Source organism: Pseudomonas sp. Tn43 (genome assembly GCF_014192635.1).
Taxonomy (GTDB): Bacteria; Pseudomonadota; Gammaproteobacteria; order Pseudomonadales; family Pseudomonadaceae; genus Aquipseudomonas.
The window spans coordinates 57,429-115,099 of sequence record NZ_JACHYG010000002.1; the positions used below are offsets into that span (position 1 = coordinate 57,429).

At 59.8% G+C, this 57,671-nt stretch carries 41 protein-coding genes and 1 other RNA gene (2 of these 42 cut by a window edge); 18 read left to right on the top strand and 24 right to left on the bottom strand.

Going from position 1 to position 57,671, the window contains the following annotated elements; translation table 11 throughout:
• From cobA to FHW68_RS04650, 8 genes are all read right to left on the bottom strand, one after another.
• Nucleotides 1–485 carry the 5' portion of a uroporphyrinogen-III C-methyltransferase gene (gene cobA, locus FHW68_RS04615; protein ID WP_183679075.1) on the bottom strand. The gene continues 283 nt to the left of window position 1, outside the view, so 485 of the gene's 768 nt are visible here — the first part of the coding sequence; the start codon lies at nucleotides 483–485; its stop codon lies beyond the left edge, outside the window.
• A 10-nt stretch (nucleotides 486–495) separates the two neighbouring features.
• Nucleotides 496–3,210 (bottom strand): molybdopterin-dependent oxidoreductase, encoded by a 2,715-nt coding sequence (locus FHW68_RS04620; protein ID WP_409258740.1) that lies wholly within the window; start codon nucleotides 3,208–3,210, stop codon nucleotides 496–498.
• A complete protein-coding gene (gene nirD, locus FHW68_RS04625) occupies nucleotides 3,210–3,527 on the bottom strand; it encodes a nitrite reductase small subunit NirD (protein ID WP_095634286.1) in 318 nt (105 codons plus the stop codon). The genes FHW68_RS04620 and nirD overlap by 1 nt, the downstream gene beginning before the upstream one ends.
• On the bottom strand, nucleotides 3,524–5,977 hold the full coding sequence (gene nirB, locus FHW68_RS04630) for a nitrite reductase large subunit NirB (RefSeq protein WP_095634285.1): 2,454 nt from the start codon (nucleotides 5,975–5,977) through the stop codon (nucleotides 3,524–3,526). The genes nirD and nirB overlap by 4 nt, the downstream gene beginning before the upstream one ends.
• Nucleotides 5,978–6,362: 385 nt before the next feature.
• Entirely contained in the window at nucleotides 6,363–8,033 is a 1,671-nt protein-coding gene (locus FHW68_RS04635; RefSeq protein ID WP_183679076.1) for a bifunctional protein-serine/threonine kinase/phosphatase, read from the bottom strand.
• 7 nt (nucleotides 8,034–8,040) lie between these two features.
• Nucleotides 8,041–9,252, bottom strand: a complete 1,212-nt coding sequence (locus FHW68_RS04640; RefSeq protein WP_095634283.1) for a NarK/NasA family nitrate transporter — start codon at nucleotides 9,250–9,252, stop codon at nucleotides 8,041–8,043.
• Nucleotides 9,253–9,611: 359 nt separating this feature from the next.
• Nucleotides 9,612–10,187: an ANTAR domain-containing response regulator gene (locus FHW68_RS04645; protein WP_008006986.1), complete on the bottom strand. Its 576-nt coding sequence runs from the start codon at nucleotides 10,185–10,187 to the stop codon at nucleotides 9,612–9,614.
• Between the two features lie 15 nt (nucleotides 10,188–10,202).
• Nucleotides 10,203–11,414, bottom strand: a complete 1,212-nt coding sequence (locus tag FHW68_RS04650) for a CmpA/NrtA family ABC transporter substrate-binding protein (protein ID WP_183679077.1) — start codon at nucleotides 11,412–11,414, stop codon at nucleotides 10,203–10,205.
• Between the two features lie 229 nt (nucleotides 11,415–11,643).
• On the opposite strand from FHW68_RS04650, the gene FHW68_RS04655 reads away from it, so the two are divergent.
• Entirely contained in the window at nucleotides 11,644–12,663 is a 1,020-nt protein-coding gene (locus FHW68_RS04655; protein ID WP_095634281.1) for a quinone-dependent dihydroorotate dehydrogenase, read from the top strand.
• A gap of 289 nt (nucleotides 12,664–12,952) precedes the next feature.
• On the opposite strand, the gene rmf is transcribed toward FHW68_RS04655, so the two are convergent.
• On the bottom strand, nucleotides 12,953–13,168 hold the full coding sequence (gene rmf, locus FHW68_RS04660; RefSeq protein WP_003223300.1) for a ribosome modulation factor: 216 nt from the start codon (nucleotides 13,166–13,168) through the stop codon (nucleotides 12,953–12,955).
• A gap of 532 nt (nucleotides 13,169–13,700) precedes the next feature.
• On the opposite strand from rmf, the gene rlmKL reads away from it, so the two are divergent.
• Both rlmKL and FHW68_RS04670 read left to right on the top strand, forming a co-directional pair.
• Entirely contained in the window at nucleotides 13,701–15,971 is a 2,271-nt protein-coding gene (rlmKL, locus tag FHW68_RS04665; RefSeq protein ID WP_095634280.1) for a bifunctional 23S rRNA (guanine(2069)-N(7))-methyltransferase RlmK/23S rRNA (guanine(2445)-N(2))-methyltransferase RlmL, read from the top strand.
• A gap of 143 nt (nucleotides 15,972–16,114) precedes the next feature.
• Complete coding sequence (locus tag FHW68_RS04670; protein WP_183679078.1) at nucleotides 16,115–18,505, top strand: GGDEF domain-containing protein; 2,391 nt, start codon at nucleotides 16,115–16,117, stop codon at nucleotides 18,503–18,505.
• Nucleotides 18,506–18,693: 188 nt separating this feature from the next.
• Here FHW68_RS04670 and dacB read toward each other — a convergent pair whose 3' ends face one another.
• Nucleotides 18,694–20,154, bottom strand: a complete 1,461-nt coding sequence (gene dacB, locus FHW68_RS04675; protein ID WP_183679080.1) for a D-alanyl-D-alanine carboxypeptidase/D-alanyl-D-alanine-endopeptidase — start codon at nucleotides 20,152–20,154, stop codon at nucleotides 18,694–18,696.
• A 232-nt stretch (nucleotides 20,155–20,386) separates the two neighbouring features.
• Between dacB and FHW68_RS04680 the strand changes: the two genes are divergently transcribed.
• On the top strand, nucleotides 20,387–20,731 hold the full coding sequence (locus FHW68_RS04680; protein WP_007896965.1) for a YggL family protein: 345 nt from the start codon (nucleotides 20,387–20,389) through the stop codon (nucleotides 20,729–20,731).
• Nucleotides 20,732–20,882: 151 nt separating this feature from the next.
• Here the strand turns inward: FHW68_RS04680 and FHW68_RS04685 are convergent, their stop codons facing one another.
• Nucleotides 20,883–22,073, bottom strand: coding sequence for a benzoate/H(+) symporter BenE family transporter (locus tag FHW68_RS04685; protein WP_183679082.1), 1,191 nt, complete (start codon nucleotides 22,071–22,073; stop codon nucleotides 20,883–20,885).
• Between the two features lie 402 nt (nucleotides 22,074–22,475).
• Between FHW68_RS04685 and FHW68_RS04690 the strand changes: the two genes are divergently transcribed.
• Complete coding sequence (locus FHW68_RS04690) at nucleotides 22,476–23,240, top strand: GntR family transcriptional regulator (RefSeq protein WP_183679084.1); 765 nt, start codon at nucleotides 22,476–22,478, stop codon at nucleotides 23,238–23,240.
• A 172-nt stretch (nucleotides 23,241–23,412) separates the two neighbouring features.
• Here FHW68_RS04690 and guaD read toward each other — a convergent pair whose 3' ends face one another.
• The 4 genes from guaD to xdhA form a co-directional block, all read right to left on the bottom strand.
• On the bottom strand, nucleotides 23,413–24,717 hold the full coding sequence (gene guaD / locus FHW68_RS04695; protein WP_183679085.1) for a guanine deaminase: 1,305 nt from the start codon (nucleotides 24,715–24,717) through the stop codon (nucleotides 23,413–23,415).
• Between the two features lie 54 nt (nucleotides 24,718–24,771).
• Nucleotides 24,772–25,617, bottom strand: coding sequence for a xanthine dehydrogenase accessory protein XdhC (gene xdhC, locus FHW68_RS04700; RefSeq protein ID WP_183679086.1), 846 nt, complete (start codon nucleotides 25,615–25,617; stop codon nucleotides 24,772–24,774).
• Nucleotides 25,618–25,735: 118 nt separating this feature from the next.
• Nucleotides 25,736–28,135 (bottom strand): xanthine dehydrogenase molybdopterin binding subunit, encoded by a 2,400-nt coding sequence (xdhB, locus tag FHW68_RS04705; protein ID WP_183679088.1) that lies wholly within the window; start codon nucleotides 28,133–28,135, stop codon nucleotides 25,736–25,738.
• Nucleotides 28,128–29,582 carry a xanthine dehydrogenase small subunit gene (gene xdhA, locus FHW68_RS04710; protein WP_183679090.1) on the bottom strand — a complete coding sequence of 485 codons (1,455 nt, stop codon included), beginning with the start codon at nucleotides 29,580–29,582 and terminating at the stop codon, nucleotides 28,128–28,130. Before xdhA ends, xdhB begins: the two co-directional genes overlap by 8 nt.
• A 277-nt stretch (nucleotides 29,583–29,859) precedes the next feature.
• On the opposite strand from xdhA, the gene FHW68_RS04715 reads away from it, so the two are divergent.
• The 6 genes from FHW68_RS04715 to ffs all read left to right on the top strand — a co-directional run bounded on the left by FHW68_RS04715 (nucleotide 29,860) and on the right by ffs (nucleotide 39,411).
• Nucleotides 29,860–30,519, top strand: coding sequence for a GntR family transcriptional regulator (locus FHW68_RS04715; RefSeq protein ID WP_095634271.1), 660 nt, complete (start codon nucleotides 29,860–29,862; stop codon nucleotides 30,517–30,519).
• A gap of 2 nt (nucleotides 30,520–30,521) precedes the next feature.
• The gene (smc, locus tag FHW68_RS04720; RefSeq protein WP_095634270.1) at nucleotides 30,522–34,010 is read left to right on the top strand and encodes a chromosome segregation protein SMC; all 3,489 of its coding nucleotides are present in this window, start codon (nucleotides 30,522–30,524) and stop codon (nucleotides 34,008–34,010) included.
• Between the two features lie 302 nt (nucleotides 34,011–34,312).
• On the top strand, nucleotides 34,313–35,164 hold the full coding sequence (gene zipA / locus FHW68_RS04725) for a cell division protein ZipA (RefSeq protein ID WP_183679092.1): 852 nt from the start codon (nucleotides 34,313–34,315) through the stop codon (nucleotides 35,162–35,164).
• A gap of 156 nt (nucleotides 35,165–35,320) precedes the next feature.
• Nucleotides 35,321–37,678 carry an NAD-dependent DNA ligase LigA gene (ligA, locus tag FHW68_RS04730; RefSeq protein ID WP_183679094.1) on the top strand — a complete coding sequence of 786 codons (2,358 nt, stop codon included), beginning with the start codon at nucleotides 35,321–35,323 and terminating at the stop codon, nucleotides 37,676–37,678.
• 186 nt (nucleotides 37,679–37,864) lie between these two features.
• The gene (locus FHW68_RS04735) at nucleotides 37,865–39,028 is read left to right on the top strand and encodes a putative zinc-binding metallopeptidase (RefSeq protein ID WP_183679096.1); all 1,164 of its coding nucleotides are present in this window, start codon (nucleotides 37,865–37,867) and stop codon (nucleotides 39,026–39,028) included.
• A gap of 286 nt (nucleotides 39,029–39,314) precedes the next feature.
• Nucleotides 39,315–39,411: signal recognition particle sRNA small type (gene ffs / locus FHW68_RS04740), an RNA gene on the top strand.
• Between the two features lie 182 nt (nucleotides 39,412–39,593).
• On the opposite strand, the gene FHW68_RS04745 is transcribed toward ffs, so the two are convergent.
• Nucleotides 39,594–39,908 (bottom strand): helix-turn-helix domain-containing protein, encoded by a 315-nt coding sequence (locus tag FHW68_RS04745; RefSeq protein WP_007933342.1) that lies wholly within the window; start codon nucleotides 39,906–39,908, stop codon nucleotides 39,594–39,596.
• A 418-nt stretch (nucleotides 39,909–40,326) separates the two neighbouring features.
• On the opposite strand from FHW68_RS04745, the gene FHW68_RS04750 reads away from it, so the two are divergent.
• The 6 genes from FHW68_RS04750 (at nucleotide 40,327) to FHW68_RS04775 (ending at nucleotide 48,047) form a co-directional block, all read left to right on the top strand.
• Nucleotides 40,327–42,027, top strand: a complete 1,701-nt coding sequence (locus FHW68_RS04750; RefSeq protein ID WP_183679098.1) for a bifunctional diguanylate cyclase/phosphodiesterase — start codon at nucleotides 40,327–40,329, stop codon at nucleotides 42,025–42,027.
• A 223-nt stretch (nucleotides 42,028–42,250) separates the two neighbouring features.
• Nucleotides 42,251–44,350, top strand: a complete 2,100-nt coding sequence (gene dnaX, locus FHW68_RS04755; protein WP_183679100.1) for a DNA polymerase III subunit gamma/tau — start codon at nucleotides 42,251–42,253, stop codon at nucleotides 44,348–44,350.
• A gap of 67 nt (nucleotides 44,351–44,417) precedes the next feature.
• A complete protein-coding gene (locus tag FHW68_RS04760; protein ID WP_007905413.1) occupies nucleotides 44,418–44,756 on the top strand; it encodes a YbaB/EbfC family nucleoid-associated protein in 339 nt (112 codons plus the stop codon).
• A 243-nt stretch (nucleotides 44,757–44,999) separates the two neighbouring features.
• Nucleotides 45,000–46,034, top strand: coding sequence for an NADP-dependent oxidoreductase (locus FHW68_RS04765; protein WP_183679102.1), 1,035 nt, complete (start codon nucleotides 45,000–45,002; stop codon nucleotides 46,032–46,034).
• Nucleotides 46,035–46,099: 65 nt separating this feature from the next.
• The gene (gene recR, locus FHW68_RS04770) at nucleotides 46,100–46,702 is read left to right on the top strand and encodes a recombination mediator RecR (RefSeq protein ID WP_095634263.1); all 603 of its coding nucleotides are present in this window, start codon (nucleotides 46,100–46,102) and stop codon (nucleotides 46,700–46,702) included.
• A gap of 196 nt (nucleotides 46,703–46,898) precedes the next feature.
• Nucleotides 46,899–48,047, top strand: coding sequence for an acyl-CoA dehydrogenase family protein (locus FHW68_RS04775; RefSeq protein ID WP_183679104.1), 1,149 nt, complete (start codon nucleotides 46,899–46,901; stop codon nucleotides 48,045–48,047).
• Nucleotides 48,048–48,182: 135 nt separating this feature from the next.
• On the opposite strand, the gene FHW68_RS04780 is transcribed toward FHW68_RS04775, so the two are convergent.
• From FHW68_RS04780 to ccoG, 8 genes are all read right to left on the bottom strand, one after another.
• On the bottom strand, nucleotides 48,183–48,731 hold the full coding sequence (locus tag FHW68_RS04780) for an adenine phosphoribosyltransferase (RefSeq protein ID WP_183679107.1): 549 nt from the start codon (nucleotides 48,729–48,731) through the stop codon (nucleotides 48,183–48,185).
• Nucleotides 48,732–48,822: 91 nt separating this feature from the next.
• A complete protein-coding gene (fnr, locus tag FHW68_RS04785; RefSeq protein WP_095634260.1) occupies nucleotides 48,823–49,557 on the bottom strand; it encodes a fumarate/nitrate reduction transcriptional regulator Fnr in 735 nt (244 codons plus the stop codon).
• 93 nt (nucleotides 49,558–49,650) lie between these two features.
• On the bottom strand, nucleotides 49,651–51,033 hold the full coding sequence (gene hemN, locus FHW68_RS04790; RefSeq protein WP_183679109.1) for an oxygen-independent coproporphyrinogen III oxidase: 1,383 nt from the start codon (nucleotides 51,031–51,033) through the stop codon (nucleotides 49,651–49,653).
• A 214-nt stretch (nucleotides 51,034–51,247) separates the two neighbouring features.
• Nucleotides 51,248–51,931, bottom strand: a complete 684-nt coding sequence (locus tag FHW68_RS04795) for a sulfite exporter TauE/SafE family protein (RefSeq protein WP_007933361.1) — start codon at nucleotides 51,929–51,931, stop codon at nucleotides 51,248–51,250.
• Nucleotides 51,924–52,142 carry a cbb3-type cytochrome oxidase assembly protein CcoS gene (ccoS, locus tag FHW68_RS04800; RefSeq protein ID WP_095634258.1) on the bottom strand — a complete coding sequence of 73 codons (219 nt, stop codon included), beginning with the start codon at nucleotides 52,140–52,142 and terminating at the stop codon, nucleotides 51,924–51,926. The genes FHW68_RS04795 and ccoS overlap by 8 nt, the downstream gene beginning before the upstream one ends.
• A 22-nt stretch (nucleotides 52,143–52,164) precedes the next feature.
• Nucleotides 52,165–54,615 (bottom strand): heavy metal translocating P-type ATPase, encoded by a 2,451-nt coding sequence (locus tag FHW68_RS04805; protein ID WP_183679111.1) that lies wholly within the window; start codon nucleotides 54,613–54,615, stop codon nucleotides 52,165–52,167.
• A gap of 135 nt (nucleotides 54,616–54,750) precedes the next feature.
• Entirely contained in the window at nucleotides 54,751–55,290 is a 540-nt protein-coding gene (locus tag FHW68_RS04810) for a FixH family protein (RefSeq protein WP_183679113.1), read from the bottom strand.
• Between the two features lie 11 nt (nucleotides 55,291–55,301).
• Nucleotides 55,302–56,717 (bottom strand): cytochrome c oxidase accessory protein CcoG, encoded by a 1,416-nt coding sequence (gene ccoG, locus FHW68_RS04815; protein WP_095634255.1) that lies wholly within the window; start codon nucleotides 56,715–56,717, stop codon nucleotides 55,302–55,304.
• A gap of 468 nt (nucleotides 56,718–57,185) precedes the next feature.
• On the opposite strand from ccoG, the gene FHW68_RS04820 reads away from it, so the two are divergent.
• Nucleotides 57,186–57,671: the start of a metallophosphoesterase gene (locus FHW68_RS04820; protein WP_095634254.1), read on the top strand. 531 nt of this gene lie beyond the right edge of the window; the window shows 486 of its 1,017 coding nt (coding positions 1–486); its start codon is at nucleotides 57,186–57,188; its stop codon lies off the right edge, out of view.

The window sequence follows — 57,671 nt, forward strand, 5'->3', positions numbered from 1 at the left end:
GTGCCCCCTTGTGCCAGGGCTTGCCAGTTCAGACTGCTGTCATCCTGAGTGTGGGCGGTGACCAGTGTCACGCCACGCGCGACCCCCCTCAGCGTCAGCGGAATATCGCATTGGGTCGCGCCGGCAAGGCCCGCGGTAATGCCATTGACCAGCTCAACCTCGACGCCACGCTCCCGCAGCCACTGCGCTTCTTCACCGCCGCGCCCGAAAATGCATGGATCACCGCCCTTGAGCCGCACCACGCATTTGCCGTGGCGGGTATAACGCAACATCAGGCGATGAATGAAGGCTTGAGGCGTGGAGCGACAGCCACCGCGCTTGCCGACAGGAATGATTCGCGCGTTCGGGCAATGCTCCAGCACCGCGTTGTTGACCAGATCGTCGATCAGCACTACGTCCGCTTCGCGCAACGCTCTAACCGCCTTGAGGGTCAGCAATTCAGGGTCACCAGGACCCGCACCCACTAACCAGACTTTTGCGCTCATAGTGTTTTCCTCACGAGATGACGGCGACTGGCTGCGCCTTGGCGACCAGCAAACGCTTGATTTCCGGGACGCAGGAGCCGCATTGCGTGCCACAGCCCAATTCTTGTTTCAAACCCTGCAAATCCAGGCCACGGCCAATGCCGGCACACACCGCGTTCTGGCTGACGTTCATGCAGTTGCACAGGGTTTTGGTGCCCGATGCCGGACCGCCAGCGCTTCCCGGTGGCGCACTCAAAGGCGCCAGCAGCCAACGGCGCAGTTGTTCGTCGGCGCGACCTTCAAGCCACAGGCTTTGCAGCCAGTGCTGAGCGAGGGTTTCACCGGCCAGGCGGATCGCGGTGATCCGACCGTTTTCAATGCGTACCCGTTTGCCGATCGAACGCCGAGGATCGTCGTAGGCCAATACCGGGCCTTCGTTGAGCCCCAGGCATTGATCGATATCACGCAACAACTGCGCCTGCGGAGCGGTGGAGCTGGCGGCACGTATCAGCAGCGCTGGACGCTCACGGCCGGTCAGGCTGAGGCTTGCGTAGGAAAACGCCTCGCAGAGCGGTCGTAGTGTCTCCAAATGCTGTTGAACATCGCCCTCTATCAGGGCGAAAAGCTGCCAAGGCAATTGCACAGGCTCGAGTCGCACACCGCTGTGTTTGAGTTCCGGTTGTTTCGACAAGGGGTCGAAGGCGGGAAGGGTGAGGGTATTCACGCCGCCCTTGAGAAAGCGATCGCCCCAATGCATGGGCAGAAACGCCTGGCCCGGCCGTACGCTGTCATCGCTGCTGACCGGCACGATCACCGAGCCCCGGCGACTTTTCAGGTTGATCAGATCGCCGGGTTGCAGGCGATGCCGACGCAGTTCATCCGGGTGCAGGCTCAACACGGCTTCGCTGACATGACCGAACAGCTGCGCGGCGGTGCCGGTGCGGCTCATGCCGTGCCATTGATCGCGCAGGCGGCCGGTGATCAGGGTCAGTGGGAAGCGCGCATCGCGTTGTTCCTTGGCGGCGCGATACGGGTCGGTCACGAACCGGGCGCGCCCGCTGGCAGTGGGGAAAACTCCGTCCAGGTACAGCCGCGCCGTGCCTTCGCGGGCCCCAGTGGGGAAGGGCCATTGCTGCGGACCGAGCTGGTCGATCAGCGCATGGCTGATTCCGGACAGGTCGAGGTCGCGGCCGCACGTCAGGTGTTTGTATTCGTCGAAGACCTGCGCCGGGGTTTCAAAGGCAAACAGGCTGGTGGCTTCAGGGCGCAGATGTTTTTCCAGGCGCTGTGCGAAATCCACAGTGATCGCCCAGTCGGACCGTGCTTCGCCGGGTGCGCCAATGGCCTGGCGGACGTGAGAAATGCGCCGTTCGGAGTTGGTGACCGTGCCGTCCTTTTCACCCCAACTGGCGGCGGGCAGCAGCAAGTCGGCGAACGCGGCGGTTTCGGTGGTGCGAAAGGCTTCCTGCAACACCACGAACGGGCAAGCTTGCAGTGCTGCGCGCACAGCGGTCTGGTCCGGCAGCGACTGTGCAGGGTTGGTGCAGGCGATCCACAGGGCTTTGATTTTGCCGCTGCGCATCTGCTCGAACAGTTCGATGGCCGTCAGGCCGGTGTTCGCGGGTAATTGATCAACGCCCCAGTAATTGGCTACTTGCGCGCGGTGTTCGGCATTGGCTGCTTCGCGATGGCCTGGCAGCAGGTTCGACAAACTGCCGGTTTCCCTGCCGCCCATGGCATTTGGCTGACCCGTCAGCGAGAAAGGTCCTGCACCGGGCCGGCCAATTTGCCCGGTGGCCAGGTGCAGATTGATCAGCGCACTGTTCTTCGCGCTGCCGGCGGTGGACTGATTCAAGCCCATGCACCACAGCGACAGAAAGCTCGGTGCAGTGCCGACCCATTGTGCGCATTCCTGCAATTGTTCGACGCTGATGCCGCACAGTTGCGAAACCATTGACGGGGTGTAATCGCGCACCAGGTTTTTCAGTTCGGACAAGCCTTCGGTGTGGGCTTTGATAAAATCGCGGTCGATCCAGTCTTCCCACAGCAACAGGTGCAAAATCCCATGGAACAAGGCGACATCGGTGCCGGGCAGAATCGCCAGATGCATGTCGGCCAAATCGCAGGTGTCGGTGCGCCGTGGGTCGATGACGATGACTTTCATCTGTGGGCGGCGGGATTTTGCTTCTTCCAGGCGACGAAACAGCACCGGGTGGGCGTAGGCCATGTTGCTGCCGACGATCATCACGCAGTCGCTCAGTTCCAGGTCTTCGTAGTTGCAAGGCGGAGCGTCGGCGCCGAGGCTGCGCTTGTAGCCGACCACCGCTGAAGACATGCACAGCCGTGAGTTGCTGTCGATGTTGTTGGTGCCCACCAGCGCTCGCGCCAGTTTGTTGAACGCATAGTAGTCCTCGGTCAGCAACTGCCCGGAGATGTAGAACGCGACACTGTCCGGGCCGTGCTCGGCGATGGTCTTGGCGAAGACGCTGGCGGCATGATCGAGCGCCGTTTCCCAGTCGGTGCGGCTGCGGGCCAGGCCTTTGCCCAGGCGCAGTTCCGGGTACAACGCCCGTGCCTTCAGGTCGCCGGTCAGATGCAGGGTCGAACCTTTACTGCACAATTTGCCGAAGTTGGCCGGGTGTGCCGGATCGCCGCTGACGCCGAGAATGCGCTCGCCGTCGTGCTCGATCAGCACGCCGCAGCCGACCCCACAGTAGCAGCAGGTGGAGGCGGTGATCTGGTTCATCAGCTTGCTTCCCGTAGAGCCAGCAGCACCCGGCCGTTCTCGACCCGTGCCGAATGATGGTGGGCGCAGCCGATATCCGGGGCCAGGGCCTCGCCGGTTTCCAGATCGATCTGCCAGTTGTGCAACGGGCAGGCCACTCGTTTGCCGTAGATCAAACCCTGGGACAATGGCCCACCCTTGTGTGGACAGCGATCGTCGAGGGCGAAAACCTCATCGTCGCTTGTACGAAAAATCGCGATGTCGCCTTTCGGCCCCGCAATGATCCGCGAGCCAAGCGTGTTGATTTCTTCCAGTGCGCAGATATCCAGCCAGTTCATGCCTGCACCTCCAGGTTCTTCACGGGAATGACCTCGAATTCTTTTTTCAACAGCGGCTGCTCAAGGCGTTCTTTCCAAGGGTCCTGCTCGAACGATAGAGAGAATTGCAGGCGATCGTTCAATGCCTTGCGCCGCTGCGGGTCTTCCAGCACGGCTTTCTTGATGTGTTCCATGCCGACCCGTTGCAGGTAATGCACGGTGCGCTCGAGATAGAAGGCTTCTTCGCGGTACAGCTGCAGGAACGCGCCGTTGTATTCGCGAACTTCCTCGGCGGTTTTCAGTTTGACGAAGAACTCCGCGACTTCGGTTTTGATCCCGCCGTTGCCGCCGATGTACATCTCCCAGCCGGAATCGACGCCGATAATTCCGACGTCCTTGATCCCCGCTTCCGAGCAGTTGCGTGGGCAACCGGAGACGGCCAGCTTCACTTTGTGCGGCGACCACATGTTGAACAGGTCGTGCTCAAGCTCGATGCCCAGTTGTGTGGAATTTTGGGTGCCGAAGCGGCAGAACTCGCTGCCGACGCAGGTTTTTACCGTGCGGATGGATTTGCCATAGGCATGGCCGGACGCCATGTCCAGGTCTTTCCAGACGCCAGGCAGGTCCTGCTTCTTGATCCCCAACAAGTCGATGCGCTGGCCGCCGGTGACCTTGACCATCGGCACGTTGTACTTGTCGGCCACGTCGGCAATGCGCCGCAGCTCCGAAGGATTGGTCACACCGCCCCACATCCGCGGGACGACAGAGTAAGTGCCGTCTTTCTGAATATTGGCGTGGGCGCGTTCGTTGATCAGGCGCGATTGTGGATCGTCCTTGGCTTCGCCCGGCCAAGTGGAAATCAGGTAGTAGTTGAGCGCCGGGCGGCACGTGGCGCAACCGTTCGGAGTGCGCCAGTTCAGGTAGCTCATGGTGCCGGCGATAGTCAGCAGGTGCTGGTCGCGGATGGCCTGGCGGATTTGCCCGTGGTTGAGATCGCTGCAACCGCAAATGGCTTTCTCGCTTTTCGGTTTGACGTCTGCCGCGCCGCCCACGGTGTTGATCAGGATCTGCTCGACGAGACCGGCGCAGGAACCGCAAGAACTGGCAGCTTTGGTATGTTTTTTCACGTCATCGACGCTGAACAGGCCATGTTCCTGGATGGCCTTGACGATGGTGCCTTTGCACACGCCATTGCAGCCGCAGACTTCGGCGGTGTCGGCCATGCTCATGGCTTTGTCCTGGCCCTGATGTCCTACGTCGCCCAAGGCGTTTTCGCCGAACATCAGGTGATCGCGGATCTCGCCGATGGCATGGTTCTCACGGATCTGCCGGAAATACCAACCGCCATCTGCCGTATCGCCGTACAGACAGGCGCCGACCAGCACGTCATCCTTGATCACCAGTTTTTTGTAGACCCCGCCGATCGGGTCGGAGAGGGTGATGGTCTCGGTGCCTTCGCCGCCCATGAAGTCGCCGGCGGAAAACAGGTCGATGCCGGTGACTTTCAATTTGGTCGATGTCACCGAACCCTTGTAGGAGGCGAAACCCAGTTGGGCAAGGTGGTTGGCGCAGACCTTGGCCTGTTCGAACAGCGGCGCCACCAGGCCATAGGCGATGCCACGGTGACTGGCACATTCGCCGATGGCGTAGACCCGTGGGTCGTAGGTTTGCATCGTGTCGTTGACCAGAATCCCACGGTTGCACGGGATGCCGGATTTTTCCGCGAGCTCGGTGTTGGGGCGAATACCGGCGGCCATTACCACCAGGTCCGCGGGGATGATGTCGCCGTTCTTGAACTCAACCGAGCCGACCCGGCCATTGCCAGCGTCGTGCAGGGCCTGGGTTTGTTCGCACAGGCGGAAATGCAGGCCACGAGCTTCCAGGGCGGTTTGCAGGAGTTGGCCGCTGGTTTTGTCCAGTTGCCGTTCCAGTAGCCACTCGCCGATGTGCACCACGGTGACGTGCATGCCGCGCAGCATCAGGCCGTTGGCGGCTTCAAGGCCCAGCAGGCCGCCGCCGATGACCACGGCATGCTTGTGGGTCTTGGCGGTGTCGATCATCGCCTGGGTGTCGGCAATGTCGCGGTAACCGATCACGCCCTGCAAGGTATTGCCGGGGATCGGCAGGATGAATGGCGTCGAACCGGTGGCAATCAGCAGGCGGTCGTATTCGGCCTCGGTGCCGTCTTCGGCGATGACCCGGCGTTTGACCCGGTCGATCTCTACCACTTTGCGGTTGAGCAGCAGCTTGATGTTGTTTTCCAGGTACCAGTCCAGATCGTTGAGCACGATCTCTTCGAAGGTCTGTTCGCCGGCCAATACAGGCGACAGCAGGATGCGGTTGTAGTTGGTATGGGGTTCGGCACCGAAGACCGTGATGTCGTACAGCTCATTACTCAGCTTGAGCAGTTCTTCCAGGGTACGAACCCCGGCCATGCCATTGCCGATCATCACCAGTTTTAGTTTTTTCATCAGGTTCTCCGGGGAGCTCGGGCCTGCCTCATCAGGGCATTCAGGCCTTGCTCGACAAATTTTGCGCAAACAAAAAAAGGCGTCCCGCCAGTTAACTAGCGAGGACGCCTTTGTCCTTGTCCCGTTCTCTCGGGCAGCGCAGCCTTCTACGTTGAAGGTTGGGCTTTATGTATGTTGGGAAAGGTAATGCAGTGGTTGTGCCAAGTCGCACAAATGCGCAATTTATGGGCTCTTGGCGCGGTAAAAGGTGTTTGCGTGCACCGGTTCAAGGCGCGATGCCCGGTTTTGAAGCAGAAAAAGATCAAAAGATCGCAGGCTTCGCCAGCTCCAACAGGAGATCGTGGGCACCCGTAGGAGCTGCCGAAGGCTGCGATCTTTTGATCTTTTAACCATGAAACAGCAAAAACAGCAGCACCAGATTCACCAGCAACGACACCAGCGCCAACGTCCGCCAGACTTTCAGCGGTTCGCGCTCCAGCAACGGCCTGGGGCGCACGCTCAAACTGCGACGTTCTCCCTGTTCCAGTAGCAACAACCATTCTTCCGCCGTTTCAAAGCGCTGGTCCGGAGCCGCTGCCACTGCGCGCTCCAGACTTTGCGCGATCCATTCCGGCAGGTCGGGTCGGTAGCGACTGGCGCTGACAGGTATACCAAACCGTGGGCGCTGGAATGCTTCGATTTCGCCGTAGGGATAATGCCCGGTCAGCAGGTAATACAAGGTCACGCCGACCGCATACAAATCCTGTTGTGGCGTAGGAGGGTCGCCTCGAAAAGCTTCCGGGGCGATATAACTGGGCGTTCCGGGCAGGGCGCAAGCTTGATCTTCGGACAGCCCGGGACAGTAGGCGAGGCCGAAATCCAGCAGGCGCAGCTCACCGTCGTCCCCCAGCAGCAGGTTCTCCGGTTTGATATCGCGATGCAGAATCTGCCGTCGATGCAGTATGCCGATGGCCCGCAACAAACGTTCGGCCAGGTCCAGCCATTGAGCCAATGGCAGCGTTGCGACCCGTTCATGCAGCTCAGCCAAGGTCGATCCGGAGTATTCCCGCATCACGTAGTACAAATGCTGACGCTGACTGGCGGCATGGACTTCAGGAAAATGCCGCCCGGCCACACGTTTGAGAAACCATTCCTCCGACAACAACGCCTGCCCGGCCTGATGATCGTCGCGCAGCGCACCGGGCAAGGTTTTCAGCAGCCAGGGCTGTTGTTGTGCATCGCGCACCCGGTAGAGCAGCGATTGCTGGCTCTGGCCTAGGATCCCTTCGACCTGCCAGCCTTCGAACGTCTGGCCCGGCTTCAGCGCAGGCGGGAGTGGCCATTGCTGCAGATGAATCAGTGCGTCGCCAATGCTGGTTTCACCGAGGGCATCGACCCGCACCAGCAGAGCGCTGGCGTTGTCCTGACTGCCAGCCAGGTGTGCGGCGCTGACCAGAGTCTGCGCGGCACTGTTCAGGTCGGGTTGATCGCGCAGAATCGCCGCAATGGCCGTGTCGCCCAGCACGGCCCAGATGCCGTCGCTGAGCAGCACGAAACTCTCGTTCAGGCGCAGTTCGCCATCGAGAAAGTCCAGTACCAGGTGTTGATCCAGCCCAAGGGCCCGTTTGAGCACATGCTGCATGCCCGGCTGGTCCCAGACGTGATCTTCACTTACCCGTTGCAGCGTGTCGGCGTGCCAGCGATAAACCCGGCAATCGCCCACATGAGCCAGCGTGAAACGCCTGCCGCGTATGACCAGGGCACTGACCGTGGTCAGCAGCGGTTGCCCACCGCCGTTGGCCTGCAACCAGCGATTTTGCGCCAGTAGCAGACGATCGAGTGCCTGGGCGACGCCCCAGGTTTCAGGGGTGGCGTAGTAGTCCAGCGCCAGGGCCTGCAAGGTCGAGCGGGCCGCGAGCCCGCCATCGGCGCATTGGCTGACGCCGTCGGCGATGGCGAACAAGTAACCCTTGCTCGCCGCCAGCGCCGGGGCCGGAGTGACCAGGCGCACAGCGTCCTGGTTCTCCTCGCGGGGGCCGATGGCGCTGTGTTCGGCAAAACTCAGTTGCAGGCTCATTCAGTCCTCAAACCCGTGCAGCGGTGACGGCTGCCGAACCCCACGTGGTTCTCCAGCGACGTTTCACGCCGTGCAGACCGAACCAGGCAAGCACGCCAAGGCTGGCGAACAACCACAAGGCCAGTTGATAGCTGCCGGTGCTTTGCTTGATCGCGCCCATCCCGGCTGCCAGTGCGAAGCCGCCAATGCCGCCGGCCATGCCGATCAACCCGGTCATCACACCGATCTCCCGACGAAAACGCTGCGGGACCAACTGGAACACGGCACCGTTGCCTGCACCCAAACCGAGCATAGTGCACACGAAAAGCGCCAGCGCGGCGTAGGAACTTGGCAGGTTGAAACCTACCGTTGCAATGCAGATCGCTGCCACGGTGTACATCGCCAGCAAGGTGCGAATCCCGCCGAAGCGATCCGCCAGCGCGCCACCCAGCGGACGCATCAGGCTGCCACCGAACACACAAGCGGCGGTGTAGTAGCCGGCGGTCACCGGGCTCAGGCCGTATTGGTCGTTGAAGTAGCCGGGCAGGGCACTGGCCAGACCGATGAAACCGCCGAAGGTCACGCTGTAGAAAAACATGAACCACCAGCTGTCGCGGTCACCCAAGGCCTTGAAGTAGTCGGACACAGACTTGGCTTTCGGGCGCTCGGGTGCATTTTTGGCCACCCAGGCAAAGATGATCAAGGTCAGGACCAACGGGATCAGGGCGAAGCCGAACACGTTGCTCCAGCCAAACGCGGCAGCCAGCACCGGGGCAATCAAGGCAGCGAGCACGGTGCCCGAGTTACCGGCACCGGCGATGCCCATGGCTTTGCCTTGGTGCTGCGGCGGGTACCATTGCGAGGCCAGCGGCAGGGCGACGGCGAAGGACGCACCGGCCATACCGAGGAACAGGCCCAGCAACAGCGCTTGCTCATAACTGTGGATGCCGACTTTCCAGGCGACGAACAGGGCGCAGATGACGATCACCTGGCCGATGATCCCGGCGGTTTTGGGCGACAGGCGATCGGCCAGCAGGCCCATCGCAAAGCGCAATACGGCCCCGGCCAGAATCGGCGTGGCCACTACCAGACCGCGCTGCTGGGTGGTCAGGTGCAAATCAGCGGCGATCTGTACCGCCAAAGGGCCGAGCAGGTACCAGACCATGAAGCTCAGATCGAAATAGAGGAAGGCTGCGAACAGTGTCGGGGTATGGCCGGATTTCCAGAAGCTTGAATTCATCGCGCACCTCAGCTGTCAGGCGTATCAAGAAGGAGTCATGAGCTTGCAGGTGGGCGCCGCTAAGGCCGCACCACCAGCCCCGGTCTCTGGGGCCAAAACGAAAAAACGCCGCTACCCGATCCGCCAGGGGGGCGAATGAGGTGAGCGACGTCTTTGTCGTAGGTGGGGCAACCGCCGTTGGTTACCTTGCAGGGATTTACTTAGCGAGAACTGTGCCAACACGTGAGATCGCGTTGTGGCCATTCGCGGGCAAGCCTCGCTCCTACGGGTTTTGTGGTGAATTCAGATGTTGTAAACGACACAAAACCTGCAGGAGCGAGGCTTGCCCGCGAAGGCGTCATCACAAGCACCACAAGGCTTCAGCCCAGCAACTCGCTCATGGCAATGATCTGCTCCGCCACCTGGATCAGCTTCTGCTGGCGGCTCATGGCCTGGCGGCGCATCAGCGTGTAGGCCTCTTCCTCGTTGCAGTCCTTCATCTTCATCAGCAGCCCCTTGGCCAGTTCGATGCGCTTGCGCTCGGCCAGTTGCTGGTCGCGGGCGTGCAATTGCGCACGCAGGGCCTGGTCGCTTTCAAAACGCGCCATGGCCACGTCGAGAATCGGCTGCAAGCGTTGTGCGTGAATGCCTTCGACGATGTAGGCACTGACGCCGGACTTGATCGCCCGGCGCATCACGTCGGGGTCATGCTCGTCGGTGAACATCACAATCGGCCGTGGCTGGTCACGGGTCACCAGCACCACTTGCTCCATCACATCGCGGCTCGGTGACTCGGTATCGATCAAAATCACGTCCGGACGCACCGTTTCGACGCGCGCGGGCAGGTCAATGGTCAGGCCGGACTCGTCGATGACCTCGAACCCGGCTTCGGTCAGAGCCGCCTTCAGGCGCCCGACTTTTTTCGCAGTGTCATTGATCAGCAGGATACGCAACATATTCGCAGGCTCCTGTCAGCGGCTGGCGAGAAGGGGAGCGCTGTCGCTCATGGCGTGCAGCGTGAAGCTGCGGGCATAGCCGGCCGGGTCCGAACCGTCCCAGACTTTGCCGTCGATCAATTGGCTGGTGCGCATTGGCTGACTCCGGACAGGCACACCGACAGCAGTGGCGGCCTCACCGTATAAGTCTAGTTGCTGGACCTGACGGGCCACGCCGAGGTAATCGGGGTCGTCACGCAACAAACCCCAGCGCCGGAACTGGGTCATGAACCACATGCCGTCGGACAGATACGGAAAATTCACCTCGCCACCCCCGTGAAAACGCATGGCGTGCGGGTCTTGCCAGCGATTACCCAGGCCATCGGCGTAGTCACCGCGCAACCGTGGTTCGATGCAGTCCAGCGGTGCATCCAGATATTCAGGCGCACTCAACAGTTGCGCGGTGCTGCGGCGATTTTCCTGGCTGGTTTCGATGAATCGGCTGGCTTCGAGGATCGCCATCACCAGCGCCCGTGCGGTATTGGGGTATTGCTCGACAAAGGCGCGGGTGCAGCCGAGGACCTTTTCCGGGTGATCGGGCCACAGGGTCTGGCTGGTGGCCATCGTAAACCCGAGATTCTGCTGTACCGCACTGGCCGCCCACGGCTCGCCGACGCAGAAACCGTCGATGCGCCCGGCTTGCAGGTGCGCGACCATTTGCGGCGGCGGCACCACCACGCTGTCGACATCCTGCAACGGATGAATGCCCTGACTCGCGAGCCAGTAATACAGCCACATGGCGTGGGTGCCCGTAGGAAATGTCTGGGCGAAGGTCAGTTTTGGGCGACTTTGGTGCACGTGACGATCGAGTGCTTCAGGACTGGTCACACCCAGGGCCTGCAAGCCGTGGGAAAGGTTGATGCTCTGGCCGTTCTGGTTCAAGCCCATGAGCACGGCCATGTCAGTGGAAGCGATGCCGCCGATGCCCAGGTGTACGGCGTAAATCAGCCCGTACAGGCTGTGGGCGGCGTCGAGTTCGCCGCTGACCAGTTTATCCCGCAGGTTGGCCCAGGATGATTGGCGCTTGAGGTTCAGGGTCAGGCCGTAGGGTTGGGCAAAGCCCTGAGTGGCCGCGACCACCACTGAGGCGCAGTCGCTCAGGGCCATGAAGCCGAGGTCGATTGCGGTTTTTTCCGGGGCATCGCTGCCATTGACCCAGGCCAGTGGGCCGGCTGATGGTTCGTTCATCGATTTCGCACCTTCCAAAAAAAAGCGTCGTCCCAACGCCCTTGCGTGGGCAAAGCCGGGTGACGACGCCATTGTCCTTCCACTCATCCCGCCGCTGGCATGAGTGCTGATGCTTGTGATGGTGCAAGGCATATGCCATCGCTGACTGATTTTATTGCGCGCCTCGCCTGAAGCCCTGATGCGCGGCTATAATCGCCGCCTCTCATCGCCAACCGAGTCAAGCCTGCCCATGTACACCCTGGCCCGTCAGCTGTTGTTCAAACTTTCCCCGGAAACCTCCCACGATCTGTCCCTGGACCTGATCGGCGCGGGCGGGCGTTTGGGCCTTAACGGCTTGCTGTGCAAGGCACCGGCGAAACTGCCGGTAACGGTCATGGGCCTGGAGTTCCCGAACCCGGTGGGTTTGGCGGCCGGTCTGGACAAAAACGGCGCAGCGATCGATGGTTTTGCCCAATTGGGTTTCGGTTTCGTCGAAATCGGCACCATCACGCCGCGTCCGCAACCGGGCAACCCGAAACCACGGATTTTCCGCTTGCCGGACGCCGAAGCGATCATCAACCGCATGGGCTTCAACAACCTTGGTGTCGATTACTTGCTCGCTCGCGTGGCGGCAGCCAAGTACAAAGGCGTGCTGGGCATCAATATCGGCAAGAATTTCGACACACCGGTTGAACGTGCGGTCGATGACTATCTGATCTGCCTGGATAAGGTCTATGCCCACGCCAGCTATGTGACGGTCAACGTCAGTTCGCCAAACACCCCGGGCCTGCGCAGCCTGCAATTCGGCGATTCGCTCAAGCAATTGCTCGCCGACCTGGCCACCCGCCGGGCGGAACTGGCCCTGCGCCACGGCAAGCATGTGCCGCTGGCGATCAAGATCGCGCCGGACATGACTGATGAAGAAACCGTTCAAGTCGCCCAGGCGTTGATCGAAACCGGGATGGATGCAGTGATTGCCACCAACACCACCCTGAGCCGCGTTGGTGTCGAAGGCATGGAACATGGTGACGAGGCGGGCGGGTTGTCCGGCGCGCCGGTTCGCGAGAAAAGCACGCACACCGTTAAAGTGCTGGCGGCGGAACTGGCCGGTCGCCTGCCGATCATCGCCGTGGGCGGCATCACCGAAGGCAAGCACGCGGCTGAGAAAATCGCCGCGGGTGCGAGTTTGGTGCAGCTCTACTCCGGCTTCATCTATAAAGGCCCGGCGTTGATTCGTGAATCGGTGGATGCCATCGCGGCCCTACGCTGACCTGTAGCAGCTGCCGAGCCTGCGAGGCTGCGTTCGGCGGTGAAGCCGTCGTAAACCCTGCATACACCGTATACCTGTAATACCGCAGTGTCTGATTTCACGACGGCTTCGCCGCCGAACGCAGCCTCGCAGGCTCGGCAGCTGCTACAACGGGGGTGTTTCGGCAAAATGCTGGCATAAAAAAGGGCTCCTCGAAGGAGCCCCTGGGCCGAAGCCCGCCGTCCGGATGGGACGTGCGTGGTTAAGTCATTACGTAATCAGATTGTCGTGTCGGAGTGTGTGCCCTGTATTAGCCGACGGCGTGAAGTTCGTTGAGTCTGTGGATTCCCGCAGTGCCGGTCATACCGTCCCAGTTGTCGCCGCGTCCTTCGCGCCAGCCATTGATCCAGGCTTGGCGTACCGACGGTAGAGTAAAAGGGCAAAGCTCACGGGATTTACCACCAACGCCATATTGATATCCGCGCAAAAATGCTCTTTCCAACGGATCACGCTTAAGTCTTCTCATAGGGTGTTTCCCTCACTTGTTGACTGTATTTATCGCGTTGACCTCAATCGAGGTCAGGCAGAAAAATTCTGCCGCTGGCGGCTCGCTGCCGGCGTGGCGAGCCAAGGTGTTGACGCCGTTGCGACGTCAACCTGAGTTGAGTTCTAACCAATGCGTCACATCGAGGGAATGACCGTTTTGTCATAAGAACGTAACCATAAAGATGCTATGGCCATAAGTAACACGATATTTGTCCCGTGGTTACGAGCCAAACCCCGGTATGATCGGCCCTGCGCTAGAGGGTGGGGGTAAGCCTTTAACGAGAATGACACCCGTTGCACTTGTGGACTATTCGACGAAGGGTCGACTTATGACATTTTGTTGCATCAACTTTTATATCTGTCCTGGCATCTAAGCTCTTTTAACCCGAGCAGTCAGGGTGGGAACGGCACACCTTCGTGCCACGCGGGCGCTCTGTTAGAAAAGCGCCTGACTGAAAACCGGATCGGCAATGCGTTGCCGATTCACTTAGCCAAAGGCTCTGGAATTACCAATGTCCGATCGTTTCGAACTCTTCCTCACTTGCCCCAAAGGCCTTGAAGGCTTGCTCATCGAGGAAGCCGTCGGGCTTGGCCTTGAAGAAGCACGCGAGCACACCTCGGCTGTGCGCGGCATGGCCACCATGGAAACCGCCTATCGCCTGTGCCTGTGGTCGCGTCTGGCGAACCGCGTGCTGCTGGTGCTCAAGCGCTTCCCGATGAAGGACGCCGAAGACCTCTACCACGGCGTGCTGGATATCGAATGGCAAGACCACATGCTCAATGATGGCACGCTGGCCGTTGAGTTCAGCGGTCACGGTTCGGGCATTGATAACACGCATTTCGGCGCCTTGAAGGTCAAGGACGCCATTGTCGACAAACTGCGCACCCCGCAGGGCGACCGTCCATCCATCGACAAGCTCAACCCGGACCTGCGCATTCACCTGCGCCTGGACCGTGGCGAAGCGATTCTGTCCCTCGACCTGTCTGGTCACAGCCTGCACCAGCGTGGTTACCGCTTGCAGCAGGGCGCGGCGCCGCTGAAGGAAAACCTCGCGGCGGCGATTCTGATCCGTTCGGGCTGGCCTCGGATTGCCGCCGAAGGTGGCGCACTGGCTGACCCGATGTGCGGTGTCGGTACATTCCTGGTCGAAGCCGCGATGATCGCCGCCGACATGGCGCCGAACCTGCGTCGCGAGCAATGGGGCTTCACCGCCTGGCTCGGTCACGTGCCGGCGCTGTGGAAAAAACTTCACGAAGAAGCCACCGAGCGCGCCGCGGCTGGTCTGGCCAGGCCACCGCTGTGGATTCGCGGTTACGAAGCCGACCCGCGCCTGATTCAACCGGGCCGCAATAACGTTGAACGTGCCGGCCTGAGCGAGTGGATCAAGATCTACCAGGGCGAAGTCGCGACGTTCGAGCCGCGCCCGGACCAGAACCAGAAAGGCCTGGTGATCTGCAACCCTCCGTACGGCGAACGTCTGGGCGATGAGGCGAGCCTGCTTTACCTCTACCAGAACCTCGGCGAACGTCTGCGTCAGGCTTGCCTGAACTGGGAAGCGGCGGTGTTCACCGGCGCCCCGGACCTGGGCAAGCGCATGGGCATACGCAGCTACAAACAGTATTCGTTCTGGAACGGCGCCCTGCCGTGCAAGTTGCTGCTGATCAAGGTCACGCCGGACCAGTTCGTCACCGGCGAGCGTCGCACTCCGGAACAACGCCAGATCGAGCGTGAACAGGCCGAGTCCGATGCGCCATCGAACATCGAAGCGCCGGGCAAATACGAGAAGTACAACAAGAACGGCAACCCGATCAAACCGGCCCCGGTGGTGATCGAGCAACCGCGCTTGAGCGAAGGCGGGCAGATGTTCGCCAACCGTCTGCAAAAAAACCTCAAGGCCTTGGGTAAGTGGGTCAAGCGTGAAGGCATCGACTGCTACCGCGTCTACGATGCCGACATGCCGGAATATTCCATGGCCATCGACCTTTATCACGACTGGGTCCACGTCCAGGAATACGCCGCACCCAAATCCATCGATCCGGAAAAAGCCTCGGCGCGGATGTTCGATGCCCTGGCGGCGATCCCGCAGGCGCTGAACATCGACAAGAACCGCGTGGTGGTCAAGCGTCGCGAGCGTCAAAGCGGCACCAAGCAGTACGAACGCCAGAGCGCACAGGGCAAGTTCAATGAGGTTAACGAAGGCGGCGTGAAGCTGCTGGTGAACCTCACCGACTACCTCGACACCGGCCTGTTCCTCGATCATCGGCCGATGCGCATGCGGATTCAGAAAGAAGCGGCTGGCAAGCGCTTCCTCAACCTGTATTGCTACACCGCGACCGCCAGCGTACATGCCGCCAAAGGCGGCGCGCGTAGCACCACCAGCGTCGACCTGTCGAAAACCTATCTGGATTGGGCACGTCGCAACCTGTCGCTGAACGGTTTTTCCGACAAGAACCGCTTGGAGCAGGGCGATGTGATGGCCTGGCTCGATGCCTGCCGTGACGAATACGACCTGATTTTCATCGACCCGCCGACCTTCTCCAACTCCAAGCGCATGGAAGGCATTTTCGACGTGCAGCGTGATCAAGTGCAGTTGATTGACCTGGCCATGGCACGTCTGGCGCCGGGCGGCGTGCTGTATTTCTCCAACAACTTCCGCAAGTTCCAGCTCGAGGAAAACCTTACCGAGCGTTATGCCGTTGAAGAAATCACCGCCCAGACCATCGATCCGGATTTCGCCCGTAATGGCAAGATCCACCGTGCGTGGAAGATTACCGCTCGGTGATACATGAGCCTGATTGGATCCACAGAGCCTTGATTTTCAAAGGCTCTTGGGTTCTTTCAGTGCTGGTCAAATTAGTGGCTAATAGCTATAACTCAACAGTGGCCAAAGGGCTTTTCCGGCACCTGGCGTTCTGAGTGGCCTCTATGTCGTTGCACGCCGTGCGCCCCAAGATCCTGGGTTTTATCCGTGAAGATGTTTCGGCCTGGCTGGTCGCGCTGTTGGCATTGCTCGTAGGCGGGATTCTCACGGGATTGCTGGCCTGGGCGACATTCAATCAATTTCATCAGCAATTGCGGCAACGTTTCCAGCTGCTCGCCAGTGAACGTTACAGCCGTATCGAAGAACGTTTCGAAGATCAGGAGCAGCGCCTCGACGGTCTGCGCCGGTTCTTCGTCCATTCAGAATCGGTGTCCCGCGAAGAATTCGACGGTTACGCCAAGCCTCTTTTGCGTCGCACCCAGGCCTACTCCTGGGCCCCCCGGGTTTCCCACGCCGAACGACCGCTGCTTGAGCGAGCGGTGCGTGAGGAAGGCTTGGACGATTTCATCTTTCGCGAGCTCAACGCCGAGGGTCAGTTGCAACCGGCCGGCTTGCGAGATGAGTACGTGCCCGTGCTCTACACCCAAACCCAGAGCCATCTGCCTACGCCACTGGGTTACGACCTGCTGGCCCAACCCCTGCGTCGTTCGACCCTGGAACGGGCCGATCGCCACGGCAACATGGCCGTGTCGCAACCGTTGCATCTGGTAGGCATCGAGCCCGCCTATTCGCGGGGCGTGTTGCTGGTAGCACCGGTCATCCATCGGAACATCCCAAACGCTGCGCCCGCCGGCTATGTGATGGCGGTGATCAGCATGCGCCAGCTGCTGGCGGACGGGCTGCCGGACGAGAATCTTGACTCTCTCTCGGTGCGAATCCTCGACTTGTCCACCGATGATCAGCGTGAAGTGTTGTATGAGTCGACTAATACGGTGGGGGCCAGTGACTTGTCCTCGACACGTTTACTACGTCTGGCCGACCATGATTATCAAGTGGATATGCGTCCCAGCGCTGCGTTCCTGAACGCCAACCATTCCTCGGTGGCCAGTCTGGTGGTGCTCGGTGGTTTGCTCAGCCTGCTGCTCAGTGTGTTTCTCTATGTGTTGGTCAGCCAGCGCCAACGAGCGCTGAAAATGGTAGAGCAGCGGACCCGGGAACTGCATGACCGTGAGCAGGAATTGCGCGGCACCCATGGCCAGTTGCGCGGGGTGCTGGATGCCGCGACTCAGGTGGCGATTATCGCCACTGACTTGCGTGGAGTGATTAACACCTTCAACGCCGGTGCAGAGCAAATGCTTGGTTACACCAGTGCTCAGGTCGTCGGCCATATGACCCTGGAAAGCCTGCACCTGGCCCGGGAACTCGAAGCGCGCTCGGCCGAGTTGAGCGCGCGCTATGGCAAGCCCATCCCGACGTGTCAGGCGATGCTGGTCGAAGGCGGGAAAGAGGGCGGTCATGAAGCCCGGGAGTGGACGCTGGTCCGCGGCGACGGCAGCCATTTGACGGTGAATATGCTGGCGACCCCGGTCCTTGATGAGCAAGGCTTGTGGGTTGGGCACCTGACGATCTGCATCGACATCACTGAACGCAAACGGGTCTACGAGGCTCTGGCCGCACGGGACCTGTTACTGAAGAAACTCAGCGCCCATGTGCCCGGCGGGATCTACCAGTTCAAGATGGAATTCGATGGGCGCTTCAGTGTGATCTACGCCAGCGACGGTATACGCGATATTTACGAACTTGAGCCGGACGTACTGTTGCTCAACGCCGAAGCGGTGTTCGCGCGGATTCATCCGCAAGACACGCGTCGGGTTCGCGCATCGATCCAGGCCTCGGCGGACAACCTCAGTCCCTGGCGCGAGGAATATCGCGTGCAGTTGCCCCACCGTGGTCTGCGCTGGGTCCGCGGTGAGGCGACGCCAGAGGAACTGCCCGGTGGCGGTGTGCTCTGGCATGGCTACATTTCGGACATCTCCGACCTCAAGCGTGTGGAAGAGGAATTGCGTGCACTGTCCGTGACCGATTCCCTGACCGGGATCCATAACCGTCGTTATTTCCAGGAGCGCCTGACCACCGAAATGGCCCGGGTCGAGCGCGGCGGTGGCGAGTTGTCAGTGATCATGCTCGACATCGATCACTTCAAGCGCATCAACGATCTGCACGGTCATGCCGTGGGTGATCGGGTATTGCAGGCCGTGTGCGAGCGCATTGGCGGTCGCTTGCGGCGCACGGATGTGTTCTGTCGTCTGGGCGGCGAAGAATTCATGGTGCTCTGTCCGGATATCGACGGCGAACAAGCTTATGTGCTGGCCGTGCAATTGTGGCAAGGGTTGCGCAGTGCGCCGATCGACGAGGTCGGGATCGTCACCGCGAGTTTCGGGATTGCCAGCTGGCGTGCCGGAGAGGGTGTGGATGCGCTGCTGTTGCGGGCCGACTCAGGGGTGTATGCAGCGAAACAGGCAGGACGGGATCGGGTTGAGGGGCAGATGAGCTAAGGCAGCATGCGGACCCTGTGGGAGCGAGTTGTGGCGAGGGGGCTTGCCCCCGTTGGGTTGCGAAGCAGCCCCAAAATCTCTGATGCAGCAAAGATCTTGTGAGTGCTGCGCACTCAAACGGGGGCAAGCCCCCTCACCACACAAGCCCGCTCCCACATTTTTTGATCTCCAGTGTCTGGACGATCGGGTTACAACACCGAAGCCGTTTCCGGCAATTTCGGCTGGCGATACAGGTCCAGCAGCACCTGATCCAGCACCGAAGAGGCGCCAAACGGTGCCTTGTCGTTGAGGATCGCCACCACCGCCCAGGTATTGCCATTGATGTCGCGGCTGTAGCCGGAGATGGCGCGCACGGTGTTCAGGGTGCCGGTCTTGACGTGGGCTTCACCGCGCATCGCGGTGGTCTTCAGCCGTTTGCGCATGGTGCCGTCGGTGCCGGCAATGGGCATCGAGCTGATGAACTCGGCGGAATACGGGCTGCGCCAGGCGGCTTGCAGCATCGCGGCCATTTCACGGGCGCTCACGCGCTCGGCGCGGGACAGGCCGGAACCGTTCTCCATCACCAGATGCGGCGCGGTGATGCCTTTGCGTGCCAGCCATTGACGCACCACGCGCTGAGCCGCCTTGGCGTCGTCACCGTCGGCGTCGGTGCGGAACTTCTGGCCCAGGCTCAGGAACAACTGCTGAGCCATGGTGTTGTTGCTGTATTTGTTGATGTCGCGAATGATTTCCGCCAGGTCTGGCGAATAGGCCCGGGCCAGTACCTTGGCATTGCGCGGTGTCGGTGACAGGCGATCCTGGCCCTGGATGCTACCGCCCAATTCCTTCCAGATCGCCCGCACAGCGCCAGCGGTGTAGGTCGCGTGATCAAGCAGCGACAGGTAGGTCTGGGAACTGCAACCTTCGCCCAACTGGCCGCCGACGGTCACGGTCACGCTGCCATCAGCCTGGGGCACCGGGTTGTAACGCACGCCACCAGTGCATTGCTTGGAGTTGAGCGCCTTGACCTGATTGTCGATGCGGATGCTGGCAATCGGCGGCTCGACCGACACCAGGACCTTGCCCGAGTCGTTGCGGGCCACGAAGCGCAAGGCCTTGAGGTTGACCAGCAGCGCGTCGGGCTTGACCAGGAACGGCTTGTTATCGTCGTTGCCGTCGTCATTGAATTCAGGCAGTTGCGGTTGCACGAAGAAGCTGCGGTCCAACACCAGGTCGCCGGTGACCTGGGTCACGCCGTTGGCGCGCAAATCACGCATCAGCAGCCAGAGTTTTTCCATGTTGAGCTTCGGATCGCCGCCACCCTTGAGGTAGAGGTTGCCGTTGAGAATGCCACCGCTGAGGGTGCCGTCGGTGTAGAACTCGGTTTTCCACTGGTGGTTCGGGCCGAGCATTTCCAGTGCGGCGTACGTGGTCACCAGCTTCATGGTCGAAGCCGGGTTGACCGACACGTCCGCGTTATGAAGGGTTGGGGTGCCCGGGCCGTTGAGCGGGATCATTACCAGCGACAAGGCGCTGCTCGGTAGTTTGCTGGCCTTGAGCGCCTTTTCGACGTTGGGCGACAGGGCGGTGTTGATCGAAGCGGCGGAAACGGGGAGGGCCAGGGGCAAAAGAAGACTGGCGAGCAACAATGGACGCAAAGATTTGATCATTTGAAATAAAACCCTACAGCCGAGGGGAAAAAGACGAGGGCATGGAGATAAATTCCCTCAGCGGTCACGAAAGGTCGGCATTATGCCCCAAGGTGTAACGGCTTGTGCCGTACCCCGGTCGTCTAATCCGCTATTTTTTTACCGGCGGTAGGTGCAGCGGCATTCTGAGACGGGCAATCGGCGCCTTAAACTGCTAAAGTGCGGCCCGTTAATACTTTTGAGGATTGTTCCAATGGCGACTAACCGTTCCCAGCGTCTGCGCAAAAAACTGTGCGTCGATGAATTTCAAGAGCTGGGTTTCGAACTGAACCTGGATTTCAAAGAAGATTTGGCTGATGAAGCCATTGATGCTTTCCTCGACGCTTTCCTGAAAGAAGCCATGGAAGCCAACGGTCTGGGCTATGTGGGCGGCGACGACTTCGGTCTGGTTTGCCTGCAGAAGCGTGGTTCGGTCTCCGAAGAACAGCGTGCCGCTGTTGAAGCCTGGCTCAAAGGCCGCAGCGAACTGACCGAAGCAACCGTCAGCCCGCTGATCGACGTCTGGTACCCGGAAAAGCCGATCAATCCGGTAGCTTGATGTTCTAAAAAAACGGCGACCCAAGGGTCGCCGTTTTTTTTGTGAAGGTTGAAGGATCGCAGCCTCGTTTCACTCGACAGCTCCTACAGGGCAACGCATGCGATGGCAGGCGCTGTGTAGGAGCTGTCGAGTGCAACGAGGCTGCGATCTTTTAGTCGCCCCGCCAATTCAAGATCAATAACGTCAACACCCCCGCCACAATCCCCCAAAACGCCGAACCGATGGAAAATAGCGTCAACCCCGACGCCGTCACCATAAAGGTAATCAACGCCGCTTCCCGCTCTTGCACTTGCGCCATGGCAATGCTCAACCCGTTGATGATCGAGCCGAACAGCGCCAGCGCAGCAATCGACAGCACCAGTTCTTTAGGCAGTGCGGCAAACAACGCCGCCAGCGTCGCGCCGAACACCCCGGCAATCCCGTAGAAAATCCCGCACCAGACGGCGGCCGTGTAGCGCTTGTTGCGATCCTCATGGGCATGCGGCCCGGTGCAGATTGCCGCGCTGATGGCGGCCAGGTTGATCCCATGGGAGCCGAAGGGCGCCAACAGCAATGAGGCAATGCCGGTGGTGGTGATCAGCGGTGAAGCTGGCACGTTGTAATCATCGGCGCGCAACACGGCGATACCTGGCATGTTCTGCGAGGTCATCGCCACCACGAACAGCGGAATGCCGATGCTGATGGTCGCGGCCAAAGAGAAATGCGGCGTGGTCCAGACCGGCGTCGCGACTTCCAGATGGAAACCACTGAAATCCAGCAACCCCATAAACCCCGACAGCGCAGTGCCGATCAACAGCGCGGCGAGCACGGCGTAGCGCGGCGACAGGCGTTTAACCACCAGATAGGTGAAGAACATTCCCAGGACCAGCGCAGTGCGGTGCTGGGCGGCGACGAAAATCTCGCTGCCGATCTTGAACAGAATCCCCGCCAGCAACGCCGCCGCCAATGAGGCAGGAATCTTTTTCACCAGCCGTTCGAAACTGCCGGTCAGGCCGCAGATAGTCACCAGCACCGCGCAAGTGATGTAGGCGCCAATGGCCTCGCCATAGCTGACACCGCCAAGGCTGGTGATCAGCAATGCCGCGCCGGGGGTCGACCAGGCGATGGTAATCGGGGTGCGGTAGCGTAAGGACAAGCCGATCGAGCACACCGCCATGCCGATAGAGATCGCCCAGATCCACGACGAAATCTGTCCACTGCTCAGGCCCGCCGCTTGCCCGGCCTGGAACATCAGCACCAGCGAACTGGTATAGCCGGTCATCATCGCAATGAACCCGGCGACGATGGCCGAGGGTGATGTGTCAGTCAGAGGGCGAAGCTGCGTGTGCGTGGCGTCGGTCATGACAGCGGTGTTCCTTGTGTATAGAAGCTGAATCCGGAAGAGCTTTTGTGGCGAGGGGGCTTGCCCCCGTTGGGCTGCGAAGCGGCCCCCAAAAACAATCTAATGCGATTAGACAGATAAATTGCGTTTGCAGCGTTTACGACGGCTCCGCCGCCGAACGGGGGCAAGCCCCCTCGCCACACATTCATCCCAGGCTCATGAGCACAGGTTTGCTGGTTCAAGCCTAAACTGAAAAGTAACCGGTCGTTGCTATACAGCGAGGGCGACAAACAGCCGTACAGTCGTGTTGCCACCTTCCATTGTGTACAATCGCGGTGTTTTTTACGCGATACTTGCCAGCGACCCACTGTGCCGTATTACAGTCACGGTCAATTCGCCGCAGTTCTTCCGACTCGAGTGCCCATGAACGAACAGTTGCAACCCCTCAAGAAACAACCGCGAGCAGGCAAAGCCGGGCGCAGCGGAACCCAGGACGATATTGTCTATGCGCATATCTTCGAGGCCATTCTCGAACAGCGTCTGGCGCCCGGCACCAAGTTGAGCGAAGAAGCGCTGGGGGAAATTTTCGGGGTCAGCCGCACCATCATTCGCCGCGCGCTGTCCCGTCTGGCCCATGAAGGCGTGGTATTGCTGCGACCGAATCGTGGCGCGGTCGTCGCCAGCCCGAGTGTCGAAGAGGCCCGTCAGGTGTTTCTGGCGCGGCGTCTGGTGGAACGGGCGATTACTGAATTGGCGGTGCAGCACGCCACCGCCGAGCAACTTCTCGAATTGCGGCAGATGGTCAATGACGAGCGCGACAGTTTTTCCCGTGGCGATCGTGGGGCCGGTATCCGTCTGTCCGGCGAGTTCCATTTGAAACTGGCCGAAGCGGCAAAAAATGCCCCGCTGATCAGCTTCCAGCGCAGCCTGGTGTCCCAGACTTCATTGATCATCGCCCAGTACGAAAGCGGCAACCGTTCCCACTGTTCTTACGATGAACACACTCAATTGATCGACGCCATCGAGGCGCGAGACGTGACGCTGGCGGTGGATTTGATGATGCATCACATGGATCACATCGACAGCAAGCTCAACCTCGACGAAGAAAGCGCGTCGGATGATCTGCATGCGGTGTTTTCGCATTTGTTGCAGACCAAAAAGCCTGGGCGTTCAACAGCCAAGCTCTGACTTCCTGACGCTGATCATTCCCACGCTCTGCGTGGGAACGCCTCAACGGACGCTCTGCGTTCGGCTCTGAATTGGGACGCGGAGCATCCCGGGCTGCATTCCCACGCGGAGCGTGGGAACGATCAATCCCCCGCAACCAACGATTGCGGGGGATTTTTTATGCCCGTAAAACCTAGCGCTGATGCACCAGATTCCCCGCCGCATACGTCTGCAGAACAGTGCGGTCATCCCCCAGCGTCATCAATACAAACAACGTCTCGGCAATATTATTGGCCTGTTTCAGGCGATAGCCGAGCAGTGGCGTAGCGTTGTAGTCCAGCACCAGGAAGTCCGCATCGGTGCCCGGTTGCAAGGTGCCGATCTTGTCTTCCAGGCGCAGCGCGCGGGCGCCGCCGAGGGTGGCCAGGTACAGCGACTTGAACGGGCTCAGCCGCGCGCCTTGCAGTTGCATGACTTTGTAGGCTTCGTTCAGGGTTTGCAGCAGCGAGAAACTGGTGCCGCCACCGACGTCGGTACCCAGGCCGACATTGAGTTTGTGCTTCTCGGCCATTGGCAGGTTGAACAGACCGCTGCCGAGGAAGAAGTTCGAGGTCGGGCAGAAGGCGATCGCCGAGCCGGTTTGCGCCAGCCGTGCGCATTCGTCGTCGCACAGGTGCACGCCGTGGGCAAATACCGAGCGCTCGCCGAGCAATTGGTAGTGATCGTAGACATCCAGGTAGCCTTTACGCTCCGGGAACAGTGCCTTGACCCACTCGATTTCCTTGAGGTTCTCGCTGATGTGGGTCTGCATGTACAGATCCGGGTATTCGCTGAGCAACTGGCCGGCGAGGGTCAGTTGTTCCGGTGTGCTGGTCGGTGCAAAACGCGGAGTGACCGCATAGTGCAGGCGACCCTTGCCGTGCCAGCGCTCGATCAGCGCCTTGCTTTCGATGTAGCTCGATTCGGCGGTGTCGGTCAGGTAGTCCGGCGCGTTGCGGTCCATCATCACCTTGCCGGCGATCATTCGCAGGTCCAGCTGTTCGGCGGCCTCGAAGAACGAGTTCACCGACTGCGGATGCACGCTGCCGAACACCAGCGCCGTGGTGGTGCCGTTGCGCAGCAGTTCCTTGATGAAAATGTCCGCGACTTCATCGGCGTGGACCTTGTCGGCGAACTGGCTTTCGCACGGGAAGGTGTAGGTATTGAGCCAATCCAGCAGCTGTTCGCCATAGGCGCCGACCATGCCGGTTTGTGGCAAGTGAATGTGGGTATCGATGAAGCCCGGGGTGATCAAGGCGTCCTGATAATGCGTGATCTGGATATCGGCCGGCAGGGTCGGCAGCAATTCGCTGGCATGGCCGATGGCGCTGATGCGGCCGTTGTCGACCACCAGCAAGCCGTCTTCGAAATACTCGTACGAAGCTTCGATACCCACTTCGGCGGGGTCGGCGATGCTGTGCAGGAGGGCGGCGCGGTAGGCTTTGCGAGTCAGAGGCATGGGGGTTCTCAATGAGTTCGAAGCTTTTAGTTCAAAGCTTTTAGTTCGAAGCTTTTAGTTCGAAGCTTGGCTGCGGCGTGAAACAGGCAGCAGTTTGGCGATCGATGATCCGGCGCTGGCGGTGTGCTGGCCGAAATTCGCGTTATAGGTGGCGATGATTTCGCCGGCGATGGAGATGGCGATTTCCACAGGCAACTTGCCTTTGACTTCGCCGATGCCCATCGGGCAGCGCATGCGTTGCAGCACGGCGCTGTCGAAACCGCGGTCACGCAGGCGATGTTCGAACTTCACCCGTTTGGTCTTCGAACCGATCAGGCCGAAGTAGGCGAAGTCGTTGCGCTTGAGGATCGCCGCAGTGAGTTCGAGGTCGAGTTGATGGTTGTGGGTCATGACGATGCAGTAACTGCCGGCGGGCAGGTCGTCGACTTCATCCACCGGTTCTTCAGTGACGATTTTGCGCACGCCGTGGGGGATCTGCTCGGGGAATTCAGCTTCCCGCGAGTCGATCCAGCGCACCCGACAGGGCAGGCTGGCGAGCAGCGGCACCAGCGCCCGGCCGACGTGGCCGGCGCCGAACACAGCGATCTGCGCCTGAACCTGGCCCATCGGTTCGAACAGCAATACGGTCACGCCACCGCAGCACTGGCCCAGGCTGGCGCCGAGGCTGAAGCGCTCAAGGTGGGTGTCCTGCTTGCCGCTGGCAAGCATCTCGCGGCCGATCTGCATGGCCTTGTATTCCAGATGCCCACCACCGATGGTGTCGAAGGTTTGCGTGGCGCTGATGACCATCTTCGAGCCGGCATTACGCGGCGTCGAGCCGAGCTCTTCGATGATGGTCACCAACACACAGGGTTCACCCCGGGTTTGCAGGTCGGCGAGGGCGTCGATCCAGTTGTACATGTTTTCACCCCTACAACATTGTTGTCTGTTCGGGCCTCATCGCGGGCAAGCCACGCTCCCACAAGGATTGCATCGTACCTGTGGGAGCTGGCTTGCCTGCGATGACCGCGACGCGGTTTTACAGCGAAGCCAACTCGACTTCAGCCTCAACAGGCTTCAAAGCCTTCAACTGCCGCATCTGCTCGCAGCCCCACAACACCCGCTCCGGGGTCGCCGGTGCGTCGATTTTCGGTTGATGCCGGTAGTCGGCCAAACTGGCCACGGCGTCCTTGATCGCACACCACGCGGCGATCCCGAGCATGAACGGAGGCTCACCCACGGCCTTGGAATGGAACACCGTGTCTTCCGGGTTCTTGCGGTTTTCCACCAGCTTCACCCGCAGGTCCAATGGCATGTCTGCCACCGCCGGGATCTTGTAGCTGGCCGGGCCGTTGGTCATCAGTTTGCCCTTGTTGTTCCACACCAGTTCTTCCATGGTCAGCCAGCCCATGCCCTGGATGAAACCACCCTCGACCTGACCGATGTCGATCGCCGGGTTCAGAGAGTCGCCGACGTCATGCAGAATGTCGGTGCGCAGCATTTTGTACTCGCCAGTCAAGGTATCGACGATCACCTCGGCGCAGGCTGCACCGAAGGCGTAGTAATAGAACGGTCGACCACGGGCCTGACTGCGGTCGTAGTAGATTTTCGGGGTCTTGTAGAAGCCGGTACTCGACAGTGAAACCTGAGCGAAATACGCCTGCTGGATCAGCGCTTCAAACGTCAGGATATGATCGCGAACCCGCACATGACCGTTGTGGAATTCCACGTCTTCTTCGCTGACCTTGTACTGCCGCGCGGCGAATTCCACCAGGCGTCTCTTGATGATTTCAGCCGCGTTTTGTGCCGCTTTACCATTGAGGTCGGCGCCACTGGAAGCCGCGGTTGGCGAAGTGTTCGGGACTTTGTCGGTGTTGGTTGCGGTGATCTGCACGCGGTCCATTTCCACCTGGAACACTTCAGCCACGACTTGCGCAACCTTAGTGTTCAGACCCTGGCCCATTTCAGTGCCGCCATGGTTCAGATGGATGCTGCCGTCGGTGTAGATATGGATCAGTGCGCCGGCCTGATTGAGGAAGCTGGCGGTGAAGGAAATACCGAATTTCACCGGGGTCAGCGCCAAGCCCTTTTTCAGGATCGGGCTGTTGGCGTTGTAGCGACGGATCGCTTCGCGACGCTCGGCGTACTGACTGCTTGCTTCCAGTTCGGCGGTCATTTCCTCGAGCATGTTGTGCTCGACGGTCTGGTAGTAATGGGTGACGTTGCGCTCGGTCTTGCCATAGTAATTGGCCTTGCGCACGGCCAGTGGGTCGAGGCCCAAATGGCGGGCAATCGCGTCCATCACTTCTTCGATGGCGACCATGCCTTGCGGGCCGCCGAAACCACGGTAAGCGGTGTTCGAGGCGGTGTTGGTTTTGCAGCGGTGACCGTTGATGGTCGCGTCGCCCAAATAGTACGAGTTGTCGGCATGGAACATCGCGCGGTCGACAATCGATGCCGACAAATCCGGTGAGCAGCCGCAGTTGCCGGCCAGTTCCAGTGCAATGCCATGCAAGCGGCCGGTGCTGTCGAAGCCCACGTCGTACTCGACGTAGAACGGGTGGCGCTTGCCGGTCATCAGCATGTCTTCGACACGCGGCAGGCGCATTTTGGTCGGCTGACCGGTCAGGTGCGCAATCACCGCGCACAGGCATGCCGGGCTAGCCGCTTGAGTCTCCTTGCCGCCGAAACCACCGCCCATGCGGCGCATGTCGACGACGATCTTGTTCATCGACACATCCAGCACTTCCGCCACCAGCTTCTGCACTTCGGTGGGGTTCTGGGTCGAGCAGTAAACGATCATGCCGCCGTCTTCGGTTGGCATCACCGACGAGATCTGGGTTTCGAGATAGAAGTGTTCCTGGCCGCCGATGTGCAGCGTGCCCTGGATACGATGCTCGGCGGTGGCCAAAGCAGTGGCCGAATCGCCACGCTTGTGGGTATGGCTGTCGAGCACGAAATGGCGTTTGCGCAGAGCCTCAACCACATCCAGAACCGGTTCCAGATCTTCATATTCGATGATCGCGGCCATCGCTGCTTTACGCGCGGTTTCCAGGTCTTTCGCCGCCACGGCGAGTACCGGTTGACCGACGAATTGCACGTCGTCGATGGCCAGCAACGGATCGCCCGGCAACAGTGGGCCGATGTCTTTCAGGCCCGGCACATCTTCGTGGGTAATGGCGATGCGCACGCCTTCGAAGGCGTAGCAGGGCTTGGTGTCGATACTGATGATTTTCGCGTGGGCGCGGTCCGACAGCCGTGCGTAAACGTGCAGCTGATTGGGGAATTCCAGCCGATCGTCGATGTACTGCGCTTCACCGGACACATGCTTGTCGGCGCTGTCGTGCTTGACGCTGCGGCCGACACCGGTGGCCAGGTCCTTGGCGAACAATTCAGCCAGTTCGGCTTGGGTCTTCTCTACAGCGTGATGATTAGACATAAGCGGTCACCCGAGTCTCGATGTGCGGTGTTTGCAGTTCGATGAAGTATTTACGCAGCAGATTCTGCGCGCTGAGCAGGCGGTATTCCTTGCTGGCGCGGAAGTCCGAGAGCGGCGTGAAGTCTTCGGCCAATGCAGCGCAGGCGCGTTCGACGGTGGCGCTGTTAAACGGTGCGCCAACCAGCGCGGCTTCGCAATTCTTCGCGCGTTTTGGAATGGCCGCCATGCCGCCGAAGGCGACGCGGGCGTCGGCGATCACGCCGGTGTCGATGCGCAGGTTGAATGCAGCACAGACTGCGGAAATGTCATCGTCCAGACGCTTGGATACCTTATAGGCGCGGAACAGCTGTTCAACGCTGGCGCGCGGCACGATGATCTTTTCGATGAACTCGCTTTCCTGACGCGCGGTCACCCGGTAATCGATGAAGTAATCTTCCAGGGCCATGGTGCGGCGGGTTTCGCCTTTGCACAGGACGATCTGCGCGCCGAGGGCGATCAGCAGCGGTGGTGAGTCGCCAATTGGCGAGGCGTTACCAATGTTGCCGCCCAGCGTGCCCTGGTTGCGAATCTGCAAGGACGCGAAACGCTGCAGCAATTCACCGAAATCCGGGTACTCGGCCTTCAAGGCGTCGTAGCAATCGGAGAGGGCGGTAGCGGCGCCGATTTCCAGGCGATCGTCGAAGCGTTCGATGCGTTTCATTTCAGCGACGTTGCCCACGTAGATCATCACCGGCAAGGTGCGGTGGAACTGGGTGACCTCCAGCGCCAGGTCGGTGCCGCCGGCCAGCAAGCGGGCCTGTGGGTAAGCGTCGTAGAGGTCCGCCAGATCGGCCACGGTCAGTGGCACCAGGCAGCGTTTGTCGCCACTGTTGAGTTCGCCTATGTCAGTGGGGGCGATGGCTTTCAGGCGAGCGATGGTGTCCGCTTCGCGAGCATCGAACTGGTCAGGTTGTTTGCCGCAGCAAGATTGCTCGGCAGCGGCCAGGATCGGCCGATAACCGGTGCAGCGGCAGAGATTGCCGGCCAGGGCTTCGTGGGCTTTATGAGAATCGGGTGCGTCGCTGTTCTTTTGCAGCGCAAACAGCGACATCACGAAGCCCGGCGTGCAGAACCCGCACTGCGAACCATGGCACTCGACCATGGCTTTTTGCACGCTGTGCAGCTCGCCCTGGTGCTTGAGGTCTTCGACGCTGATCAGTTGCTTGCCGTGCAAGGAGGAGACGAACGTCAGGCATGAGTTGAGGCTGCGATAGCGAATGTGTTCGCGGCCATCGTCGGTCGTCTGCAACTCGCCGACCACCACGGTGCAGGCGCCACAGTCGCCGCTGGCGCAGCCTTCTTTGGTGCCGGGTTTGCCCACATGGTCGCGCAGGTAATTGAGCACGGTCAGGTTCGGGTCCAGGGCGTGCTCGCTACGGAGTTCCTGGTTGAGTAAAAACTGGATCACGGAAGGCCTCGCAAACTCATTATTGTTGTTAACCGACATGAGCCGAATTTAGCAGGTCTGACTTTTCGGTCAATGATTTTCTGACTTAAAGGTCAGGAAATAGCGTTTTGTCGATCAACGACTCGTTCCTTCATTATTGACCCTCACGGGATCGCTTGCCTTTTGCGTGAATCTTGCGCGATTCGTGCCAAAAACCGCTGAGTGGGCACTCCGCCATGACCGATCAATTGCGCTACACTGCGCCGCTTGTGCAGATCGAAGAGTTTGAAGGACAACCATGACGTTCAAGGCGCCGGACAGCCTCGCCGAGCAAATCGCTCACCACCTCGCCGAACGTATCATTCACGGCGAAATGAAGCCGGGGGAGCGCATCCAGGAACAGAAGGTCACGCTGGCCCTCAATGTCAGCCGCGGTTCAGTCCGTGAAGCCTTGCTGATCCTTGAGCGCCGCCACCTGATCGCGATTTTGCCGCGACGTGGCGCCCACGTGACCGAACTGACGGCGCACAAGGTGCAGAGCCTGTGCACGCTGATGAGCGAGTTGTACATTCTGCTCGGCAATGCCGTGGCCAGCGGCTGGCACGTCCAGGCCGACATGGCGCCGTTCCTGGAGATCCAGCAGCGCCTGACCGCCAGCTACGAACGCCAGGACATCCGCACGTTCGTCGACGACAGCTTCAGCGTGATGCGCGCCGCCTATCCGTTCGCCAACAACCCGTACTTGCAGGAAACCGTCGAGAATCTGCAGCCGGCCATGAGCCGCGCCTATTTTCTGGCACTGGATCAGCGCAAGGCCTCGATGAGCGAGTTCCTCGAGCTGTTCGAACGTTTGCTCGCTGCCGTGCTGGCTCGTGACCTTCCTCAGATCCGCGTGGTGCTGACGGCGTATGCCCAGCGCAGTTGCGATCTGGTGATTTCTGCCCTGACGGTCGCTTAAGCGTGCGGCTCAAGTGCATCAAGTTGGCGGGGTTCAAATCCTTCGTCGACCCGACCACGGTGAACTTCCCCAGTAACATGGCGGCTGTGGTCGGGCCCAATGGCTGCGGCAAGTCGAACATCATCGATGCCGTGCGTTGGGTGATGGGCGAGAGCTCGGCCAAGAACCTGCGCGGCGAATCGATGACCGACGTCATCTTCAATGGCTCGACCAGCCGTAAACCGGTAAGCCAGGCCAGCATCGAGCTGGTATTCGATAATTCCGACGGCACGCTGCTCGGCGAGTGGGCGGCCTATGCGGAAATTTCCATTCGCCGTAAAGTGACCCGCGACAGCCAGACCACTTACTACCTTAACGGCGCCAAATGCCGCCGCCGTGATATCACCGATATCTTCCTCGGCACCGGTCTTGGCCCGCGCAGCTACTCGATCATCGAACAGGGCATGATCTCCAAGCTGATCGAGTCCAAGCCCGAAGACTTGCGCAATTTCATCGAAGAAGCCGCTGGTATTTCCAAATACAAGGAACGTCGGCGCGAGACCGAAAACCGTATCCGCCGCACCCACGAAAACCTTGCTCGCCTGACCGACCTGCGCGAAGAACTCGAACGTCAGCTGGAGCGTTTGCACCGCCAGGCCGAGGCCGCCAAGAAATATCAGGAATACAAGGGCGAGGAGCGTCAGCTCAAGGCCCAGCTGTCAGCCTTGCGCTGGCAGGCGTTGAACGAACAGGTCGGCCAGCGCGAAGCGATCATCGGCACTCAGGAAGTCACCTTCGAAGCCTTGGTGGCCGAGCAGCGCAATGCCGACGCGGCCATTGAACGCCTGCGCGACGGTCATCATGATTTGTCCGAACGCTTCAATCTGGTGCAGGGACGTTTCTATTCGGTCGGCGGTGATATCGCCCGGGTCGAGCAGAGCATCCAGCACGGTCAACAACGTTTGCGTCAGCTACAAGACGACCTGAAAGAAGCCGAGCGCGCGCGACTGGAAACCGAGTCCCACCTGGGCCATGACCGCACCTTGCTGCTGACCTTGGGCGAAGAGCTGGACATGCTCACCCCGGAACAGGAAGTCACCAGCGCCGCCGCCGAAGAAGCCGCTGCCGCACTGGAAGAATCCGAAACCACCATGCACGGCTGGCAGGAGCAGTGGGACGCCTTCAACCTCACCGCCGCCGAGCCACGCCGTCAGGCCGAAGTTCAGCAGTCGCGGATCCAGCAGCTGGAAACCAGCCTGGAACGCCTGGCCGATCGTCAGAAGCGCCTTGGCGAAGAGCGTGCGTTGCTCTCGGCGGATCCGGAAGACGCGGCGATCATGGAACTCAGCGAGCAGTTGGCTGCGTCCGAGGCCACGCTCGAAGACTTGCAGGCCAGCGAAGAAGCTCAGGTCGAACGCCTCGAGCAACTGCGTCAGGAGTTGCAGCAAGCGCTTTCGGCGCAGCAGCAAGCCCAAGGGGATTTGCAGCGGCTCAACGGTCGACTGGCGTCGCTGGAAGCCTTGCAGCAAGCCGCGCTCGATCCCGGCACCGGCACTGCGCAATGGCTGCGCGAACAGCATCTGGCGGATCGCCCGCGTCTGGCCGAAGGCCTTAAGGTCGAGGCCGGATGGGAGCTGGCGGTGGAAACCGTGCTCGGTGCCGACCTGCAAGCGGTGCTGGTGGATGACTTCGGTGATTTCGATCTGGCAGGCTTTGCCCAAGGCGATTTGCGCTTGCTCAGCCCGGCCAGCGATGGCGTGCGCATGCCCGGCAGTTTGCTCGACAAGGTCGAGGCGCAGATAGATTTGTCGCCATGGCTGGGGCAGGTCAAACCGGTCGACAGCCTTGAACAGGCCTTGGCCTTGCGCGGGCAATTGGCCGCCGGCCAAAGCCTGATCAGCCGCGACGGTTACTGGGTCGGCCGACACTTTTTGCGTGTGCGCCGGGCCAGCGAAGCCGAAAGCGGTGTGCTCGCCCGGGGCCAGGAAATCCAACGGTTGGGCCTTGAACGCGAAGAGCGCGAAGCCACCGTCGAAACCCTGGAAACCCGACTTCAGAATCTCAGGGCGCAACAGCGTCAGCAGGAAAACGGTCGCGAACATTTGCGCCGTCTGCTACAAGACGAAGCCCGTCAGCAAGGCGAATTAAAAGCCCAGCTGTCCGCCGGCAAAGCCAAGATCGAGCAATTGACGTTGCGCCGTACCCGTCTCGATGAAGAACTCACCGAGTTGAGTGAACAGCGCGCCCTGGAACACGAAAACATCGGCGAAGCGCGCCTGCAATTGCAGGAAGCCCTCGACAGCATGGCGCTGGATACCGAGCAGCGTGAATTGCTGTTGGCCCAGCGCGACAGCCTGCGCGAGCGCCTCGATCGGGTGCGTCAGGAAGCCCGGCAGCATAAGGATCATGCGCATCAATTGGCGGTACGCCTCGGTTCGCTGAGGGCGCAATACGATTCCACTCGCCAGGCCCTAGAACGGCTGGAGATGCAGTCCGAGCGTCTGACCGAGAAGCGCGAACAATTGAGCCTCAACCTCGAAGAGGGTGAGGCGCCGCTGGAAGAACTGCGGCTGAAACTCGAAGAACTGCTCGACAAGCGCATGACGGTTGACGAAGAACTCAAGACCGCGCAAATGGCCATGGAAGATGCCGACCGCGAATTGCGTGACGCCGAAAAACGTCGCAATCAGGCCGAGCAGCAATCCCAGTTGATTCGCAGCCAGCTCGAGCAGCAGCGTATGGAATGGCAAGCGCTGACGGTACGACGCAAGACTTTGCAGGATCAACTGCTCGAAGACGGTTACGACCTCAACGGCGTGCTCGCCACGCTGCTGGCCGGGGCCAACGAGAAAGAGGCCGAAGAAGAACTCGAGCGCATTGCTGCGCGGATTCAGCGCCTGGGCGCGATCAACCTCGCAGCCATCGACGAATACCAGCAACAATCCGAGCGAAAGCGTTATCTGGATGCCCAGAATGATGATTTGGTGGAAGCGCTGGACACGCTCGAAAACGTCATTCGCAAGATCGACAAGGAAACCCGAAACCGCTTCAAAGATACCTTTGATCAGATCAATGGCGGTTTACAGGCCCTTTTCCCAAAAGTTTTCGGTGGAGGACGCGCGTATTTGGAACTGACGGGCGAAGATCTACTCGATACAGGGGTAACGATCATGGCGCAGCCGCCAGGAAAGAAGAACAGCACCATCCATTTGCTCTCCGGTGGCGAAAAAGCCCTGACCGCATTGGCCCTGGTATTTGCCATCTTCAAGTTGAATCCGGCGCCGTTCTGCATGCTCGATGAGGTTGACGCGCCATTGGATGACGCTAACGTTGGACGCTACGCACGGCTGGTCAAGGAAATGTCGCAGACGGTGCAGTTCATCTACATCACCCACAACAAGATCGCCATGGAAATGGCCGATCAATTGATGGGGGTGACGATGCATGAGCCCGGTTGTTCGCGTCTGGTGGCAGTGGATGTGGAGGAGGCGATGGCCATGGTGGACGCCTAGCGGCACGGCCCCAAACTACAAGCCTTAAGCTGCAAGGGACAGCTTGAGGCTTGAAGCTTGCGACGGGCAGCTTGAGCGGCGCATGCATTGACTGATGAATGAAGATGGCAAATCGACACAATTTGCTCAGCGATTTTGAGAGACGGTGTAAAGTTGCCTTTGGTCGTGCTAGTTTAATGTCAATTTTTCGTATACGTGGGCAAAACGCCTGTCAGAACATAGAGTTGGCGCCACGTTTTAAAGCGGTTTGCACAATGTAAACCCCTTATTTTTCAGCATTTTTTATAGAGGCACGGGATTACATGGAAATCGGTCTGCGCGAGTGGCTGATCGTCATCGGCATTATTGTCATTGCCGGTATTCTTTTCGATGGCTGGCGTCGCATGCGCGGCGGCAAGGGAAAACTGAAATTCCGTCTTGACCGAAATTTGTCCAATTTGCCGGATGAGGACACCAGCGCCGAGCTGTTGGGCCCGCCCCGCGTACTGGATACCCATAAAGAACCGCAACTGGACGAGCATGACCTGCCGTCGGTGAGCATGCCTGCCCGTGAACCTCGCGAGTCAGGTTCCAAGCGTGGCAAGCGTGGCCATGGCGAGCCGTCGCAAGGCGACTTGAACCTCAACCTGGATCTGGACGGCGGCCCGAGCTTCAACAGCCGTGACAACGATTTCCCGGATGACACCAAGCCTGCCAGCTCGGCCGAGAAAGATCAGCCGCAAGCCGAAGAAGTACTGGTGATCAGCGTGATCTGCCGCGACCCGGCCGGCTTCAAGGGCCCGGCGCTGTTGCAGAACATTCTGGAAAGCGGTCTGCGTTTCGGCGAAATGGACATTTTCCACCGTCACGAAAGCATGGCCGGTAACGGCGAAGTCCTGTTCTCCATGGCCAACGCGGTCAAGCCAGGTGTCTTCGATCTGGATGATATCGATCATTTCAGTACCCCGGCGGTGAGCTTCTTCCTTGGTCTGCCAGGTCCGCGTCATCCCAAGCAAGCTTTCGACGTGATGGTGGCTGCGGCCCGCAAACTGTCCCAGGAGCTGAACGGCGAACTGAAAGACGACCAGCGCAGCGTGCTGACCGCCCAAACGATTGAGCACTACCGTCAGCGCATCGTCGAGTTCGAGCGTCGCGCTTTGACCCAGAAGCGTTAAAGTCAAAAGATCGCAGCCTCGTTTCACTCGACAGCGCCTACAGAAAATCGCGAACCCTGTAGGCGCTGTCGAGTGAAACGAGGCTGCGATCTCTTGATCTTGATGAGATGAGATAGAGCAGCCTCGGCTGCTCTTTCGCTTTATGAGAGAACACCCATGACCTCCGCCAAAAACCGCATTCTAGAGCTGCGCGCCGAGCTCGATCAGCACAACTATCGTTACCACGTGCTGGATGAGCCCAGCATTCCGGATGCCGAATACGATCGCTTGTTTCACGAGCTCAAGGCCCTTGAAGCGGCCCATCCCGAATTGATCACCAGCGACTCGCCGACCCAGCGTGTCGGCAGCGCGGCGTTGTCGGCGTTCACCCAGGTGCGTCATGAAGTGCCGATGCTCAGCCTGGGCAACGCCTTCGAAGAAACTGACATGCGCGAATTCGATCGCCGAGTGACGGAAGGGCTGGACTTGCCGGTCGGCGATTTGTTCGACGGCGGCGCAGCGGTGGAGTACAGCTGCGAACCCAAGCTCGATGGCCTGGCGGTCAGTCTGCTCTATCAGGAAGGCGTGCTGGTGCGCGGCGCCACCCGCGGCGATGGCACCACCGGTGAAGACATCAGTGTCAATGTGCGTACCGTGCGCAATATCCCGCTCAAACTGCATGGCACTGGCTGGCCGGCGACCCTGGAAGTGCGGGGCGAAGTCTTCATGTCCAAGGCCGGTTTCGAGCGGCTCAACGCCACGCAACTGGAAGTCGGCGGCAAGACCTTCGCCAACCCGCGTAACGCGGCGGCGGGTAGTTTGCGGCAGCTGGATTCGAAGATCACCGCCAACCGTCCGCTGGAATTCTGCTGCTACGGCATCGGCCAGATTTCGGCGGACATTGCCGACACACACATTGGCAACCTGCAGCAACTCAAAGCCTGGGGCCTGCCGATCAGCCATGAGCTGAAACGGGCACACGGCATCCAGGAATGCCTGGATTACTACCGTGACATAGGCGAGCGTCGCAATGCGCTCCCATATGAAATTGACGGCGTGGTGTTCAAGGTCAACAGCATTGCGTCCCAGCGTGAACTGGGTTTCCGCGCTCGCGAACCGCGTTGGGCGATTGCCCACAAATTCCCGGCCATGGAAGAACTCACCGAGCTGCTTGATGTGGAATTCCAGGTCGGTCGCACCGGTGCCGTGACGCCGGTGGCACGCTTGAAACCGGTGAGGGTTGCGGGCGTCACCGTGGCCAATGCGACCTTGCACAACATGGATGAAGTGGCGCGACTGGGCCTGATGATCGGTGACACAGTGATCATTCGCCGTGCCGGTGATGTGATTCCGCAAGTGGTGCAAGTGGTCACCGAGCGTCGTCCGGAGCATGCCCGGCCAGTGCAGATTCCCCAGCAATGCCCGGTCTGCGGTTCCCATGTCGAGCGCACGCAACTGGTCAAGCGCAGCAAGGGCCGCGAGACCATCAGCGAAGGCGCGGTGTACCGCTGCGTCGGGCGTCTGGCCTGCGGAGCGCAGCTCAAGCAAGCGATCATTCACTTTGTGTCGCGCCGCGCCATGGACATCGAAGGGCTGGGCGAGAAGAGTGTCGAGCAACTGGTGGACGAGGGTCTGGTGAATTCGCCGGCTGACCTCTATGCCCTGACGTTCGAGCAGATCGTCGACCTGGAAGGCTTTGCCGAACTGTCGAGCAAGAACCTGCTCGGCGCCATCGAAAACAGCAAGCGGCCGAGTCTGGCGCGCTTCATCTACGCTTTGGGCATTCCCGATGTGGGCGAGGAGACGGCCAAGGTCCTGGCGCGTTCTCTCGGCTCGCTGGAGCGTGTTCAGCAGGCGTTGCCGCAGGTGCTCACGTACCTGCCGGATGTCGGGCTGGAAGTGGCTTACGAGATTCACAGTTTCTTTGAAGATGCGCACAACCGGCAGGTGATCGCGGATCTGCTCAAGCATGGCCTGCAGATTCAGGATCAGGGCGAGCTGGGTGCCGAATTTTCCGCCAGTACCACGTTGGGCGGCTTCCTCGATAAATTGCACATTCCATCGGTCGGGCCGGGCGGGGCGCAGAAGCTTGCGGACAAGTTCGGCTCGCTCGAAGCGGTGATGAATGCTGATTGGCTGGACATGCGCCAGGCACTGCCGGAAAAACAGGCGACATCGGTTCGCGAGTTCTTTGCGGGGACCGATAACCGTCAACTCGCCGAGGCGGCCGAAAGGCAACTGCGCGATTTCGGCATGCATTGGCAGAGTGAGAAGAAAGTCATCGAAGGGTTGCCGCTGGCGGGGCAGACCTGGGTGCTGACCGGCTCGCTGGAGCTGATGAGTCGCGATGTCGCCAAGGACAAACTTGAAAGCCTCGGTGCCAAGGTAGCCGGTTCCGTGTCGGCCAAGACCCATTGCGTGGTCGCCGGCCCGGGCGCGGGATCGAAGTTGGCCAAGGCCAATGAGCTGGGGGTGAAGGTGCTGGATGAAGAGGCGTTTGTGGCTCGCCTGAAGGAATACAACATCTCGATCTAGCGCGGGACCTGTGGCGAGGGGGCTTGCCCCCGTTCGGCGGCGAAGCCGTCGCAAAACCTGCTCATCGCGGTTGCTGGTTTTGGGGCTGCTACGCAGCCCAACGGGGGCAAGCCCCCTCGCCACAATGTGGGAACGATCACGGTACAAGAATGATCTAGTCTTGGCAGGCCCCAGGGAGAGATCGCCATGTACCGCTTCTTCGAACAGCTCAGTTCACGTATTGCCGCACCTTTCACGGGCGAACGTTCGCGCAACAGCAAGGTCTGGCATTGCCGCTGTGGGCAGTCGCTGTTCTTTCGCAACAGTCAGTGCCTGGCCTGTTCGGCGGCGCTGGGTTATCAGCCGCTGCAGAGTCGCTTGTCGTCGTTGCAGTCCGGTCCGCAAGCGGATACCTGGTTGCTCGACGCCGACCCCGAAGCCGGAGTGTTCCGCCGCTGCGCCAATCTTTATTCCCCAGCGGCGTGCAACTGGCTATTGCCGGCTAATGATCGCGATGGGTTGTGCATTGCCTGTAGCCTGAATCGCACCATTCCCGATCTGTCGATCCCCGAGAATCACCAGCGCTGGCACAAGGTGGAGATCGCAAAGCGTCGTCTGGTGGCGCAGTTGATCAGCCTGGGCCTGCCCGTCATTCCCAAATCCATGGACGAAGACATCGGTCTGGCCTTCGACTTCATCGGTATCGACCTCGAAGGCAAGCCGCCGACCACTGGGCATGCCAACGGTCTGATTACCCTCGATATCAAGGAAGCCGACGATGCCCATCGCGAGCAGATCCGCGTGAAGATGCATGAACCGTATCGCACGCTGCTCGGGCATTTCCGTCACGAGGTCGGGCATTATTACTGGGACCGCCTGGTCTCCAACAGTCATTGGCTGGAGCCGTTTCGGGACGTGTTCGGCGACGAACGAGCAAGCTATGCCGAAGCCCTTGAGCAGCATTATCAACAAGGCGCGCCACTCGACTGGCAGCACTGTTACGTCAGCGCCTATGCCACCATGCACCCTTGGGAAGACTGGGCCGAAACCTGGGCTCACTACCTGCACATGATGGATGCAGTGGACACTGCCCTGGGCTTTGGCATGAAAGCGCAGGAAATGGAGTTGGATTACCAGCCATTTCCGCCCAGCACGTTATACGACCCGCAACACCCCGGCGGCCCGGCGTTCCTGTCATTCGTCAACGCATGGATCGAGCTGGCCGGTATGCTCAACGAATTGTCACGCAGCATGGGCCAGCCGGATTTCTACCCGTTCGTCCTGCCGCCGGCGGTGATTGCCAAGCTGCACTTCATTCATCTGGTGATCCAGCAAGAGGGCGGCAGGGCGGACGAGGTGTTGGCGCAATAGAATCAAAAAGGTCGCAGCCTTGTAGCAGCTGGCGCAGCCTGCGTTCGGCTGCGCAGCAGTCGTAAACCCGGTGTTCGCGGCTTATCTGAAACCGGGCTGCCTGATTTCACGACGGCTTCGCCGCCGAACGCAGCCTCCGGCAGCTGCTACAGGTCGCGATCTTTAAAGGTCAGCGCATGTCCTTGAAGCCGCTCATGTTTTTTAATCTTCGCGAACGGTTGTAACTTCGTCTCAGATAGGTACAATGGCGCGGCTCGCCGTCAGGTGAGCGTCGTTATGGTGACCCCATCGGTCCCCCCGCAACGATTACCCGTGAACCTGGTCAGATCCGGAAGGAAGCAGCCACAGCGGGAACATTGTGTGCCGGGGTGAGGCTGGTGGGGTTGCCTCCATAACGCAGCACGAACCCTCTTTCGTGTTTTCTATCCAGATAATTCGGCTATTTCCCTGCCAAGGTGTTCATCCCGGGCGGTGTTTTATCGTTTCCGAATTAAAGCGCCGAATATAAAAAAGGAGGCCGATCTGTCGCGTTAGACAGATCGGCCTCCTTTTTCATTTACTGGCATCAAGGCTTGGACAAGGCCTGGTCAACCGCTGCGATCAGCTTTCCCAGATCCTTCGGGGTGGCTTTGTGTATGACGCTGAACAGGTACGCCCGCTGTTCATCTTCGTCGCCCAGATCTGCGAAAAAGGCTTTCAGCTTCACGCCCAGCACGTCGGCAAGCAGGAACAGTGCTTCCACGCTGGGGGTATAGGTGCCAGTTTCGAAGCGGCTGATGGTTTTGGGGTCAAAACCGGTTTTTTCGCCGAGTTCAGCCTGAGTAAGCCCTGCGACCTTGCGGTAGCGTCGGATGGCTGGACCCAAACTTGAAATTTGCATCGCTCAATTCCCATTTAGAATCAAGAACTTAACGATAGATTTTTGCATTAGGCAACCGCATGATCCATCACCTTGCTTTGCAAAATGTGATGCATTTCGTAGAATCGCCGCTTCGAAAGGTTTTTTGGTGATCTGCTCTCTGAAGTTTAGGCGATATGAAACAGCCGGCATTACGTTCCTTGCCGGGTTTGCGCGCAGGTCGCTGACGGTCTGAATCCTCGCGAAAATGTTACCAGAGTCGGTGTTGCAACCTTGCCCGAGGCCTTTGAGCCTAGTTGAACTTCGGGGAGGCCGGAGGGCCGTCAAATGTTGTTCATGGAGTGATAACGTGTCTCTGCGCAGTACGTCTCAAAACACCTCTTCCGGGCATCTTGCGCTGGTCGAGCGGTACCACCGCTAGCGACAGTGAGCCTGACTCATGGATGAGAAATACCGCAGGGCTGTGGATGCCGCCGCGATTTTTTCCGAGACCGATCTCAACGGCCGGATTACCTACGTCAACGATCAATTCTGCGCCGTGTCCGGCTACAGCCGCGAAGAACTGCTGGGGCAGAACCATCGGTTGCTGAACTCCGGCTTGCACTCCGCCGATTTTTTCGCCGCCATGTGGGGCACCATCGCCCTGGGCAATATCTGGAAGGGCGAGATCTGTAATCGCGCCAAGGATGGCAGCCTGTATTGGGTCGACAGCACCATGGTGCCGGTGCTTGATGATGCCACCGGGCGTGTTCATCGATACCTGTCGATTCGTTTCGATATCAGTGAAAAACGCCAGCTGCTGCAATCTCTGCAATGGCGGGTCGGCCATGACGTGCTGACCGGGCTACCCAACCGCGCATTCCTGTCGGATTTGCTGGATCAGGCGCTGGAATTCTCCCGGCAAGAAAACATTCCGTTGGCGGTGTGCATGCTTGACCTCGATGGGTTCAAGGCGGTCAACGACGGTTACGGTCACGCCAGTGGCGATATGTTGCTGGTGGAAGTGGCCAAGCGTTTGCGCAACATTGTGCGCGGCGAAGATGTCGTGGCGCGACTGGCCGGGGACGAGTTCGTGCTGGTGTTGCGTTATGTGCGTGACCTGCCGGAATTGCGCGCGGCGCTGAATCGCGTGTTGGGGGCGATTTCGGCGCCTTACACGCTGCATGGCAAAGGCATCAACGTGTTCGCCAGTGTCGGCGCTACCCTGTTTCCCCATGACAACGAAGATGCCGAAACCCTGCTGCGCCACGCTGATCAGGCGATGTATGTGGCCAAGCAGCGCGGGCGAAACCGCTTTCATCTGTTCGATGTTTCGCGGGATCAGGAGGTCAAGGCCACTCACCAGACTGTCGAGCGGGTGCGTCAGGCGCTGCTGGCCGGTGAACTACGCCTGCATTTTCAGCCCAAGGTGAACATGCGCCGTGGCGTGGTCGTGGGGTTCGAGGCGTTGTTGCGTTGGCAGCATCCACAAAACGGCATAGTGCCCCCTCGGGAGTTTTTGCCGTTGGTGGAAGACACCGACCTGATCATCGATATCGGTGAGTGGGTGATGGATCAGGTTCTGGCGCAATTGCACCGTTGGCAGCAACTGGGGCAGGGCTGGCCGGTCAGTATCAATATCGCGGCGCGACATTTTCAGCGCGCCGATTTCGTCGAACGGCTCAGGCAGGTACTCGCTCGACATGCCCAGGTCGCCCCGCAAATGCTCGATCTGGAAATCGTCGAGTCGGTGGCGATCGAGAATATCCAGCATGTCAGTGCCTGTTTGCAGGCCTGTCAGGCGTTGGGAGTGCATTTTTCCCTGGGTGACTTCGGCACGGGTTACTCGTCCTTGAGTTACCTCAAGCGTTTACGCACCCAAACCATCAAGATCGATAAATCATTCGTGCGTGACATTCTGATTGATCATGACGACCTGGCCCTGACCACTGCGGTAATTGGCCTGGCCCGGGCGTTCGGTCGGCAGGTGATCGCCGAGGGCCTGGAAAGCGTCGAGCACGGTGAGTTGCTGCTGCGGTTGGGGTGCGAGGTCGCTCAAGGTTACTTCATCAGTCGGCCGATGCCGCCCGCGGAGGTGCCGGCCTGGGTGGCCGGGTTTATCGCTCCGTCGCAATGGCAGGCACTCGACCAGACAGCTTGAGCCATTGGCGCCCTGTAGCCGCTGGCGAAGCCTGCGTTCGGCGGCGCAGCCGTCGTAAAACCCCCAAGACAATACGCATAAATGCTCCGGTACGACTCAAACCTGAGCCAATAAACGCCCCTTAACGTGCAGCTTGGCCAGAATAGACGAGCGCATCGGATGCAATTTTGGCCTTGCTCCGCTAGCATTAGCCGCTTCTGTTCCTTCGTTGCGACGGTTTTCGATGAGTTATCAGGTTCTTGCACGTAAATGGCGTCCGCGCTCGTTCGGCGAAATGGTCGGCCAGACCCATGTGCTCAAGGCTCTGATCAATGCCTTGGACAGCCAGCGGCTGCACCACGCCTACCTGTTTACCGGTACCCGCGGGGTCGGCAAGACCACCATCGCGCGGATCATCGCCAAATGCCTGAACTGTGAAACAGGTATCACTTCGACCCCCTGCGGCGAGTGCTCGGTGTGCCGCGAAATCGATGAAGGCCGTTTCGTCGATTTGATCGAGATCGACGCCGCGAGCCGGACCAAGGTCGAAGACACCCGTGAGCTGCTCGACAACGTGCAGTACGCGCCAAGCCGCGGGCGCTTCAAGGTTTACCTGATCGACGAAGTGCACATGCTCTCCAGCCATTCCTTCAATGCGCTGTTGAAAACCCTTGAAGAGCCGCCGCCCTACGTCAAGTTCATCCTGGCCACCACCGACCCGCAGAAACTTCCGGCAACGATTCTTTCTCGGTGCCTGCAGTTCTCCCTGAAGAATATGACGCCGGAGCGGGTAGTCGAGCATTTGACCCACGTGCTGAGCGTCGAGAACGTGCCGTTCGAAGACGACGCACTGTGGTTGCTGGGCCGCGCCGCCGACGGTTCGATGCGCGACGCCATGAGCCTGACCGATCAGGCCATCGCTTTCGGTGAAGGCAAGGTCATGGCCGCCGACGTGCGCGCCATGCTCGGTACTCTCGATCACGGTCAGGTCTACGACGTTTTGCATGCGCTGATCGAAGGTGACGCCAAGGCATTGCTCGAAGCCGTGCGCCATCTGGCCGAACAAGGCCCGGACTGGAACGGCGTGCTCTCGGAAATTCTCAATGTGCTGCACCGTGTCGCCATCGCCCAGGCACTGCCTGAAGGCGTCGACAACGGCCATGGTGACCGTGATCGGGTGCTGGCGCTGGCCCAGGCGCTGCCGGCCGAAGATGTGCAGTTCTATTACCAGATGGGCCTGATCGGTCGGCGGGATTTGCCGCTGGCGCCGGACCCGCGCGGTGGCTTCGAAATGGTCCTGCTGCGCATGCTGGCGTTCCGGCCGGCAGACACCGCGGACGCACCGAGGCAACCGCTAAAGACAGTGGGGATCAGCCAGGCCACAGTTGATTCCGCAAACTCAGTGGCTGCCGCGCCGGTTGTTGCGCCGGTAGTCGCTGCGGCCGTTACACCGCCTCCGGTTGCGCCTGTGGTTGCACCAGCCCCTGTCCCGGTAGCTGCGCCTGAGCCGGTCGCACCCATGATTTCGCCTGAGCCCGAGCCTGAGCCTGTTATCGAAGCCGTAGCGGTCGAAGAGGTCGTCGATCTGCCGTGGAACGACCCGGTAGAGCCCGAAGTTGCCCAGCAGCCCGCCGTCGAGCCGGTGCTGGAAACGGCTGGCGAGCAACCCGAATTGCCACCGATGCCCATGCCGACGCCGGACAGTGTGGTGCCGGACGCACCAGAATGGGCCGCTGCGCCAATCCCGGAGCCGTCCGTTTCCCAGGTCGATGCCGCGACACCAGGCATGGATCAGGACGACGAGCCGCCGCTGGACGAAGATTACATCGAGCCAGACATGGATTCGGCCTATAGCTATCTCGACGAACTGGCCAGTGAGCATGCCGCCGAACCTGCGCCGGAGCCGGAGCCCGAGCCAGAACCGGCCGCGATGCCGGCCACCGGTGTTGCCCTGCAATGGCTGGAGATATTCCCGAAACTGCCGGTATCCGGCATGACCGCCAGCATCGCCGCCAACTGCACGCTGATCGCCGTCGATGGCGACCATTGGTTGTTGCACCTGGATCCGGCCCACAGCGCCTTGTTCAACGCAACACAACAACGTCGCCTCAACGATGCATTGAACCAGTTTCATGGGCGCACGTTGACCCTGAGCATGGAGCTGATCAAGCCCGAGCAGGAAACCCCGGCTCAGGCCTCGTCCCGTCGTCGTGCCAACCGTCAGCGTGAGGCTGAAGAATCGATCCACGGGGATCCGTTCATCCAGCAAATGATGCAGCAGTTCGGGGCGGTGGTCCGTCAGGATACTATTGAACCTGTCGAGGCTCTGGTCAGTCAGGGCTAATAACTGAAGGCGCCTGGCCATACTCGCCGGGCGCTGTTTTTATCCAAGTACTTTTGAGGTGATTCCCATGATGAAAGGTGGCATGGCCGGCCTGATGAAGCAGGCGCAGCAAATGCAGGAAAAAATGGCCAAGATGCAGGAAGAGCTGGCCAACGCCGAAGTCACCGGTAAAGCCGGTGGCGACATGGTCACCGTGGTGATGACCGGTCGTCATGACGTCAAGCGCGTTACCATCGACCCAAGCCTGGTCGAAGGCCTGAGCGAAGACGACAAGGAAATGCTGGAAGCGGTATTCGCCGCAGCCGTCAACGATGCCGTGCGCAAGATCGAAGCCAACAGCCAGGACAAAATGTCTGGCGTGACCGCTGGCATGCAATTGCCACCGGGTATGAAACTGCCATTCTGATTCGCCTGCGCGCGTCGCACGGGTTACAAAAAAATGCCAGGCATCGCGCCTGGCATTTTTGTTTCCGTCTGATGGAAGCCTTCGCGGGCAAGCCCGCTCCCACAGAAATCACCTGAACCTGCGGGGGCGTGGCTGTCCGCGATGAAGTCACCTCGGTACAACTGACGAAACTTCGAACCCGACAGCGCCACAAAGGTCTGCTCCCTATACAGCCGAAATTCATCGATCAAAGGAGACGTTCACATGCCGCAAGCATTGACCCTCAACCAGCGTATCGTTCTGGTGTCTCGCCCGGTGGGCGCGCCGACACCGGAGAATTTCCGCCTGGAACGGGTAGCGCTGCCAGACCTGGTTGACGGTCAAGTGCTGCTCAAGACGCTTTATCTGTCGCTGGATCCTTACATGCGTGGTCGTATGAGTGACGCGCCATCCTACGCGGCGCCAGTAGAAATCGACGAAGTGATGACCGGTGGCGCTGTCAGTCGTGTCGAACGTTCGCTGCATCCCAAATTCCATGAGGGTGATCTGGTAGTCGGCGTCACGGGGTGGCAGAGCCATAGCATCAGTGACGGGCGCAACATCATTCCGATCCCGTCCGGGCTGCAGAGTCCATCGATGGCCCTGGGTGTGCTGGGCATGCCCGGTATGACCGCCTACATGGGGTTGATGGACATCGGCCAGCCCAAGGAAGGCGAAACTCTGGTGGTGGCGGCTGCATCCGGCGCCGTGGGGTCGGTGGTTGGCCAAGTGGCAAAGATCAAAGGCCTGCGAGTGGTGGGTGTGGCGGGTGGCGCGGACAAATGCCGTTATGTGGTCGAGGAGCTGGGCTTCGATGCCTGCATCGATCACAAGCGTCCGGACTTCGCCCAGGAGTTGGCATCGGCCTGCTTCAAAGGTGTTGATATCTACTTTGAAAACGTTGGTGGCAAGGTATTCGATGCGGTGTTGCCGCTGCTCAATCCCAAGGCGCGGATTCCTCTTTGTGGTCTGATTGCGTCCTACAACGCCCATGAACCACCAAGTGGGCCGGATCGACTGCCACAATTGCAGCGCACACTGCTGACCAAACGGGTACGGATTCAGGGCTTCATAGTGTTTGACGACTACGGTGACCGTCAGCCGGAATTCATCAGCGCCATGGCGCCGTGGGTGCGTGATGGCAAGGTCAAATTCCGTGAGGACATGGTCGATGGCCTGGAGAAAGCGCCCCGGGCATTCATCGGTCTGCTGGAGGGGCGCAACTTTGGCAAACTGGTGGTGCGGGTTGCGCAAGACTGAATAATTGACGGTCATTCGAGGCGCGGGTATAAACCGCGTCTCGTTGTTATGTCGGACTTTTCCCCATGAGCTTCAGCCCTTTGATTCGCCAACTGATCGATGCCCTGCGAATTTTGCCGGGTGTGGGTCAGAAAACTGCCCAGCGCATGGCGTTGCAACTGCTTGAGCGTGATCGCAGCGGCGGTTCGCGACTGGCCCAGGCGCTGAGCCAGGCCATGGAAGGAGTGGGCCACTGCCGCTTGTGCCGCACGCTGACTGAAGACGATCTGTGCCCGCAATGCGCGGATCCACGCCGTGACGACACCTTGCTGTGCGTGGTGGAAGGTCCGATGGATGTTTATGCGGTGGAGCAGACCGGTTTTCGCGGTCGTTACTTCGTGCTCAAGGGCCATCTGTCGCCGCTCGACGGATTAGGGCCTGACGCCATCGGCATTCCACAATTGATGACGCGGATCGAAGAGGCGGGCACGTTCACTGAAGTCATTCTGGCGACCAACCCGACCGTGGAAGGTGAGGCGACAGCGCATTACATTGCCCAGTTGCTCAGCAACAAAGGCTTGATCGCCTCGCGCATCGCCCATGGCGTGCCATTGGGTGGCGAGCTGGAGTTGGTCGATGGCGGGACACTGGCGCATTCGTTTGCCGGGCGTAAGCCGATTACCTTGTAGCGTCTGAGCAGGCCCCTTCGCGGGCAAGCCTCGCTCCTACGGATATCGGTTGTTCGCGAATATTCGCACGACGCAAAACCGTAGGAGCGAGGCTTGCCCGCGAAGAATGCGCCTCGGTCCATCTGGTTCACACAACGCTATTGAAAACCAAGCAAGCGCTCGGTTAGCTTTGCTGAACCTTCAGTGGAGCTCGCCGATGCCTGCCTTTCAGGAATACTTCGACACCAGCCATCAATTGGTCCGCGACAGCGTCAGACGTTTCGTCGAGCGTGAAATTCTTCCCGACATCGACCAGTGGGAAGAAGCTGAAAGCTTTCCTCGCGAACTCTACCTGAAGGCTGGCGCGGCGGGGATTCTAGGCATCGGTTATCCCGAAGCCTTGGGCGGCAGTCACGAAGGCGATATGTTCGCCAAGATCGCTGCCAGTGAAGAGCTGATGCGCTGCGGTTCCGGTGGTCTGGTCGCAGGGCTGGGCTCGCTGGACATTGGTCTGCCGCCGATCCTCAAGTGGGCCAGGCCCGAAGTCCGCGATCGCGTTGTGCCTCAGGTGCTGGCGGGCGAGAAGATCAGCGCCCTGGCTGTCACCGAACCCAGCGGCGGCTCCGACGTCGCCAATCTGCAAACCCGCGCCGTGCGGGACGGCGACTTTTATCGAGTCAGCGGCAGTAAAACCTTCATTACCAGCGGCGTTCGTGCAGATTTCTATACCGTCGCGGTGCGCACCGGCGAGCCGGGTTTTGGCGGCATCAGTGTGTTGTTGATCGAGAAGGGCACACCCGGTTTTACCGTCGGTCGTCAGTTGAAGAAAATGGGCTGGTGGGCGTCGGACACCGCCGAACTGTTTTTTGATGATTGCCGGGTGCCGCTGGAGCATCTGATCGGTGCCGAGAACATGGGCTTCGCCTGCATCATGGGTAACTTTCAGAGCGAACGTCTGGCCCTGGCACTGATGGCCAACATGACTGCGCAGTTGGCGCTGGAGGAAAGCCTGAAATGGGCTCGCCAGCGTGAAGCCTTCGGCAAACCCATCGGCAAGTTCCAGGTGCTCAAGCACCGCCTCGCGGAAATGGCCACGGCGCTGGAGGTGTCGCGGGAGTTCACTTACCGCCAGGCAGCGAAAATCGCCGCGGGGCAGAGCGTGATCAAGGAGATTTCCATGGCCAAGAATTTTGCCACCGACACGGCTGATCGCATTACCAACGACGCCGTGCAGATTTTGGGTGGCCTGGGTTACATGCGTGACAGTCTGGTGGAACGGCTATATCGCGATAATCGGATTTTGTCGATTGGTGGGGGAACGCGGGAAGTGATGAACGAGATCATCAGTAAGCAGATGGGGCTCTAATCTGCGGTGTTGCGGCTGACGCCATCGCGGGCAAGCCCGCTCCCACAGGGATGGTCGTTAAATAAAAATCTTCTATACGACAACAATCACTGTGGGAGCGGGCTTGCCCGCGATGGCGTCGGTGCAGACGCTGGCTTACTTATCGCTTAATGCAAACTGCGTCAGACAGAAAGTAGGAATCCCCATGTCTTCCAGCCGCTGCGAGCCACCCAGCTCCGGCAAGTCAATGATTGCCGCCGCTTCATGCACCCGCGCGCCCATGCGCCGAATCAGGTTCGCCGCCGCGATCAGCGTGCCACCGGTAGCGATCAGGTCATCGAACATCACCACCGAATCACCCTCACACAGGCTGTCGGCGTGAACTTCGAGAAAGGCTTCGCCGTACTCGGTCTGATACCCCTCGGCCAATACCTCGGCCGGGAGTTTGCCCTGCTTGCGGAACAGCACCAGCGGTTTATTCAATTGATAGGCCAGGATTGAACCGATCAGGAAGCCACGGGCATCCATGGCGCCGATGTGGGTGAAGTCGGCTTCGACGTAACGATGGGCGAAGCTGTCCATCACCAGGCGCAGGGCCGTGGGTGACTGGAACAACGGAGTGATATCGCGAAAGATCACGCCCGGCTTGGGGAAGTCGATCACGGGGCGGATCAGGGATTTGATGTCGAAGGAGTCGAAGACCATCGTCGAAGTGTCCTGGCAGGCTGCAAACGTCGCAGTATAACGGCGGCTGAACCGTTTCGCTCAGCCGCCATCGCCATCGCCATCGCCAGCATCAGCCGTCGAGCGAGCCGCCGGCCAGGGCGCAGAGCTGAATCGGGTCGAGGATATGTATTTCCTTGCCTTCGGCAGCAATGAGTTCGTTTTGCTGGAAGCGGGTGAACACCCGCGACACGGTTTCCACCGCCAGTCCCAGGTAATTGCCGATTTCGTTGCGCGACATGCTCAACCGAAACTGGTTGGCTGAAAAGCCCCGGGCGCGGAAACGGGCCGACAGGTTGACCAGGAAGGTGGCAATGCGCTCATCGGCGGTTTTCTTGGACAGCAGCAACATCATTTGCTGATCGTCGCGAATCTCGCGGCTCATCACCCGCATCAACTGACGGCGCAGTTGGGGCAGTTGCAAGGCCAGTTCGTCGAGGCGATCGAAAGGAATTTCGCACACCGAAGTGGTTTCCAGGGCTTGCGCCGAGACCGGGTGCTTTTCAGTGTCCATGCCCGACAGACCGACCAATTCACTTGGTAAATGGAAGCCAGTGAGCTGCTCTTCGCCGCCATCGCTCAGGCTGAAAGTCTTCAGGGCGCCGGAGCGTACTGCATAAACGGAATCGAACGTCTCGCCTTGGCGAAAGAGGAACTCGCCTTTTTTCAGCGGTCGACCCCGTTTAACGATTTCGTCCAACGCATCCATGTCTTCCAGATTCAAAGAAAGTGGCAGGCAGAGCGGGGCCAGGCTGCAATCCTTGCAATGAGCCTGGTTATGGGCGCGCAGTTTTACTGGCTCGGACATTTCTTTAATCCTTGTGGGAAAACACACATAAGCCGTAAGGGTAACTCACGGGAGGACATTCGGGCCAGCCTGCGACAATTTAACCGCAAGGCCTTAGATCACTCGTGAAAAGCGTTGACGATTGGTGTGTTGCAGATACGCATCGAAAACCATGCACACCGAACGCACCAGCAGCCGGCCAGCGGGGAGTACGGTGATCCGCTCGTTATCCAGCTCGATCAGCCCATCCTCGGCCATATTCAACAGCTGCGGCCAAAGGTCGGCGAAATAACCGCGAAAATCGATATTGAAGTGTTGCTCGATGTTCGAGAATTCCAGGCTGAAATGGCAAATCAACTGCTGAATCACAGCTCTGCGCAAGCGGTCGTCAGCGTTGCATATCAGGCCTCGGCTGGTAGCCAGTTGCGCGGATGCCAAAGCGCTTTGATATTGGTTCAAGTCGCTGCTGTTCTGGCAATACAGGTCGCCGATCTGGCTGATGGCAGATACCCCCAGGCCGATCAAGTCGCAATGGCCGTGGGTGGTGTAGCCCTGAAAGTTACGTTGCAGGGTGGAATCTTCCTGAGCAATTGCCAGCTCATCGTCGGGCAGAGCGAAATGGTCCATGCCGATGTAGCGATAACCGGCGGCCGTCAGTTGTTCGATGGTGCGCTGGAGCATTTCCAGCTTCTGGGCCGGTGCCGGCAGATCGTTGCCATTGATCCGTCGTTGCGGCATGAAGCGTTCCGGCAGATGAGCGTAGTTGAACACCGAGAGCCGATCCGGTTGCAGGCTGATGACTTCATCGACGGTGCGAGCGAAGTTGTCGGGCGTCTGTTTCGGCAGGCCATAGAGCAGATCGATATTGATCGAGCGAAATTGCAGGGTCCGGGCCGCGTCGATCACCGCTCGGGTTTCTTCCAGGCTTTGCAGGCGATTGACTGCCCGTTGTACCGCCGGATCGAGGTCTTGAACGCCAATGCTGACGCGGTTGAAACCCAGTTCCCGGAGCAGGCCCATGGTCGACCAATCAGCTTCGCGAGGGTCGATTTCAATGCCGTAGTCGCCGGAATCGTCGTCCAGCAAATTGAAATGCTTGCGCAGCTGAGCCATCAACTGGCGCAGTTCGTCGTGGCTGAGAAAAGTGGGGGTGCCACCGCCGAAATGCAGTTGCTCGACTTTTTGCGTCGGGTCGAGGTGGCAGGCAATCAGCTGTATTTCCTGTTCCAGGCGCTGCAAATAGGGTAGGGCACGGCCGCGGTCCTTGGTGATGACTTTGTTGCAGGCGCAGTAGTAGCAAATATTCGCGCAGAACGGCACGTGCACATACAGCGACAGCGGCCGCAGGGCTTTACGGCTGTCGCGCAGGGCATGGAACAGGTCGAAGGTGCCGACCTGGCTGTCGAATTGCACGGCGGTCGGGTACGAGGTATAGCGCGGTCCCGCCAGGTCATAACGGCGGATCAGATCTGTGTCCCAACGAATAGTGTCGAGCATGCGGGCATTCCCCCGGATAGGCTGGCAGTGTCGGCGAGTCTAGGGAGAAATGCGCAACGGCATCTTGATTTGCATCAAGGGTCGGGATTTGTGTTGCAGGTGCGGGCCTCATCGCGGGCAAGCCCGCTCCCACAGGGTTGTGTTTGGATCACCGAATTGGGCAATCCTCAAATCCTGTGGGAGCGGGCTTGCCCGCGATGGGGCCACTGCCGATCTAATGCCCCATCAGCCAATGCTGATGCGGCCCCGGCAAGGTCCAGATGCCGAACACCATTACCAGCAAGCCACCGGTCATGCGGACGCTGCGTTTGCGTAGCAACGCCGTGACGCGCTCGGCCGCAAGCCCTGTGGCGAGCAGCACCGGCCAGGTGCCCAGCCCGAACGCCAGCATCAGCAACGCACTGTCCAGCGCATTGCCCTGGCTGGCCGACCACAGCAATGTGCTGTAAACCAGCCCGCATGGCAGCCAGCCCCACAATGCGCCCAGCAGCAAGGCGCGGGGCAGGTTCGACACAGGTAAGAGCGTGTTGGCCACTGGCTGGATATGCCGCCACAGGCCGCGACCCAGGCTTTCGATACGGGTCAGGCCGCTCCACCAGCCAGCCAGGTACAGGCCCATGGCGATCAGCAGCAACCCGGCGAGGATACGCATGAACATCGCCGCCGGGCTATTGGCCACGGCCCAACCGGCCAGGCCGATCAGCAGGCCGGCGGCGGCGTAGCTGAGAATGCGCCCCAGGTTGTAGGCCAGCAATAGTCGAAAGCGTCGGCTGCGTTGTTCCTTGGGGATTGCCAGGGTCAACGCGCCCATCAAGCCGCCGCACATGCCCAGGCAATGCCCGCCGCCGAGCAAGCCGAGGATCAGCGCAGACACCAACAGGGGCGCCAACTCAAGCATGGGGCGGCGCCTTGTCGTCCGGTTTGGCCGGATGGCTGCTTGCCTCGTCGACCGCTGCCTTGTGGTTCGGGTCCTGATCGTCGAACAGGATGCTGTGGGCCGGGCCGTCGAGATCGTCGTACTGACCGCTGTCGACTGCCCAGAAGAAGATATAGATAGCGATGGCCACGATCAGCAGCGCGGCCGGGATCATCACGTAGAGAGCTGGCATCTGGACTCCATGCCCGCGGGGCTCAGGCCGGCAGCGGGCGGGTTTCTGGCGTGGTGCCGGCAGCCGGCGCGCTCGGCAGGCGAGTCAGGCGCAAGGCATTCAATACCACGGTCAACGAACTGATCGACATGCCAACCGCCGCCCAAACCGGAGTGATCCAGCCGAGGGCGGCGAACGGCAACATAAGGCCATTGTACAGCGCCGCCCACAGCAAGTTCTCGATGATGACCCGGCGGGTGCGACGGGCCAGACTAAAGGCTTGCACCAGCGCGTCGAGGCGGTTCGACAGCAGCACCGCATCGGCACTGGTTTTCGCCAGATCGGTGGCCGAACCCATTGCCACGCTGATGTCGGCGGCGGCGAGCACCGGTACGTCGTTGACCCCGTCACCGAGCATCAACACCTTGCGGCCTTCCTTATGCAGTTGTTGCAGCACCTGCAATTTATCGTCCGGACGCAAACCGCCTCGGGCCTCGTCGATGTCCAATTCGGCCGCGACGCTGGCGACCATCGGCGAGCTGTCGCCGGACAGCAGCAGCGTGCGCCAGCCGCGAGCCTTGCAGGCCGCCAACAGAGCAGGCGCGTCGGCGCGCAACCGGTCGTCGAGTACGAACCACGCCAGTGGCCCCTGGCTGTCGCCGAGCAACAACCATTGGCCAGGCTCATCGGGCATTACTGGCGTTTGAACGCCGCTGAGTTCGCAGACAAAGCCCGGTTGACCAATACGCAAGCGTTGTGTGCCGACCAACCCCTCAAGGCCCAGGCCTGGTGTGCTGTGAACTTCTTCGGCGGCCAGCGGTGCGCGGCCAAAAGCACGGGCAATCGGGTGCTCGGAACGGTTTTCCAAAGCGGCGGCGAGACTCAGGCATTGATCGCTGGGCAAGGCGCCAAGTGGCCGGATCGATCGCAGGGCCAGGCGACCTTCGGTGAGGGTGCCGGTCTTGTCGAAAATAACCGTGTCGATCTGATTCAGGCCTTCCAGCACATGGCCGCGTGTCAACAACAGACCCAGCTTGTGCAGCGTGCCGGTGGCGGCGGTGAGGGCGGTTGGCGTGGCCAGCGACAACGCGCACGGGCATGTCGCAACCAGCATCGCCAGGACAATCCAGAAGGCTCGCGAAGAATCCAGTTCCCACCACAGCAGGCCAATGGCGGCCACTGCGACAAGCGACAACAGCAGAAACCATTGCGCGGCGCGATCGGCGATTTCAGCCAATCGTGGCTTTTCGGCCTGGGCGCGCTCCAGCAAGCGGACGATGGCCGACAGTCGCGTGTCCTGACCCAGCGCCAGGACTTCCACGCTCAGCGCACCTTCAACGTTCAAGGTGCCCGCGGTGACGGCATCGCCGGGGATTCGTGGTTGTGGCAGGTATTCGCCGGTGAGCAGGGATTCGTCGATGCTCGACTGACCGTCGAGGATCTTGCCATCGGCCGGTAGAATCGCACCGGGATGCACCAGCACCTGGTCGCCGACACGCAGTTCGCTGAGTAGAATCCGCTGGCTCTGGCCGTCGGCACTCAGCCGCAGGCAGGAGGCGGGCAACAGATTGACCAGCTGTGCGGTCGCGGCGGCGGTGCGTTCCCGGGCACGACGTTCCAGGTAACGTCCGGCCAGCAGGAACAGTGCAAACATCCCCACCGCATCGAAATACAGCTCGCCGACCCCGGTGATCGAGGTCCAGATCCCGGCGATGTAGGCGCTGCCAATCGCCAGAGATACCGATACGTCCATGGTCAGGTGGCGGGTGCGCAGATCGCGCATTGCCCCTTTGAAAAACGGCGCACAGCTGTAGAACACAATCGGCGTGGTCAGGAACAATGCGACCCATCGCAGGATGGTGTGCAGTTCGGGGCTGAGGTCGATGTTGAATTCAGGCCAGGTGGCCATGGTTGCCATCATCGCCTGGAACCACAGCAGCCCGGCGACGCCGAGTTGACGCAAGGCCAGGCGGTTTTCGCTGGCCAGTTGTTCGCTGGCGCGGTCGGCCTGATAGGGGTGGGCGGCGTAACCGATATGACGTAATTCGCTGAGCACCTGGCTCAGCGGCAATTGCGCGTCGGCCCAGCGCACATGCAGGCGATGATTGGACAGGTTCAGGCGTGCTTCGGCCACCGCTGGCAAGGTGCGCAGGTGTTTTTCGATCAACCAGCCGCAGGCGGCGCAACTGATGCCTTCTAGCAGCAGGGTGGTTTCGGCGAGCTCGCCTTCATGGCGGACAAACGGTTGCTGTACGTCGGCGCGGTCGTACAGCGCCAGTTCGTCGACCAACTGCACCGGCAAGGCTTCGGGGTTGGCCGAAGCTTCGCTGCGATGCTGGTAATAGCTTTCCAGCCCACCGGCCACGATGGCCTCGGCCACTGCCTGGCAACCCGGGCAGCAGAACTCGCGGGTATCCCCCAATACGGCGGCAGTGAAGCGGCTGCCGGCCGGGACGGGCAGGGCGCAGTGGTAGCAGGGGGTTGGACTGGTCATGAGGCGTGTTCCGATGATCGTTCCCACGCTCTGCGTGGGAATGCCTCTCCGGACGCTCCGCGTCCGCTTCGGCTGGGACGCAGAGCGTCCCTGGCTGCGTTCCCACGCAGAGCGTGGGAACGATCAGGGTAAGGCTTATTTTTTCAGGTCTTCCGCGCCTTGCAGCGGCTCATCGCCCAGCAATAGATCCTTGGCATGGCTGACCTGTTCCTCTTCGAACATGCGCCAGATTTTGTCATCCTGTACACCCAGCAGTTCGACGAAGCGACGACCTTCGATCTTGTCGCTCAACTGGCCAATGTAACGGCCCTGTTCGGTTTCACTGCGGGCCAGGGTGATCTTGCGATCTTTCTCCGGCTGGGTGGGTGAAATCAGGTTCAGTTCAAGGGTTTTCGGCTGGCTGTTGCCGCTCAAGCGCAGGTCGACTTCGCCGGTCACCTCATCCAGATGTACGCTGGCACGCAGTTGCAGGGTCTGGGCCAGCAGTTCACGGTCCAGTGAGCGGTTGATGCCCTTGCCGGCCTCGTAATAGTTGTCGTTGACCAGGTTGTCCGGGTTATTCACTGCGATGGTCACCATCGACAGGGTCAAAGTCACCGAGCAAGCCAGGATGGCGATGATGATCCACGGCCAAAGGTGCTTGTACCAGGGACTTGCGGCAGTTGCTGCGGGCATGATCACTTCTCTCAACGAATTTGTGGGCCGATGAATCGGCTCTTGGCTTCAACGTGGACGTTGGCGTCGTCGGCATCCTTGAGGATGAATGTCACCTCGTTGGTGCTCGACGGCAGTTGTTCCGGTGCGCTGGACAGTTCCACCGGTTGGCTGAAAATCTCGCCGGCGGCGACTTTGATCTCACGCTTGCCTTGCAGCTTGAGGTCCGGCAGGCCGGTAGCTTCCAGCACATAGGTATGGTCGTGCTGGTCCTTGTTCATGATCTTCAGGCTGTAGACGTTTTCGATCCGGCCTTCAGCGTTCTCGCGGTACAGCACGCGGTCTTTGCTGACATCGAAGCCAACCAGCGAGCGCATGAAAAATGCAGTCACCAGCAAGGCAATCATTGCCAGCAGCACCGTGGCATAACCAATCAGGCGTGGACGCAGTTTATGGGTTTTTTGCCCGGACAGGTTGTGTTCGGTGGTGTAGCTGATCAGGCCGCGCGGGTAATCCATTTTGTCCATGATGCTGTCGCAGGCGTCGATGCACGCCGCGCAGCCGATGCATTCGATTTGCAGGCCGTCACGAATATCGATACCGGTGGGGCAGACCTGGACGCACATGGTGCAATCGATGCAGTCGCCCAGGCCCTGAGCCTTGTAGTCGATGCCTTTCTTGCGCGGGCCACGGCTTTCGCCACGGCGCGGGTCGTAGGAAACGATCAGTGTGTCCTTGTCGAACATCACGCTCTGGAAGCGTGCGTACGGGCACATGTAAATGCACACCTGCTCGCGCAACCAGCCAGCGTTGCCGTAGGTGGCGAGGGTGAAGAAGCCAACCCAGAAATACGACCAACCATCCGCCTGTCCGGTGAAGAAGTCGATCACCAGCTCGCGAATCGGCGAAAAGTAACCGACAAAGGTCATGCCGGTCACGAAGCCGATCAGCAGCCACATCGTGTGCTTGCTGAACTTGCGCAAGAATTTGTTGGCACTCATCGGTGCCTTGTCGAGCTTGATACGCTGGTTGCGGTCGCCTTCGGTGACTTTTTCGCACCACATGAAGATCCACGTCCAGACGCTTTGCGGGCAGGTATAGCCACACCAGACCCGACCGGCATAGACGGTAATGAAAAACAGGCCGAAGGCACTGATGATCAGAATGCCCGAGAGCAGGATGAAATCCTGAGGCCAGAATGTCGCGCCAAAAATGAAAAATTTACGCTCCGGCAGGTTCCACCAGACGGCCTGATGACCGCCCCAGTTCAGCCATACGGTGCCGAAATACAACAGAAACAGCCCGGCACCGCCAATCATCCGCAAATTGCGGTACAGGCCGGTAAAGGCGCGGGTGTAAATCTTCTCTCGAGAGGCGTAGAGGTCGACGCTGTTGTTCGCGTTCTTGGCAGGCGGTGTGACGTCGTGTACCGGAATCTGATTGCTCATCATTGCATCCCACGGCAGTGGAAAAATGCCTCGGTCAGTACGTGCCGACCGCGGTCAAAAAGAGGTGTCGCAATGGCGCAATGATACGCCTGTAGCGCCGGTGAGCGGGTGCGACCTTTGGTCGCGTTGGGAGAAATCAATTGATGGTGTAATGACTTGAATCAATTGACTTGTGAATTATGGATGGTTTTGCAGGGCGGCGAAGTCATTCATCCCCTGAATTGATCAGGGCAACCCCCACTGGATTGAAAATCGCCGGTGTTGCGGGTGACCACCGTAAGGCCGTGGACCCGTGCAGTCGCTGCCATCAGGGCATCGCTTTCATTGGCGCGATTCCGGAGTATGGTTCGCGTAGAAACATGAACTATTTATATTGAAGCGATCGATATTGTTTTAACGTTTAAGTTGTCATAACTTGCGCAGCAAGACAGTTTGTCTTGTGTCTAACTTCAATAGAGATGGAATTCTATGTTTCTTTATAAAAACGTCAATGCGCTGTTGGGCGTGTTGTTATGCATCATCACGTTCTGCGTGCATTCGGCAGACAATAACCTGCCTGAGTATTTGGTGTTTACTTCCGATCCTCAATACCCTTGGACTGAAAGTTCCGACTATGGTTGGAGTGAAACAACGTCGGCCAAAGAGCAGCGTTCAAAATGGCTGATTGAAACCCAATATGCCGATGTCGCGAGTTTCAGGCGCAATCATTCGGCTGACCCGAGGCGCGTTCCCGTCATGATCAACGGCGACATGACTGCTTTTGGCCATGGCTCCCAGCGCTCAATGACCCGCTCGATACTGGATGCGCAATTGGGCGGTGTTTATGACTATGGCCTGGGAAATCACGACTATGAAAACAATGTCGATGATTGTTTTCTGAATAACTGTGCGGCTGGCAGTATTGTTGATTTCAAGGATCGTTACTTTGGAAAATTGACGATGCTGGACATGCAA

Bases quoted from the DNA above. Each gene is read 5' to 3' on its own strand.
- dnaX (WP_183679100.1), top strand. From the start codon at position 42,251: ATGAGTTATCAGGTTCTTGCACGTAAATGGCGTCCGCGCTCGTTCGGC.
- xdhB (WP_183679088.1), bottom strand. From the start codon at position 28,135: ATGTCTAATCATCACGCTGTAGAGAAGACCCAAGCCGAACTGGCTGAA.
- FHW68_RS04715 (WP_095634271.1), top strand. From the start codon at position 29,860: ATGACGTTCAAGGCGCCGGACAGCCTCGCCGAGCAAATCGCTCACCAC.
- ccoS (WP_095634258.1), bottom strand. From the start codon at position 52,142: ATGCCAGCTCTCTACGTGATGATCCCGGCCGCGCTGCTGATCGTGGCC.
- xdhC (WP_183679086.1), bottom strand. From the start codon at position 25,617: ATGTACAACTGGATCGACGCCCTCGCCGACCTGCAAACCCGGGGTGAA.
- FHW68_RS04620 (WP_409258740.1), bottom strand. From the start codon at position 3,210: ATGAACCAGATCACCGCCTCCACCTGCTGCTACTGTGGGGTCGGCTGC.
- FHW68_RS04640 (WP_095634283.1), bottom strand. From the start codon at position 9,252: ATGAATTCAAGCTTCTGGAAATCCGGCCATACCCCGACACTGTTCGCA.
- FHW68_RS04810 (WP_183679113.1), bottom strand. From the start codon at position 55,290: ATGCCCGCAGCAACTGCCGCAAGTCCCTGGTACAAGCACCTTTGGCCG.
- dacB (WP_183679080.1), bottom strand. From the start codon at position 20,154: ATGATCAAATCTTTGCGTCCATTGTTGCTCGCCAGTCTTCTTTTGCCC.
- FHW68_RS04775 (WP_183679104.1), top strand. From the start codon at position 46,899: ATGCCTGCCTTTCAGGAATACTTCGACACCAGCCATCAATTGGTCCGC.
- recR (WP_095634263.1), top strand. From the start codon at position 46,100: ATGAGCTTCAGCCCTTTGATTCGCCAACTGATCGATGCCCTGCGAATT.
- zipA (WP_183679092.1), top strand. From the start codon at position 34,313: ATGGAAATCGGTCTGCGCGAGTGGCTGATCGTCATCGGCATTATTGTC.
- FHW68_RS04745 (WP_007933342.1), bottom strand. From the start codon at position 39,908: ATGCAAATTTCAAGTTTGGGTCCAGCCATCCGACGCTACCGCAAGGTC.
- FHW68_RS04645 (WP_008006986.1), bottom strand. From the start codon at position 10,187: ATGTTGCGTATCCTGCTGATCAATGACACTGCGAAAAAAGTCGGGCGC.
- FHW68_RS04685 (WP_183679082.1), bottom strand. From the start codon at position 22,073: ATGACCGACGCCACGCACACGCAGCTTCGCCCTCTGACTGACACATCA.
- fnr (WP_095634260.1), bottom strand. From the start codon at position 49,557: ATGTCCGAGCCAGTAAAACTGCGCGCCCATAACCAGGCTCATTGCAAG.
- rlmKL (WP_095634280.1), top strand. From the start codon at position 13,701: ATGTCCGATCGTTTCGAACTCTTCCTCACTTGCCCCAAAGGCCTTGAA.
- ccoG (WP_095634255.1), bottom strand. From the start codon at position 56,717: ATGAGCAATCAGATTCCGGTACACGACGTCACACCGCCTGCCAAGAAC.
- FHW68_RS04635 (WP_183679076.1), bottom strand. From the start codon at position 8,033: ATGAGCCTGCAACTGAGTTTTGCCGAACACAGCGCCATCGGCCCCCGC.
- FHW68_RS04760 (WP_007905413.1), top strand. From the start codon at position 44,418: ATGATGAAAGGTGGCATGGCCGGCCTGATGAAGCAGGCGCAGCAAATG.
- FHW68_RS04680 (WP_007896965.1), top strand. From the start codon at position 20,387: ATGGCGACTAACCGTTCCCAGCGTCTGCGCAAAAAACTGTGCGTCGAT.
- nirD (WP_095634286.1), bottom strand. From the start codon at position 3,527: ATGAACTGGCTGGATATCTGCGCACTGGAAGAAATCAACACGCTTGGC.
- hemN (WP_183679109.1), bottom strand. From the start codon at position 51,033: ATGCTCGACACTATTCGTTGGGACACAGATCTGATCCGCCGTTATGAC.
- nirB (WP_095634285.1), bottom strand. From the start codon at position 5,977: ATGAAAAAACTAAAACTGGTGATGATCGGCAATGGCATGGCCGGGGTT.
- FHW68_RS04805 (WP_183679111.1), bottom strand. From the start codon at position 54,615: ATGACCAGTCCAACCCCCTGCTACCACTGCGCCCTGCCCGTCCCGGCC.
- FHW68_RS04795 (WP_007933361.1), bottom strand. From the start codon at position 51,931: ATGCTTGAGTTGGCGCCCCTGTTGGTGTCTGCGCTGATCCTCGGCTTG.
- FHW68_RS04735 (WP_183679096.1), top strand. From the start codon at position 37,865: ATGTACCGCTTCTTCGAACAGCTCAGTTCACGTATTGCCGCACCTTTC.
- FHW68_RS04750 (WP_183679098.1), top strand. From the start codon at position 40,327: ATGGATGAGAAATACCGCAGGGCTGTGGATGCCGCCGCGATTTTTTCC.
- FHW68_RS04670 (WP_183679078.1), top strand. From the start codon at position 16,115: ATGTCGTTGCACGCCGTGCGCCCCAAGATCCTGGGTTTTATCCGTGAA.
- FHW68_RS04765 (WP_183679102.1), top strand. From the start codon at position 45,000: ATGCCGCAAGCATTGACCCTCAACCAGCGTATCGTTCTGGTGTCTCGC.
- FHW68_RS04650 (WP_183679077.1), bottom strand. From the start codon at position 11,414: ATGAACGAACCATCAGCCGGCCCACTGGCCTGGGTCAATGGCAGCGAT.
- FHW68_RS04690 (WP_183679084.1), top strand. From the start codon at position 22,476: ATGAACGAACAGTTGCAACCCCTCAAGAAACAACCGCGAGCAGGCAAA.
- guaD (WP_183679085.1), bottom strand. From the start codon at position 24,717: ATGCCTCTGACTCGCAAAGCCTACCGCGCCGCCCTCCTGCACAGCATC.
- rmf (WP_003223300.1), bottom strand. From the start codon at position 13,168: ATGAGAAGACTTAAGCGTGATCCGTTGGAAAGAGCATTTTTGCGCGGA.
- ligA (WP_183679094.1), top strand. From the start codon at position 35,321: ATGACCTCCGCCAAAAACCGCATTCTAGAGCTGCGCGCCGAGCTCGAT.
- FHW68_RS04655 (WP_095634281.1), top strand. From the start codon at position 11,644: ATGTACACCCTGGCCCGTCAGCTGTTGTTCAAACTTTCCCCGGAAACC.
- FHW68_RS04780 (WP_183679107.1), bottom strand. From the start codon at position 48,731: ATGGTCTTCGACTCCTTCGACATCAAATCCCTGATCCGCCCCGTGATC.